Raw genomic sequence first — 57,075 nt, forward strand, 5'->3', positions numbered from 1 at the left:
TGCTCGGCGGCCAGCGCCTCCTCCACAGCGTGCAGGCTGCCACGCTGGGCCTTGCCACCGAGGATGCGCACCGGCAACAGCAGGTCCTGCAGTGGCGCGATCGCCCCCAGCAGGTCGTTGGCCACGATCCGCACATCGCGGCGGATGCGGCCGACCGCGTCCAGCAGGGCCAGCGCGTCCAGTGCGCCGGACGGGTGGTTGGCGACGATCAGCAAGCGACCGGTGGCCGGGATCTTCGCCAACGCGGCCGGATCCACCTGGTACTGGCCATCGATGAACTCCAGCCCGGCGGCGACGAAGCCGAATCCGCGCAATCCTGCACTGCGCTGCAGGAATGCTTCGATCTGGTCCAACCGCGACCAGCGCCCGACGCTGCGAAGCAATGGCCGCGCCAGTTGGCCACGACGGCCATGGAACCAATCGGGAAAGCGTTGCTGGAGACGCTGTTCAAGTTCCTGCATGGCGGATCCACTCATGCCCGGCGGCCGTATTGGCCGACAGCCTGCGCCCGGCAGGCGGCAGCCAGATGGCGGTTTCGGGGCAGAACGATGACGGTCGTCCCCGGCCGGAGGGGCCGCAACCGCCCCCCTCGCCACCCGGCCCGCCGTCACACTGGTGGAACACTGGGCCTCGAGGCCGGGGCCCAATCCCGTCAGGACGGCCCTTGCCGGGCCTACGCGGGCTTAACCACCGGCAACCGGTACAGGTTCACAATGCACAGGCGGCGCACCCCGTGTATCATGCGCGCCCATCTTTCCATCCGAATCAAGGGATATTACGCCTGATGTCCAGCTATCTCTTCACCTCCGAGTCGGTCTCCGAAGGCCATCCGGACAAGGTTGCCGACCAGATCTCCGATGCGGTGCTGGACGCGATCCTGACCCAGGACCAGCGCGCCCGCGTGGCCTGCGAGACCATGGTCAAGACCGGCGTTGCCATCGTGGCCGGTGAAATCACCACCAGCGCCTGGATCGACCTGGAAGCCCTGACCCGCAAGGTCATCACGGACATCGGCTATGACAGCTCCGACGTCGGCTTCGACGGCGCCACCTGCGGCGTGCTGAACCTGATCGGCAAGCAGTCGCCGCACATCGCCCAGGGCGTGGATCGCAAGAAGCCGGAAGAAATGGGCGCTGGCGACCAGGGCCTGATGTTCGGCTATGCCACCAACGAGACCGACAGCTACATGCCGGCCGCGATCCACCTGTCGCACCGCCTGGTCGAGCAGCAGGCCAAGATCCGCAAGAAGAAGAACTCGCCGCTGTCGTGGCTGCGTCCGGACGCCAAGAGCCAGGTCACCCTGCGCTATGAAAACGGCGTGGTCTCGGCCATCGACGCCGTGGTGCTGTCGACCCAGCATGCCCCGGGCATCAAGCAGAAGGACCTCATCGAGGCCGTCCGCGAAGAGATCATCAAGCCGGTGCTGCCGGCCAAGTGGCTGCACAAGGGCACCAAGTTCCACATCAACCCGACCGGCAAGTTCGAGATCGGCGGCCCGGTGGGCGACTGCGGCCTGACCGGCCGCAAGATCATCGTCGACACCTACGGCGGCTGGGCCCGTCACGGTGGTGGCGCCTTCTCCGGCAAGGATCCGTCCAAGGTCGATCGTTCGGCGGCCTACGCGGCCCGCTACGTCGCCAAGAACGTGGTTGCCGCCGGCCTGGCCGACCGTTGCGAAGTGCAGGTCTCCTACGCCATCGGCGTGGCTGAGCCGACCTCGATCTCGGTCACCACCTTCGGCACCGGCAAGATCAGCGACGACAAGATCGAGAAGCTGATCCGCAAGCACTTCGACCTGCGCCCGTACGGCATCATCAAGATGCTGGACCTGATCCACCCGATGTACCAGCAGACCGCGGCCTATGGCCACTTCGGCCGCAAGCCGAAGGAGTTCAGCTACCTCAACGGCGAAGGCGAGACCGTCAACGCCACGGCCTTCTCCTGGGAGAAGACCGACCGCGCCGCCGCCCTGCGCGCCGATGCGAAGCTGAAGTAAAGCCGGCGGGTAGAGCCGACCGGTAGAGCCGACTGTTAGTCGGCTGACCTTGAAGAAGGGCCGCGCAAGCGGCCCTTCTGCTTTCTGGTAGAGCCGGCCGCTGGCCGGCTTTTTCATGGCCTCCGGAAACAATCGCGCGGTTGCCGATACAATCCGCCGCATGTCGACCGAACTGAAAACCCACCAGCTGTCCATGACCGTGCTGATGTCGCCGGAAATGGCCAATTTCTCCGGCAAGGTCCACGGTGGTGCGATCCTGCGCCTGCTCGACCAGGTCGCCTACGCCTGCGCCAGCCGTTACGCCGGCAGCTACGTAGTCACCCTGTCGGTGGACCAGGTGATGTTCCGCCAGCCCATCGCGGTGGGCGAACTGGTCACCTTCCTGGCCTCGGTGAACTACACCGGCACCTCGTCGATGGAGATCGGCATCAAGGTGGTGGCCGAGGACATCCTCAAGCGCAGCGTGCGCCACGCCAACAGCTGCTTCTTCACGATGGTGGCGGTGGACGAGGAAGGCCGGCCGACGCCGGTGCCGCCCCTGCAGCCGGCCACATCCGACGAGAAGCGCCGCCAGGCCGCCGCACAGATCCGCCGCCAGCTGCGTCAGGAAATGGAACAGCGCCATCTGGAACTGCTGGCGTCGAACCCGCCGTCGCCGGAGGAATGAGGTAGTGCCGGCCGCTGGCCGGCAACCTCGTGCGTGCCGCCAAACATCATGAGGTTGCCGGCCAGCGGCCGGCACTACCGCTACACCTCACCCGGTGTTCTGCACGCCCTGCGAAACACCGTTCACGCACGCAACCAGCGCGCGCAGCAGGTCGTCGTCCTCGCGGCCGCTGGCCCGCCAGCGCTGCAGCAGATCCACCTGCAGCACGCTGATCGGATCGACGTAGGGATTTCGCAGGCGGATCGACAGCGCCAGCCGCGCGTCGTGGTCCAGCAGCGTCTGCTGGTCCATCAACGCCAGCAGCCAGTGCCGGGTCAGGTCCAGCTCGCGCTGCACCTGCGGGAAGAAGCGTTCGTGCAGTTCGCCCGACAGCTTCGAGAACTGCTCGGCGATGGTGATATCGCCCTTGGACAGCACCATCGCGATGTCGTCCAGGAAGGTGCGGAAGAACGGCCAGTCGCGCGCCATCTCGCGCAAGGTACCCTCGTGACCGGCATCCACCGCCGCCTGCAGGCCACTGCCCACGCCATACCAACCGGGAATGACGGCACGCGCCTGGCTCCAGGCGAACACCCAGGGAATCGCACGCAGGTTGCCCAGTGCTGCGTCCTGGCCGAGCCGGCGCGACGGACGCGAGCCCAGCGTCATCCGTTCGATCACATCGATCGGCGTGGCGGTGCGGAAGTAGTCCATGAAGCCGGCCTGGCCGACGAAGCCACGGTAGACCTCGCTGCTGGCAGCGGACACCACGTCCATCACCGGCCGCCAGTCGTCCTCGCGCGGCTCAGCCGCGCGCGGGCGCAGGCTGGCGCGCAGCACCGCGCCGGTGGCCTGTTCCAGCGAACGCAGCGCCAACGCACGAATGCCGTATTTGCGATGGATCACCTCGCCCTGCTCGGTCACCCGCAGGCGGCCGTCGATGCTGCCGCGCGGCGACGCGTCGACTGCGTGCGTGGTCTTGCCACCGCCACGGCTGATCGAGCCGCCGCGGCCATGGAAGAAGGTCAGCCGGATGCCCGCCTCGGCCGCCACCTCCAGCAGTTCCACCTGCGCGCGCTGCAGGCCCCAGCGCGAGGCGGCGATACCGCCGTCCTTGCTGCTGTCCGAATAACCCAGCATCACCATCTGCACGTCGCCGCGCGCACGCAGATGGGCGCGGTACACCGGGTCCGCCAGCAGGTCGCGCAGGGTGGCGGTACCGCGCTTGAGGTCGTCCACCGTTTCAAACAACGGCGCGATATCCAGCGGCACTGATCCGTTCTCTTCCACCAGCCCGCCACGGCGTGCCAGCGCCAGCACCGCCAGCACATCGCTGCGGTCGTGTGCCATCGAGATGATGTAGCTGCCCAGCGCATCACCGCCATGGCGTGCGCGTGCATCGGCCAGTGCCGCGAATACCGCATCCAGCCGCTGGTTGCCTTCGTCGTCACCGTTGGGCAATGCCGTTTCACCGCTGGCATGCGGGCCCAGCAGCCGCGCACGACCCAGTGCATCCAGCGCCTGCCAGGCCTCCTCGCCGCCCAGCACGGCGGCCAGCGCGCGCGCGTGCACGCTCGACTCCTGGCGCACGTCCAACCGCGCCAGATGGAAGCCGAAGGTCTTCACCCGCCACAGCAGGCGCTGCACGGCAAAGCCACCGGCATGCTCGCCGCGGTTCGCACGCAGGCTGTCGAGGATCAGCTGCAGATCCTCGATCAGCTCGTCCGGGCCAGCGTAGTTGCCTTCGCCATCATCCAGCGTGGCCTGAAGGCGCGCGCGCATGCGGTCGTTGAGCAGGCGGTACGGCATGTCGGCATGGCGCGGGCGCGACTGCACCTGCGGCAGCAGCTGCTGGTACTGCGCCACGCGCGCCTGCAGCGCATCGCTCACCCCTACCCGCTCGGTGGACTGGCTGAGCAGGCTGGCCAGCTGCAGTAGTTCCTTCTGGTAGCGCCCGAGCACCGCCTGCCGCTGCGCATCCAGCGTGTTGCGGATGGTGGTGGCATCCACGTTCGGGTTGCCGTCCATGTCGCCGCCCACCCACGTACCAAAGCGCAGCAGGCGCGGCAGCGGCAGTTCTTCGCCGTAGGTATCGCGCAGCGCCTGCTGCAGCGATTCGTACAGCACCGGGATCACCCGGTACAGCACCTCCCCCAGATAGAAGCCGACGTGCTCGCGCTCGTCATCGACGGTCGGCCGCACCGGTGAGGAATCGGTGGTCTGCCACGACGCGGTGAGCGCCATGCGGAAGCGCGCGGCATCGGCGGCGGCTTCACCCGGCGTGCGCTGGCCGTCGAGGTTGTCGACCAGACTGGCCACCATCAGCTGTTCCTTCTCCAGCAGCGCACGGCGCACCGCTTCGGTCGGATGCGCGGTGAACACCGGTTCGATGTCGATGCGCGGCAGCCACTGCGCCAGTTCGTCCAGGCCCACGCCCTGTGCCTTCAGGTGCTGCAGCGCATCCTGCAGGCCATCGGGCTGCGGCGCGGCGGTACCGGCGCGCTGGTAATCGCGGCGGCGGCGGATGCGATGCACGCGCTCGGCGATGTTGACCACCTGGAAGTAGGTGCTGAAGGCCCGCACCATGGTCTCGGCCTGCTGCGGCGTGCGCCCGGCCAGGCCATCGGCCAGCTCCGACAGCGGCGCCTGGTTTTCGCGACGGGCGATGGCGCGGGTACGCACGTCCTCGACGTCATCAAGAAACGCGGCCGACACCTGTTCGACCAGCAGGTCGCCGACCAGTGCGCCAAGCCGGCGCACATCATCGCGAAGCGGAAGATCGGGAGAAGCAAATTCGATGCTGCTGCGGTACTCGTTCATCGGCGACGCACAGGCCTCGGTCAACGGATCCAGGCCCCAAGCCTATCCCAGATCGGGCGTCGTGCTGCGATGCAAAAATGGTTTCATCTGGTAGTGCCGGCCGCTGGCCGGCAACCTCAGGTTGCATGGCTCCATGAGGTTGCCGGCCACCGCCCGGCACTACCGGGCCCGGTCAGCGCTTCTTCTTCGCCTTGCCCTGCTCGGCCGGGCCGATGGTCTGCTCCAGCCAGCGCTCGCTCTCGGCCAGCATGGTCATGATCGATTCGCGTGCGCGGTAGGCGTGCGATTCGTTCGGCAGCATCACCAGCCGCGCGGTGCCACCCAGGCCCTTCACCGCAGCAAACATGCGCTCGCTCTGGATCGGGAAGGTGCCGGAGTTGTTGTCGTCCACGCCGTGGATGAAGAGGATCGGGTCCTTGATCCTGTCGGCGTAGTTGAACGGCGCCATCTTCTGGTAGACGTCCTGCGCCTGCCAGTAGTTGCGCTCCTCGGCCTGGAAGCCGAACGGCGTGAGTGTGCGGTTGTAGGCGCCGCTGCGCGCGATACCCGCCTTGAACAGGCGCGTATGCGCCAGCAGGTTGGCGGTCATGAACGCACCGTAGGAATGGCCACCAATGGCGATGTGATCGCGATCGGTCACGCCACGGCGCACCACTTCATCCACGGCTGCCTGCGCGTTGGCCACCAGCTGTTCGATGTAGGTGTCGTTCGGCTCCTTGTCACCCTCGCCGATGATCGGCATCGACGGGCTGGCCAGCACCACGTAGCCCTTGGCCAGGAACGCCTGCGGGCCCCAGTAGCTGACCGCATTGAAGCGGTACGGCGAATCGGTCACCTGGCTGGCCGCGGCTGCGCTCTTGAACTCACCCGGATAGGCCCACATCAGCAGCGGGCGCGGGCCGTCGCGCTTCGGGTCGTAGCCCGGCGGCAGCAGCAGAGTCGCGGTCAGGTCGACGCCGTCCTTGCGCTTGTAGCGGATCTGCTCCTTCTGCACGCCCTTCAGCTGCGGCAACGGATGGGCGAAGTGGGTCAGCGCGCGCGGTGCGCTCCCAGCATCGGCCAGCGACTGCACGTAGAAGTTGGCCGGCTCGTCCGGGCTCTCGCGGCTCAGCAGCAGCGAGCTGCCCTGGTTGTCCAGCAATGCCACCGGCAGCGAATAGCTCGGCGCCTGCGAGTGGAACAGGCGGGTTGCCTTGCCCGTGGCGATGTCGAAGCGGTCCACGAACGGACGATCGCCTTCCGGCGATGCACCGGCACCGGCCAGATACAGGCTGCTGCCATCGGCGCTGGTCTGCAGCAGCGAGCGCCCGCGGTCGTCGCTGGACAACAGCGGCCGGCCCGGATCGGAATAGCGGTCCTGCCCGTCTCGATCCCAAAGCAGGCGCGGCTCGGCACCGGCGTTGTCCGGGGCGATCAACCAGGTCTTGGTCCTGCGGGTCTTCCACCACGATTCGGTCAGCAGGGCCAGGTCACCGCGGCCCCAGCTGATGCCGGCCAGGCGACTGCCAAGCTGGGCCAGGGTGACCGGCGGTTTGTCGAACGGCGCGGCCTGCATCAGCACCGCATCGCGTACCTTGGCGTCCCTGTTCGGGTCGCCGCCGTCCTGCGCTTCGGCCCAGACCAGCGTGGCGTCGGCATCACCGCGCCAGCGGATGTCGCGCACGCCGGTCACTTCGGCGTCGTTGCCGGTCGGCAGCCCTTCCACCAGCGGGCGCACGGCCACGGTGTGCACCAGCTTGCCGCTGGCACGGTCGATCACTTCAATGCGGCGCGGGAAGCTGTCCACCGGCACCACGTACGAATACGGGCGCTGCACCGGCTGGCGCAGCACGAAGCGGCCATCCGGCGACACCGAGAAGCCCATGAAGATGCCGGCCGCGCCGATCGCGCGGGTAGTGCCATCCAGGCTGACTTCCATCGGCTGGGTGGTCGCGTAGTAATCGAACTGGCGCGCATCAGCCTCGTTCTTAAGCAGGTCCTGGTAGGTACGGATCGACACCACGCCGCCGCCCTGGCTGGTCTGCTGCACGGCCGGGCCGGTCGGAATGCCGTCGGCGGCCGGGGCCGCACCGAGGTTGGCCGGGCGGGTGAACACCACCAGTCCGCGGCTGTCCGGCAGCCACTGGTAGCCGCTGCCGATCACCGTGTTCAGGCCGGCAACCAGGCGACGGGCGCTGCCGCCGGCCACGTCCACCAGCCACAGTTCATTGGCGCCACTGCCGGCGTCGACCTGGTTGAAGGCCAGCCACTTCTGGTCCGGCGACCACGTCACACTGGCGATCGACAGCTTGGCAGGCAGGCCGCTGATCTGCCGCTCCTTGCCGTCGGCCACGTTCATCAGCCACAGCTTCTCGCCGAAGCTGAAGCGGCTGTCGGAGAACGTGCGCGGGTTGATGCGCAGGCCGGCCAGCTTCAGTTCCGGCTGCGCCACCACCTGGATCGAAGGCAGCGACGGCATCTGCATCATCGCGGCCACGTCGCGGCGCGGCGACAGGTACAACGAGGGTGCACGCGGCGCGTCCACCACCGCCTGCAGCGCGGCCGACGGCAGTTCGTAGCCGTTGACGCCCTGGGCCTGTGCGGCCACCGGCTGCGGCGCTGCGGCCCAGGCCAGCGGGGCCACCGCCAGCAGTCCCATCGACAGGACCAGGCCGGTCCAGCGCCGAGTACGGCGCGCGTGCATGCTCATCGTTCCACCTGTGTGATGCGTGAAAACACCGACCTTAACAGGCCGTGCACGCGGCCCCATCTGCCGATGGTTGGGTCATCCGGATGTCACGTCGGGGCCGCGATATAATGGGGGTTCTCCCCTGCCGAGGGGCGCTGCGACCGGATCCCACGAGGCCCGGCCAGGCTCGGTAAGGTGGCTTTGTAACAACGGCGCCCGGCTAGATGCGAGCACCCGCTCGTCCACAACCGGAGCACACGAATGAACGCTGTTGCCAAGACCTTCTCCACCGAAGGTGACTACAAGATCCGCGATATCACGCTGGCCGACTGGGGCCGCAAGGAACTGGACATCGCCGAGCACGAAATGCCGGGCCTGATGTCGATCCGCCGCAAGTACCAGGCCGAGCTGCCGCTGAAGGGCGTGCGCGTGACCGGCTCGCTGCACATGACCATCCAGACCGCGGTGCTGATCGAGACCCTGAAGGACATCGGCGCCGACGTGCGCTGGGCCTCGTGCAACATCTTCTCGACCCAGGACCACGCCGCTGCCGCCATTGCGGCCACCGGCACCCCGGTGTTTGCCTGGAAGGGCGAGACCCTGGAAGAGTACTGGGACTGCACCCTGGACGCGCTGACCTTCACCCTGGCCGATGGCACCCTGACCGGCCCGGAGCTGGTGGTGGACGACGGCGGTGACGTGACCCTGCTGATTCACAAGGGCTACGAGCTGGAAAACGGCAGTGACTGGGTCAACACCGCCTCGTCCTCGCACGAAGAACAGGTCATCAAGAACCTGCTCAAGCGCGTCGCCAAGGAACGCCCGGGTTACTGGGGCCGCGTGGTCAAGGACTGGAAGGGCGTCTCCGAAGAGACCACCACCGGCGTGCACCGCCTGTACCAGCTGGCCCAGGCCGGCACCCTGCTGATCCCGGCGATCAACGTCAACGACTCGGTCACCAAGAGCAAGTTCGACAACCTGTACGGCTGCCGCGAGTCGCTGGCCGACGGCCTGAAGCGCGCGATGGACGTGATGCTGGCCGGCAAGGTGGCCGTGGTCTGCGGTTACGGCGACGTCGGCAAGGGCTGCGCGGCCTCGCTGCGTGCCTACGGCGCGCGCGTGATCGTCACCGAGATCGACCCGATCTGCGCCCTGCAGGCGGCGATGGAAGGCTATGAAGTCAACACCATCGAATCGACCCTGGGCCGTGCCGACCTGTACGTCACCACCACCGGTAACAAGGACATCATCCGCATCGAGCACCTGAGCGCGATGAAGGACCAGGCCATCGTCTGCAACATCGGCCACTTCGACAACGAGATCCAGGTCGATGCGCTGGTGTCGTTCGCCGGCATCAAGCACGTCAACATCAAGCCGCAGGTGGACAAGTACATCTTCCCGAACGGCAACGCGATCTTCCTGCTGGCCGAAGGCCGCCTGGTGAACCTGGGCTGCGCCACCGGCCACCCGAGCTTCGTGATGTCCAACAGCTTCGCCAACCAGACCCTGGCACAGATCGACCTGTGGGCGAACAAGGACAGCTACGAGAAGAAGGTCTACCTGCTGCCGAAGAAGCTTGACGAGGAAGTGGCGCGACTGCACCTGGAGAAGATCGGCGTGAAGCTGACCACCCTGAGCCAGGAACAGGCCGACTACATCGGCGTGCCGGTGGAAGGCCCGTTCAAGCCGGACCACTACCGCTACTGATGCCTGCGGGGTGCCGGCCAGCGGCCGGCACTGCCGGTGCATGCAACACCACGGAACGGGCGCCTTCGGGCGTCCGTTCTGCGTTTGCGTGTGGCCGTACACCCCGCATCCAGTCCCCACGGTAGATCCACGCCATGCGTGGATGCTCTCCGGCAGTAGGCTCGGTCAAGGCAACGCGCCCAGCGCGCGCTACCATGCCTACATGACCCCGGCCATCAACCTGCTCAAGCGCGAGAAGATCGCCCACACCGTGCGCAGCTACGTGCATGACGCCCACGCCGAATCGTATGGCGGCGAAGCTGTCGACAAGCTCGGCCTCGATCCGGCCCAGGTGTTCAAGACCCTGCTGGCCAGCACCGAGACACACGAACTGCTGGTGGCGATCGTGCCGGTGGCCGGCCAGCTGGACCTGAAGGCACTGGCCGAAGCCGCCGGCTGCAAGAAGTGCGAGATGGCTGCTGCTGACGCCGCGCAGCGCGCAACCGGTTACCTGGTGGGTGGCATCAGCCCGCTCGGGCAGAAGAAGCGCCTGCGCACCTTCCTGGACGCCAGTGCCGAAGCGCTGCCCGCGCTGCATGTCAGCGCCGGACGCCGTGGCCTGGAAGTGGAACTGGCACCCACCGATCTGCTGCGCCTCACCGCCGGCCACTACGCCGCCATCGGCAAGTCACGCTGATGCGCTGGCCGTGGTCTGCAGCGCCGATACCCCGGCTCGACGATGCACAGGCCGATGTGCTGCTGCAGGACCTGTTGTCGCGCGACGCAACGCGCATCACCGATGCCGCACGTACGGTCGCACGACTGTTCAGTGCCTCATCGTTGGACGCGTTGAGCGCACATGTGGATCTGATCGAACAACGCTGCCAAGGCATCGCGCTTGGCGGCATGCTGATCAGCAACCAGGCGTATCTGAAGGCCGCCCTGCGTCGGCTGCGTTACTGGCGTGCACGCGAGGGTTGCCTGTGCGCGCTCAACCCCGGCTACCCGTTCTTCGATCCCCGTCGCCTGATTGAACAAGGACAGATGCAGCTGCTCTCGGTGGAAGAGGCTGAGGGCTGCTGGGGCGACTGCCACACCGTTGCCTGCACGCAATGCGGCCAGCATTGGCAGGCCATCGACCGCGAGTACCATTACCCGTGGTGGGAATGGAAAGCTGCCTGAAGGCCAAGCGGCCACGCATGGCGTGGCTCTACTGCGGTCCGCACATTCACGCGATGCGTGGATGACAAATGTTGCTCACGGCCGCCAGTTCGCGTTGTTCTCCCAGAACTGGACGGAACGCCGGTAGGCTTCGCGGTCCAGCGGCACGCCGGATCCGCCCTCGTCCACGCCCAGCGCATTGCGCATCATCGTGATCGGCGCCATCGGTACCTCTTCCGGTTCGGCGGTGTAGATGCAGCCGACGATGCCCCAGTCGGCCTTGATCGGCGAGCCTTCCCTGGCCAGCTGCTCGGCGCTGTACAGGATCACCACCAGGTAGTTCGCACGCGGTGATTCCACGCCCTCGAACCAGCGCACCAGCACCGGCAGTTCCTCGCGGTTGCGCGCTTCGTAACCACTGCGCAGCAGGTGGCGGTTGGCCTCGGTGATCGGTACGGTCAGGCAGCGCGTGCTGGTCCAGTTCTCGTAGACGAACAGCTTGCAGAACGGCGCGTAGCCATCCAGCACCTTCAGCGGCGCATGCGCATTGAGGTGTGCCTCGAACTGCTCGGCAGTGCAGTCCTGGATGGTGTTGCCACGCGGCACGCGCGGGAACAGGCGGGGACGGGCGAAATCGGTGAGGACGATGGACATGGCGCGGGTGTGATCAGGAGTTCTGCTGCACAGGGTAACCGCCCCGGAGGCAGACAGGGCCGGATGCCGATGGTCACTGGCGCCAGCGTCCCGCTTGCAGCACCCTGCGGGCGACCCACTACAAGGATCGCCGGCTCATGGATGCAGCATGCGCATTGCCCCGTTCCGCCCACCGTCGGCAGTGGCCGATCGTACTGGTCATCCTCCTGCTGGCGCCGCCATTGCTGTTCGCCGCCGCTCTGCTCTGGCCGCTGTCGGCTCCGCCGTTGCCCGAGCCGGGCAACAGCCGCGTGATCGTCAATGCGCGGGTGGTGGACGTGGCGCGCGGCCAGGTCAGCGAACCCACCACCGTGACAGTGCGCCACGGCACCATCACTGCCATTGAGGAAGATCCGCAGGACGCGCGGCTTCCCGTGCTCGACGCCGGCGGCCGCTGGCTGCTGCCCGGTTTCTGGGACATGCACACCCATGCACTGCAATTGTCGCCGCAGCTGCAGTTCCCGCTGATGCTGGCCAACGGCATCACCGGCACCCGTGACATGATGGACTGCCCGCAGACCACCGATCCGCTGATCGCCTGCGTGGCCGACAAGCGCCGCTGGACCGCACAGGCCATTGCCGGGCAGCAGGTTGCACCGCGCTTCGTACAGATCGCCAGTTTCTACTTCGAAGATCCGTCACTCACGCCGGAGGCCGCCGCTGCGCGTGCACGGACGTACAGCGCGCGCGGGGTCGACGCGTTGAAGGTCTACAACCGGCTGCGTGCGGACACCTATCAGCGGCTGGCCACCGAGGCGCAGCAGCTGCGCCGTCCGTTGGTCGGCCACCTGCCCAAGGCGGTGCCTCTGGACGACGCGGTGCAGGCGGGCCAGCGCAGCTTCGAGCACGCCCATCTGTTCGTGCGCCACTGCTTCGACAACGCGGCGGCATGGCGCGGTGGCACGGTCGACGGCGAAGACCCGATCGTACTGGCCGAACGCATGGTTGCCAGCTATCAGCCCACGCTCTGCAACAAGGCGTTCGCTTTGATGCAGGCCAGCGGTGCCGCGTTCGTACCGACCCATGTCACCCGCGAAGAAGATGCACGCGCAAGCGACCCCGCCTTCGTCGACGATCCGAGCCTGGCCTATCTGGACCCGCTTTCACGCTGGGCGTGGCGTGATGACCTGCAGGCCACCGCAGCGCGCTATCCCGGCCGACGCGGCCAAGACGCACTGAAGACCTACTTCGAGCATGGCCTGGCTCTCACCGGTGCGGCCCATCGTGCCGGCGTCACCGTGCTGGTCGGCACCGATACCGGATTGGGCGGCTTCCGCTACCACGATGAACTGCAGTGGCTGCGACAGGCCGGCCTGAGCTAGGCCGACGTGCTGCGCGCAGCTACGCTGCAGGCCGCACGTCATCTGCAACGGCAGGCATCGCATGGAAGCGTCGAGGTCGGCAAAGCCGCAGACCTGGTGCTGCTTGATGGCAACCCGCTGCACGACATCGCCAATACCCGCCGCGTGCATGCCGTGCTGCTGGCCGGCCACCTCTATGACCGCCCGCGGCTGGATGCGCTACAGACTTATGCGCGCAGGCAGGCACGCTCGCCCGCAGTGATGGCACGCCTGCTGTGGGGATTCATCACCAGCCCGGTCAGTGCCGAGCTGTAGCGGCAGCTACAACGCCATCCGCTCGCGCAGTTCACGTGCCTGCCGCCGCGATACCTCCACCTCGCTGCCGTCGTCCAGCGCCAGATCGTAGCCATCTGCAATGCTGGGCGTCACGCCACGAATGCGGCGCAGGTTGACCAGCGTGTTGCGGTTGGCGCGGAAGAACAACTCCGGCGGCAGGCGTGCTTCCAGCGCGCTCAGGCTGCGGGTCAGCAGGGCGTTCTGGTCGCGGAACCATAGCCGTGTGTAGTTGCCATCCACCACCAGCCGACGGATCTCCGAGACCGCGACGAACCAGCAGCGTTCGCCCTCGCGCACGAACACCTGGTCCTGCGCGCCCAGCGTGCTGCGCGGCTCCGGCGTTTCGCCCGTCACCACCTCGCGCTGGCGCGCCCGCTGCAACGCTTCCAGCAAGCGCGGCGCCTCGACCGGCTTCACCAGATAGTCCAGCGCGTTGGCCTGGAAGGCGCGCACCGCGTAGGTGTCGTAGGCAGTAACGAAGACCACCGCCGGCACCGTCTCCAGCCCATCCAGCACATCGAAGCCGCTGCCGGAGGGCATCTGCACATCCAGCAGCACCAGGTCTGGCGCCAGTGTGGCGATCGCCTCGCGTGCAGCGGGCACATCGTCTGCTTCGCCCACGCACTGCACCCACGGCAGCGCCGACAACAGCGTGCGCAGCTCCTGCCGCGCCAGCCGTGCATCATCAACGATCAACACACGCAGCACGCCACTCATTGCGGAATCTCCAGCAGGGCCTGCATGCGGTCGCCGACCGGCTGCAGCATGAAACTCCCCTGCGTGCCGAGTTGCGCACGCAGGTAGGCAAGGCCGACTCCATGGCCATGGGCAGGCTCGTTGGCGCTGCCCAGCGGATTGTCGACCTGCAGACGCAGCACATCATTGTCCAGCGTGGCACGGATCTGCACCTCACCGCCGCCCGGGCGGCTGGCGATGCCATGCTTGATCGCGTTTTCCACCAGCAGCTGCAGCGCCATCGCCGGCAGTTGTGCCTGCAGGGCGTCGGCATCGATCTGCCGGTTCACCTGCAGACGCTGTTCGAAGTGGACTGCCTCGATGGCCAGGTAGTCGTCCACTACCACCAGTTCCTCGGCCAGGGTGACCTGCTCGCTGCGGCTGTGTGCCAGCGCCTGGCGCAGCGTGCGCGACAGGCGGGTGACCATGTCGCGCGCACGCTCAGGATCTTCCAGGATCAGCGCGCGCAGGTTGTTCAGCGCATTGAACATGAAATGCGGGTTGAGCCGTGCACGCAGTGCATCGCGCTCCAGCGCGCTGCGCTCGGCCTCGGCACGCAGGCGCGCCAGTTCCGCACTGCGTATCCGGCGCAGGCTGTGCAGGCCTGCCCAGAGCGCTGCCCACAGGGCCAGCATCACCGCAGTGGTGTACCAGTAGAGCAGCAGCGCCTTGGGGCTGAAGTCGGCCGTCTGCCGCCCCAGGCTCACCCAGTTCCAGGCCAGCGCCGAGTGCAGCGCGATGTTCACCAGCAGCTGCGCCACTGCCGCGCCCAATGCCACCGACAGCGCCAGCCGCAGCAACAGCCCGGCCGTGCCGCGCGCCCACCAGTCGGCACGCAGCGCCAGCGCGCGGATGGCACCGCTGCACCCGAACAGGGCCAACGCCAGACCCAGCGTGATCAACACGCCTGCGCTTCCGGCATCGCTGAAATAGGCTTGGCGCAGGCCGATTCCGGCAACGCCATAGAGCACCCACACCAGCGCATTGAGCAGCCAGAAGCGTACCGTCGAGGAGGAATCCGGCATGTCCATTCCGAGGCGTGTTGAAACTCAGTGGTGGTGGTCGAGGAAGGCCTGCACCTGACCGCGCAGCCAGCGCGGATCATCCCACATCAGGAAGTGGAAACCCTGCGCGCTCATCGCGATCTGCACGCCCTGCAGTTTCGCGTACTGCGCCTGGAACACCGCGCGCGTGCTGTCCTCGGTGCCGCCCATCGGCTGGTAGCCGGCCCAGCTGCCCAGCACCAGCGTCGGTGCGGTGATCGAGGCGATGTTGTCACGCAGGTCGGTGGTCATCACCGCATGCATGGCGTCAGCGGTGGTCTGGCGGTCGCTGGCTTCGCCCCAGCGCCCCAGCTCGGCCTGCCGCTGTGGATCGCGGGTCATGCCCGGCAGGCCGGCCTTCAGCTGCGCCTGCCACTGCGCGGCATCGGCGGCGAGCATGCCCTTGCGCAGCTGGTCGGCCATTGGCCGCACGCTGTCTGCGGTGGCGTTCGGGTCACGCGCGGCCGGCAGGAACGGCAATGCGTCGACCACCACCAGCGCACTGACTGCCTTCGGCTCGGCCTGCGCCATCTGCAGCCCCAGCAGGCCGCCAAGACTGTGGCCGATCACCACCACCGGGCCCAGCTGTTGGTCATGCAGGTAGGCCAGCAGCTGCCCGCGCATGGCCGGCAGGAATTCGGCCGGGCGCGGGTCGGCTGGCGCAGCGCCGGCAAAGCCCGGCAGCTGCACCAGATGGCACTGCACGTCCTTCAGCGCCAGGCAGGTCTCGCGCCAGACCTCGGCGCTGCTGTTCAGGCCGGGGATCATCAGCAGCGGACGGCCCTTGCCGACCACCTCGACCTGCACCTTGCCGGTGCCGGTGGCGGCCGCCGCATGCGCCGAGCCGGAACCGAGCACGGCCATCGCCATGCCGATCATCGCCAGCCGGGCCAGGGCCTTCATTGCGTACCAGAGTGCCAGGAAGATCTTCATCGTCTGCTCCTTCATTGGGTGGGTGGTGCCGGGATGGGAGCAGCGTGGGCCTGGCGGAGGCACCCCGGTTGCGATTTCGGAGCAGCGGCCGCACGGCGGGGCGAACGGTCGCGGGCCGGGGACGGCGGGCTCTCACGCAATTCTCATGCATCCATCTTGATGAAGAGATATACTGTTTCGCACCGACCGCCGCCATCCGCGCCATGACCGCCATCAGCTTCGAGTTCTATCCGCCCAAGACCGACGAACAGCGCAGCCAGCTGGACCGTGCTGCGGCCAAGCTGAAGGACTACGCCCCCGAATACGTGTCGTGTACCTTCGGCGCCGGTGGCTCGACCCTGAGCTACACCTCCGAGACCGTGCGCCACCTCAACCAGCACCATGGGTTCGATGCCGCGCCGCACCTGTCGTGCGTGGGCGGCACCCGCCAGGAGATCCGCGAACTGCTCAAGCTGTACCGCGCCATCGGCTGCCGTCGTCTGGTCGCGCTGCGCGGTGACCTTCCCTCGGGCATGGGCTTCCCCGGCGACATGCGCTACGCCGCCGAGCTGATCGACTTCATCCGCACCGAGCACGGCGATGCGTTCCACATCGAAGTGGGCGCGTATCCGGAAACGCATCCGCAGGCGACCGATGCGCTGGCTGACCTGAAGCACTTCAAGGCCAAGATCGATGCCGGTGCCGATGCGGCGATCACCCAGTACTTCTTCAACCCGGATGCCTACTTCCACTTCGTCGATGAAGTGCGCCGGCTCGGCGTGCAGGTGCCGATCACGCCCGGCATCATGCCGATCGCCAACTTCAGCCAGCTGCGCCGCTTCTCCGAGCAGTGTGGTGCGGAGATTCCGCGCTGGATCGGCCGCAAGATGCAGGCCTACGGCGATGACGCCGAGTCGGTACGTGCATTCGGCACGGAAGTGGTGGCCCGGCTGTGCCAGCGCCTGATCGAAGGCGGCGCGCCCGGCCTGCACTTCTACACCTTGAACCTGGCCAAGCCGACCACTTCAGTGCTGAAACTGCTGCACGGCTGAAAGCACGCCGGATCGGCGCTACCCTGCGAGGATGATCCGGCTTTCCTTCCTGCTGTTGCTGCTGCCGCTATGCGTGCTGTCGAGCGTCGCCCACGCACAGTCCACGCGCCTGAACCGCTGCACCGATGCGCAGGGCCAGAGCGTGTACACCGACCGGCCCTGCGACAGCGTGGGTGCACGGTCACGGCTGCCGCCGCCCTCCCCGACCGGCAATACCGCAGCGCGCGACACGCTGGGTGCACGCTGCCCGCGCCGGCTGAGCGAGCTCGTGGACGCATTGCGCAACGGCATCCTCAGCAACGACGTCAATCGGCTGTCCTCGCTGTACCTGTGGGGCTCGGTGTCCGACGCGGGCGCGCAGCGCATTCTCGGCCAACTGGAATCGTTGGCGCGGCGGCCATTGGTGGACGTGGTGCCGGTGTATCCCTCGCAGGCGCTGCCGCTATCGCAGGATGAAGGTCAGAGCCCTGCTGCGCAGGGGTCCGACCCTGAGCCGCCGGCCGTGCGCCATCCGGTCGGCCTGCGCCTGGAGCAGACGTTGCCGGGCAGCGTGGCGCGCGCCTCGACGGTGCTGGGATTGCGGCGGCAGTACGGGTGTTTCTGGATCACGTTGTGATCGGGCGGGGTCAGAGCCCTGCTGCGCAGGGATCTGACCCCGCATGCCGGCTCACTCCGGCCACAGCCCGCGAATGGCGGCGATGCCCTGCCCGCCATGGCGACGCGCTTCGGCGACGTGACCGCGGCCCATGCCGCCCAGCGCATAGATCGGCAGTGACACCTGCGCGCGCAGCTCGGCGAACGCGTCCCAGCCCAGCGGCACCGCGTCCGGATGGCTGGCCGTGGCCTGCACCGGGCCCAGCACGGCGAAGTCGCAGCCCAGCTGCTGTGCGGCCTGCAGCTGCTGCAGGTCGTGGCAGGATGCGGCCACCAGCTGGCCCTCGGGCAGCGGGCGCTGCGACAGCTGCAGCAGCTGTTCGCTGCCCAGATGCACACCCACGCCCAATGCGCGTGCCAGTTCGATATCGCGATTGAGCAGCCACTGCACCCCACTGCGACGATGCGCGCGCACGGCCTGTTCGACCATCGCCTGCCGCTGCGGATGCGCCGTCGGCAACCGCAGCTGGATGCGCTGCTGGCCCGCGGCCACCACGCGCTGCAGCTGTTCATGCCAATGCTGCAAGCCGCCCTCATCATCGGCCGGTGCCGGGGTGATCAGGTAGCTGTCGGGCTGGCGCAGGGCAGCCACCACCGGCAGGTCGGCCGGTGGCATTGAATAGCGGCCCAGCTTGTCCGGCGCCACCCAGGTGATTGCCTGGCCCTCCCGCCCGCGCGGCGTCCCCTTCCAGCTGCGTACATGGCGCACCTCCAGGGTCAGGTGCTTGTCCGGATAGCGCTGCGGCACATCCATCAGCCACTCGCCGACATCGGCCTCGATGCCCAGTTCCTCGCGCAGCTCGCGCACCAGCGCCTGTTCGGAGGTCTCGCCGGATTCGCGTTTGCCGCCGGGAAACTCCCACAGGCCGGCCATGTCGCGGTTCTCGGTACGGCGGTTGAGCAGCACGCGGCCACGGGCGTCGGTGATGACGGCGGCCACGACATGGATCGATCGGGTGGGGGAAGGCATGGGGGGAAGCATGCCCAGAACAGGGCGGCCGGCGCAATCACGGATGCGCTGCAACTCCCCTGCCACAAACGAAAAGCCCCGCTTTCGCGGGGCTCTTCGGCATCAGCTCAGCTGGCCGTGGCAATGCTTGTACTTCTTGCCACTGCCGCACGGGCACGGATCGTTGCGGCCGATCTTCGGCTCGTCGCGCTGCATCTGCGCCACGCCCTGCTGGGCAGCCTGCACCTGCGCGGCTTCCTCGTCGGCGCTGTAACCGCCCACGTCCTGGTGCTGGAACTGCGACTGGCTCAGGCGGGCTTCGGCCTGCTGGCGTTCGGCCGCTTCCAGCGCCTGCACTTCCTCGTCGCTGCGGATGCGCACGCGCGACAGCAGGGTCACCACTTCGCGCTTGACGTTTTCCAGCATGTCCGAGAACAGCTCGAAGGCTTCCTTCTTGTATTCCTGCTTGGGCTGCTTCTGCGCGTAACCACGCAGGTAGATGCCCTGGCGCAGGTAATCCATGCGCGCCAGGTGCTCCTTCCAGCTCTGGTCCAGCACGGTCAGCATCACGTGCTTCTCCAGCGCGCGCATGGTCTCTTCGCCCACGCTGGCTTCCTTCTCGGCGAAGTGCTGGTTGACGCGTTCCTGCACCTTGGCGGCAATCGCCTCGGCGTCCAGCTCCTCGTGTTCCTTGACCAGGTCGGTCAGCGACATCTGCAGGCCAAAGTCCGACTCCAGGGTCGCTTCCAGGCCACGCAGGTCCCACTGCTCGTCGATCGAGTTCGGCGGCACGAAGCGGGCCACCACGTCGAAGATCACGTCGTCGCGGATGCCGTCGACGTTGTCCTTCACCGACTCGGCGTCCAGCAGTTCGTCGCGCTGGGCGTAGATCACCTTGCGCTGGTCGTTGTTGACGTCGTCGAAGTCCAGCAGGTTCTTGCGGATGTCGAAATTGTGGGCCTCGACCTTGCGCTGCGATTTCTCGATCATTCGAGTGACCAATCGATCCTCAATGACGTCCTCTTCCTTCATGCCCATCATGCGCATCATCTTCTGGACACGCTCTCCCCCAAACACCCGGAGAAGATTGTCTTCCAATGCAAGGTAGAAGCGGGACGAACCCGGGTCACCCTGGCGGCCTGAACGGCCACGCAACTGGTTGTCGATACGGCGCGACTCATGGCGCTCGGTGCCGACGATGTGCAGGCCGCCCGCCGCCTTCACTGCCTCGTGGCGCTTCTGCCAGTCGGCCTTGACCGCGGCCTTCTGCTCGTCGGTCGCGTCCTCGCCCAGCGCGTGGAGCTCTGCTTCCAACGAACCGCCCAGCACGATGTCGGTACCACGGCCGGCCATGTTGGTGGCGATGGTCACCGCGCCCGGACGGCCGGCGTTGGCGACGATGGTCGCTTCGCGGTCGTGCTGCTTGGCATTGAGCACTTCATGCTTCACACCGGCCTTGCTCAGGTGCTCGGACAGCATTTCCGAAGTTTCAATCGAGGTGGTACCGACCAGCACCGGCTGGCCGCGCTTGGCGCACTCTTCGATGTCGGCCAGCACCGCATTGAACTTGCCCTTGCGGTTGAGGAACACCTGGTCCGGGCTGTCCTTGCGGATGGTCGGGCGGTTGGTCGGGATCACCACCACTTCCAGGCCGTAGATGCTCTGGAACTCGAAGGCTTCGGTATCGGCCGTGCCGGTCATGCCGGACAGCTTCTTGTACATGCGGAACAGGTTCTGGAAGGTGATGCTCGCCAGCGTCTGGTTCTCGCGCTGGACCGGCACGCCTTCCTTCGCTTCCACCGCCTGGTGCAGGCCATCGGACCAGCGGCGGCCGGCCAGGGTACGGCCGGTGAACTCGTCGACGATGACCACTTCGCCGTCGCGCACGATGTAGTCAACGTCGCGCTGGTAGATCGCGTGCGCGCGCAGGGCGGCGTTGAGATGGTGGACCACGGTCAGGTTCTGCGCCGCGTACAGGCCTTCGGTTTCGCCGTTGAGGATGCCGGCTTCCACCAGCAGCTGCTCGGCGTGCTCCATGCCCGCTTCGGACAGGTGCACCTGCTTGCCCTTCTCGTCGACCCAGAAGTCGCCTTCGCCGTCTTCCGCTTCCTGCTTGACCAGGTGCGGCACGACGCGGTTGACACGGATGTACAGCTCCGGGGAATCATCGGCCGGGCCGGAGATGATCAGCGGGGTACGCGCTTCGTCGATCAGGATGGAGTCGACTTCGTCGACGATGGCGTAGTGCAGGCCGCGCTGGTAGCGGTCGGCCTTGGACAGCGCCATGTTGTCGCGCAGGTAGTCGAAGCCGAATTCGTTGTTGGTGCCGTAGGTGATGTCCGCAGCATAGGCTTCGCGCTTGTCGCTGTGCGGCATGCCCGGGTAGACCACGCCCACGCTCAGGCCCAGCCAGTTGTACAGCTTGCCCATCTGCGCGGCGTCGCGGCGGGCCAGGTAGTCGTTCACGGTGACCACGTGCACGCCCTTGCCTTCCAGCGCGTTGAGGTACACCGGCAGGGTCGCCACCAGGGTCTTGCCTTCACCGGTGCGCATTTCTGCGATCTTGCCCAGGTGAAGCACCATGCCGCCGATCAGCTGCACGTCGTAGTGGCGCATGCCCAGCACGCGGCGGCCGGCTTCACGGCAGACCGCGAAGGCTTCCGGCAGCACCTTGTCCAGGGCTTCACCATCGGCGATGCGCTGCTTGAACTCCGGCGTCTTGGCCTGAAGCTGCTCGTCGGAAAGCTTCTCGATCTCCGGCTCCAGCGCATTGATCTTGGCGACGATGCGGTTGAGCTGGCGCAGCTGTCGTTCGTTACGACTGCCAAATACGCGGGTAAGCAGGCTGTTGATCATTGAAGGAACCGGGTTGGATGGACACGACGCCCGGCCTCCCCCTTGGGATCCGTCCGCCGCAAACGAAACAGGGCGCCTGGCGCCCTGTCGATGGCAACACCCATTGTAGCTTGGGACGGGCGGCTGAGGTTTCAACCCCGAGGGGTAGTGCCGGCCGCTGGCCGGTGATCCGCGATGCTGCCGAAGATCATGAGGTTGCCGGCCAGCGGCCGGCACTACCAGATCAACCGCATCGGGTCAGAGCCCTACCGCGGCGCGGAAGGGATCCGACCCGGGCATCAGCCGCGGCTGATGCGGCCGACCGGCGTGTTGCCGCCGTCGCCGAGGAACTTGCGCGGGTTGACCACGTTGCCGTTCTCCCACACCTCGAAGTGCACGTGGGCGCCGGTCGAACGGCCGGTGGAACCGGCCTTGGCCACTTCCTGCCCGGCACGGACCAGGTCACCGGCCTTCACCACCAGGCGCGAATTGTGCGCGTAGCGGGTGACGTAGCCATTACCGTGGTCGACATCGACCACGTTGCCGTAGCCGCCCTTCACGCCGGCGAAGCTGACCACGCCTTCGGCCACGGCCATCACCGGGTCGCCGACCTTGGCGTGGAAGTCCATGCCCTTGTGGGTGGCGGCACCGCGGCCGAACGGGTCGGCACGGGTGCCGAAGCCGGAGGTCACGTAGCTGTTGCGGATCGGCATGCGCGACGGCACGGCGTTCTGCTGCAGCTGGTGGTCGAACATCAGCGATTCCATCACCGACAACTGGCGGCCTGAAGCAGCGAAACGCTGCTCCAGCACCTGTAAGTCGGCGTTGACGTCCTTGACCGGGATGTCGCTGGTCGGGCCGCCGGCATCGCCGTCACCGAGGCCAGGCGTCTCGTTGAAGTCGAACTCGCCGTCTTCCAGCTTGCCCATCTGGGTCAGCCGTTCGCCAAGGGCGTTCAGGCGGGTAGCCTGCGCCTGCAGCTCGCCGAGGCGTGCCGCCAGCGCGTTGACCTGGGTCTGCGCATCGCGCTTGACCTTGGCCAGTTCCGCATCCTGACGCTCGACCTTGGCCTGCAGCCGGGAATCATTCAGCGCGCTGGCGCCAATGCCGCCAGCAAGGCCGATAATGCAGCCTACCCCGAGCACGCTGCCCAGCAGGGCGCGGGGGCGGTCCTCGAAATAGAACCGCAAACGCGCGATCGGCGACGACTTGGCCTGTCCTTCACGCGTTTTGATTACGATCTTTTTGAATGCCATCAGTGAGTTTTCATGTCTGAGCCGAAATCCAGCGTTCGCCCCGCGTCAGTGCCGAAGCCGGCGCTGGATGCGGTGATGGCGGACAAAAGCGGGAACCCGCTGCGGCGTGCCTTGTGGCTCGACGCGCTGGACCGTCAGTTGCGCCCCCAGTTGCCGCCACCTCTGCGCAGCCGTTGCCGGCTGGCCAATGTGGACGGGGAACACCTCGTTTTTCTCGTCGAGTCCCCGGTCTGGCATGCCAAGTTGCGGCTTGCCGAAGCCCAGTTGCTCGACGCGGCCCGTTCCATCGGGCTGAAGGCCACCAGGGTGACCATCAAGACTGCGTCTCCCACTCCCACGCGCTCCCCAGCGCTCGACAACCGGAATGGACCCCACGCAGTTTCAGCCGCCACGCACAAAGGGCTACGCGACGCCTTGGCTTGCCTGCAGGACGTTCCTTCGAAGCCGAAGAAGCGGTCCTGACGACAACGGAGCATCCGGCTCCGCTCCCCGTCGCACATGTCACCACGGCGTGAAACATTTCGGGGGCCGGGTCGCATCCTAGCTGCCATCCGGGGGCCTGTCGTTAGATTGTTGTTAAAACTGCGTTAAATTCAGGCTTCCGATCCAACAGGTTCACAAAACCGTGACCTCGAACCGGCCTTGACGCGTATCAAGCATGCTGAATGCGCCGAACACGCCTGAAACGACAACGCCGCCCTGGAAGGCGGCGTTTTTGTCTTTAAATTCAACAGCCTACAGAAATCAGGCGTAGGCCGGAGTGGCATATTCGACCGGATCCGGCGTCGCCGGCGAGTCGAAACTGACCCATTCCCAGGCAGTGGCGTCGGCCATCAGCGCCCGCACCAGCTTGTTGTTGAGGGCGTGACCGGACTTGAAGCCTTCGTAGGCACCCAGCACCTGGCCACCGGCCAGGTAGAGGTCGCCGATCGCATCGAGGATCTTGTGGCGCACGAATTCGTCGGCATAGCGCAGGCCGTCTTCGTTGAGCACGCGGAACTCGTCCAGCACGATGGCGTTGTCCATCGAACCGCCCAGGCCCAGGTTGCGCTCGCGCATGTATTCCAGGTCGCGCATGAAACCGAAGGTGCGCGCGCGGGAGATTTCCTTGGTGTAGGCCAGCGTCGAGAACTCGATTTCCTGGCGCGACTGCTTGGCCGGAATCATCGGGTGGTCGAACTGGATGGTGAAGCCCAGCTTGTAGCCCTCGTACGGGCTGAAGCGGGCCACCTTGTCGCCTTCGGTCACTTCCACGGTCTTCAGCACGCGGATGAAGCGCTTGGGCGCATCCTGTTCCACGATGCCCGCCGACTGCAGCAGGAACACGAACGGGCCGGCCGAACCGTCCATGATCGGCAGCTCGGCCGAGGACAGTTCGACAATGATGTTGTCCACGCCCAGGCCGGCCAGCGCCGACATCAGGTGTTCGACGGTCTGGATCTTGGCGTCGTTGCAGGTCAGGCCGGTGCACAACGTCACTTCGGTGACCAGCTCGGCCTTGGCCGGCACTTCCACCACCGGGTCCAGGTCCACGCGGCGGAACACGATGCCATGGTTGACCGGTGCCGGGCGCAGGGTCATGTAGACCTTGTCGCCGCTGTGCAGGCCAACGCCGGTGGCGCGGATCGTGTTCTTGAGGGTGCGTTGCTGGATCATGGGGGATGGACCGGAAGTGACACATTAGATTAACACGCACGGTCCCCTACCCCGGCTGAAAGGCAGGCAGGACACACCGGCGCGCCAATGGGACGCACATGACGCAGGGCGGCCGGGCCCATCCTGGCCCGGCGCCCGCGTTTTCAGGACATGGTGGCGCAACCCGGGGAGGACAACCCCGGGCCGGCCCGCTCAGTCCGCCTGGCGGCGCAGGAACGCCGGGATGTCCAGGTAATCGTTCGGCAGTTCTGCCGCGGCCGGGGCCGAAGAGGACGGCGCCGACGGGGCCGAAGCCGCCGCGGTATCGCTGCTGGCGCGACGCAGGCCCAGGCCCATGCCGCCGACGGCCTTGGACACGGCGTCGCCGCCGTTGTCGAAGTCGCCGAACTCCGGCTGGCCGGTGGTGGCGTTGCGGACCAGCTTGATCGGCGCGCGCTCGCCCGGACGCTGGGCCTTGCTGGCCGACACGCGGTTCAGGCCGGTGGCAACCACGGTCACGCGCACTTCGTCCTGCATGTCCGGGTCGAGCACGGTGCCAACCACCACGGTGGCGTCTTCCGAAGCGAAGCCGTCGATGGTGCGGCCGATCTCGTCGAACTCGGCCATGGTGAAGTCCGCACCGGCGGTGATGTTGACCAGGATGCCGTTGGCACCGGCCAGGTTCACGTCGTCCAGCAGCGGGTTCTGGATGGCCGATTCGGCAGCGGCCTGGGCGCGGTCATCGCCACGGGCGGTGCCGGTACCCATCATCGCCAGGCCCATTTCGGACATGACGGTGCGCACGTCGGCGAAGTCGACGTTGATCAGGCCCGGACGCACGATCAGGTCGGCGATGCCCTGCACGGCGCCCTGCAGCACGTCGTTGGCGGCGCGGAATGCCTGGATCATGGTCGCATTGCGGCCCAGCACGGTGATCAGCTTCTCGTTCGGGATGGTGATCAGCGAGTCGCAGTGCTGGCTCAGTTCCTCGATGCCCTTCAGCGCCACCTGCATGCGGCGACGGCCTTCGAACGGGAACGGCTTGGTGACCACGGCCACGGTCAGGATGCCCATCTCCTTGGCCAGCTGCGCCACCACCGGTGCAGCGCCGGTACCGGTGCCGCCGCCCATGCCGGCGGTGATGAACACCATGTCCGCGCCCTGCAGGGCGTCCATGATGCGCTCACGGTCTTCCAGCGCGGCCTGGCGGCCGACTTCCGGGTTCGCGCCTGCGCCCAGGCCCTTGGTCACGTTGGTACCCAGCTGCAGCTGCAGCTTGGCACCGCAATTCTTGATGGCCTGCGAGTCGGTGTTGGCGGTGATGAACTCCACGCCGTCCACCGCCGAGTTGACCATGTGCGCCACGGCATTGCCGCCGCCGCCGCCCACGCCAACCACCTTGATCACCGCATTGGGTGCCATCTTTTCGATCAGTTCAAAATGCGCCATGTCCGTGTCCTCGTTGTATCCGCTTGTCGGTGGCATGGACGGTCGGGCCTCCTGCCTTCGCGTGTCATGTTGCCGTTGCGGCTGTGTGGGTTGTGTATTGCGTTGCTGCGTTGTGATGCGGGTACTGCAGGTGCTGCGCCGGGGTGACCCCCGGTGTTACGGGTTCCGCGTCAGAACTCGCCGCGGAACCAGGTCTTGAGTTTCTTGAACATGCTTCCGGCGCGCCCGGTCGGCAGCGACGGCCGCCGCGGGTGCTCGATCTGGCTGCCCATCAGCAGCAGGCCCACGCCGGTGGCATGCACCGGGTTGCCCACCACTTCGCCCAGGCCGGTGACGTGCTGCGGGATGCCCACGCGCACCGGCATCTGCAGCATTTCCTCGGCCAGCTCGACCACGCCTTCCATCTTCGAGGCACCACCGGTCAGCACCATGCCGGCGCGCACCAGTTCCTCGAAGCCGGAGCGGCGCAGTTCGGCCTGCACCATCTCGAAGATTTCCTCGTAACGGCCCTGCACCGCCTGCGCCAGCGAATGGCGCGGCATGCGGCGCGGCGGACGGTCGCCCACCGACGGCACCTGGATGCTTTCCTCGGCGGTGGCCAGCTGGGCCAGGGCGCAGGCGTAGCGCACCTTGATCTGCTCGGCTTCCGGGGTGGGCGTGCGCAGCATGTGCGCGATGTCATTGGTGACGTGGTCGCCGGCGATCGGCAGCGAAGCCGTGTGGCAGATCGCGCCCTGCACGAACACCGCGATGTCGGTGGTGCCGGCGCCCATGTCGACCAGCACCACGCCCAGCTCGCGTTCGTCGGCGGTCAGCACCGCAACGCTGGAGGCCAGCGAGGACAGCACCAGGTCATCCACCTGCAGGCCGCAGCGCTGCACGCACTTGCTGATGTTGGCCGCGGCTGACTGCGCGCACACCACCAGGTGCGCATGCACCTCCAGGCGCACGCCGGTCATGCCGACCGGATTGCGGATGCCTTCCTGCGAATCGTCCAGCACGTACTCGCGCGGGATCGCGTGCAGGATCTTCTGGTCGGCCGGAATCGCCACCGCCTTGGCCGCATCGAGCACGCGATCCAGGTCGCCCCAGGTCACTTCCCCGTCGCGGATCGGCACGATGCCCGGCGAGTTCTTGCACTGCACGTGGTTGCCGGAGATCGAGGCGTACACCGAGCGGATCTCGCAGCCGGCCATCAGCTCGGCTTCTTCCACCGCGCGCTGGATCGACTGCACGGTCGATTCGATGTCCACCACCACGCCGCGCTTCAAACCGCGCGACTCGTGCGAGCCGATGCCGATCACTTCGATCGGGTTGCCCGGCGAGTACTCGCCCACCAGCGCCACCACCTTGGAGGTGCCGATGTCCAGGCCAACGATCAGCGATTTGTCACCCTTGCGATTCATGTCCTTTCCTGCGTGCTTCTGGCCGGGGTCGCCGGCGCTTTCGCCGGCGTGGCCGGGGTACCCCAGCTCAGCGTGAAACCATTGGTGTAACGGAGGTCGGCGCGCTCGATCGGCGCGTCCTGACGGTTGAGCTGCGGCAGTACCTTGACGAAGCGCTGCATGCGCGAGCGCGCGTCGTCGCGGCCGACCACCACTTCGGTGCCGTTGCTCAGCACCAGCGACCAGCTGCCGCGTGCATCCATCGTCACCCGGCGCACATCGACGCCGGCCGGTGCGAACAATGCACGCGAGTCGCTGTACAGCTTCATCACTTCTTCGGTCTGGCTGTCCGGGCCATCCAGTTCGGGCAGCGCAAGGTCGGCCAGCTTCTTCGGCGTGGGGAACAGCTTGCCCTGCTCGGAAACCAGGCGGTCGTTGCCCCAGCGCGCGAACGGCTTGTGCTCGACCAGGGTTACTTCCAGCACATCCGGCCACTGCTTGCGTACCCGTGCGCTTTCCACCCACGGCAACTTTTCCAGTGCGTCCTGGGCATCCTGCAGCTTGACCGCGAAGAACCCGGCGCGCGCATACGGCAGCAGCACCTGCTGCAGCTGTTCGGCTGGTACCCGCTTGAACTCGCCATGCACGCGCAGCTTCGCCAGCGGCCAGCGCTCGGCGCCGACCCAGCCATTGACCACGGCCACCACCGGCAGTGCAACCACCGACAGCGCCAACAGCCAGACGAAGATGCGCAGCACCGCGTTCATGCGTGCGAGGCCTCCAGGGTCTGTTCCAGCACGCGCCACACCAGCTCTTCGAAGCTGATGCCGGCCTGGCCTGCGGCCTTGGGCACCAGCGAATGGCTGGTCATGCCCGGCGCGGTATTCACTTCCAGCAGGAAGAAGCGGCCGCTGCTGCGGTCGCGCATCACGTCCACGCGGCCCCAACCACGGCAGCCAGCAGCGCGGAACGCGGCCAGCGCGATGCGGCGGATTTCCTCTTCGTCGCCACCGTCCAGGCCCGGGCACAGGTACTGGGTGTCCTCGGCGATGTACTTGGCGTTGTAGTCGTACCACTGGCCCTTGGGCACGATGCGGATCGACGGCAGCGCGACGTCGCCGAGAATGGCCACGGTCAGTTCGTCGCCGACCACCATCTGCTCCATCAGCAGCTGGCCGTCGTAGCGCGCAGCCAGGGCCACGGCCTCATCCAGGCCGGCGTCGTCGGTGACCCGGCTGATGCCCACGCTGGAGCCTTCGTTGGCCGGCTTCACCACCACCGGCAGGCCCAGCTCGGCCGCCAGTGCATGCACGTTCGATGCGTCGACCTTGCGGTATTGCGGGGTCGGCAGGCCCAGCGACAACCACACCTGCTTGGTACGGATCTTGTCCATGCTCAGCGCAGAGCCCAGCACGTCCGAGCCGGTGTACGGCACGCCGAAGGCGTCCATCAGGCCCTGCACGATGCCGTCCTCACCACCACCGTTGTGGCCGTGCAGGATGTTGAACACACGGTCGATGCCGCCGGCAGCCAGCGCCTTGGCCAGCGCCGGAATGCCGTCCACGGTGAACGCATCGACACCGCGCGACTGCAGTGCTTCCAGTACGTTGCGGCCGGAATCCAGCGACACCTCGCGTTCGCTGGAAGTGCCACCGAGCAGCACGGCGACGCGACCGAATACAGCCGGGTCGGTCACGCGCAGCGGCGGGAAGGTCAGCGCGCTCACGCCTCGCCCTCCCCCTTGAAGCCTTCCACCGCGATGTGGGTAGCCACGGCGCCGATGTCGCCCGCCCCCATCATCAGCAGCAGGTCACCGTCCTGCAGCACGTCCGGCAGCACGCTGGCCAGCTCGGCGGCCTTGCCAACCACCACCGGTTCGCTGCGGCCGCGCGCGCGGATGGCGCGGGCCAGCGCATGCGAGTCGGCACCGGCAATCGGTTCCTCGCCAGCCGGGTAGACCTCGCTCAGCACCAGCGCATCGACGCTGGACAGCACCGCGGCGAACTTGTCGAACTGGTCGCGGGTTCGGCTGTAGCGGTGCGGCTGGAAGGCCACCACCAGGCGCTTGTCGGCCCAGCCACCACGGGCGGCGGCGAACACGGCTTCCAGCTCGCTCGGGTGATGACCGTAGTCATCGATGATGCGCACCTTGGCGCCACTGGCGGTGGTCACTTCGCCCAGATCGTTGAAGCGACGGCCGACACCGGCGAAGCCTTCCAGCGCACGCGCGATGGCGTCCGGGGCCACGCCCAGCTGCCAGCCCACTGCGGCGGCGGCCAGTGCGTTGAGTACGTTGTGCCTGCCCGGCAGTGCCAGTACCACTTCCTGGCTGGTGCCCTGCGGCAGGCGCAGGGTGAAGCGCATGCGCGACCCTTCCTGCACCACGTTCTCGGCGCGCACGTCGGCCTGCGGGCTCATGCCGTAGCTCATCACGTGGCGCGGGGTCCTGGCGGCCAGCGCAGCCACTTCCGGGTCGTCGATGCACAGCACCGCCAGGCCATAGAACGGCAGGCGCTGCAGGAACTCGGCGAACGCCGCCTGCACGCGGGCAAAGTCGTTGCCGTAGTTCTCCAGATGATCGGCATCGATGTTGGTGATGATCGACATCAGCGGGTTCAGGCGCAGGAAGCTGCCATCGCTTTCGTCGGCCTCGGCCACCAGCCACTGGCCACCACCCAGCTTGGCGTTGGCGCCGGCGGCCAGCAGCTGGCCACCAATCACGAACGTCGGGTCCAGGCCGCCTTCGCTCAATACCGCAGCGGTGAGGCTGGTGGTGGTGGTCTTGCCATGCGTACCGGCCACGGCGATGCCGCGACGGAAGCGCATCAGCTCGGCCAGCATGGCCGCACGCGGCATGATCGGAATGCGCTGGCTGCGCGCTTCCATCAGTTCCGGGTTGTCTTCGCGGATGGCGCTGGAGACCACCACGCAGTCGGTGCCCAGCACGTTGGCCGCCGAGTGGCCGCGCATGATGCGCGCACCCAGGCTGGCCAGGCGGCGGGTCGCCACGTTGTCGGCGTTGTCCGAGCCGGACACTTCATAGCCCAGCGTCAGCATCACTTCGGCGATACCGCTCATGCCGGTGCCGCCGATGCCGACGAAATGCACGCGCGGGAACGCGCGCACCAGGTCGTTGGTGTCGTGCAGGCGGCGGATCATGCGCGGCCTCGCGCAGGGCAGGCGCGGTGGCATGCCTTCTTCATACAGCTTCCTCGAGAATGATATCGGCGATGCGCTCGGCGGCATCGACCTTGGCCAGGGCACGCGCGGCTTGCGCCATCTGCATGCGGCGGGCGGGATTTTCGGACAGATCGCGCAGCAGTGCGGCAATGCCGTCGGCCAGCGTTCCGTCCTGCTTCAGCAAAACCGCCGCGCCGCGCTCGACCAGGTACTCCGCATTGCGGGTCTGGTGATCGTCGACGGCAGCGGGGAATGGCACCAGCACACTGCCGACACCGACCGCGCACAGCTCGGCCAGCGTGGACGCGCCGGAGCGGCATACGACCAGATCGGCCCAGGCAAACGCCTCGGCCATGTCGGCGATGAACGGGGTGATCTCCGCCTGCACGCCGGCCTTGGCATAGGCCTCGACCGCTTCGGCATGCATCTTCTCGCCGCTCTGGTGGCGCACCTGCACCGGAACCCCGGCACCGAGCGCAGCGATCGCCTGCGGCACGCCGGTATTGAGCGCGCGTGCACCCTGGCTGCCGCCCACCACCAGCACGCGCAGCGGACCCTGGCGGTCGGCGAAGCGCTGTTCCGGCGGTGCGATAGCGGCGATCTCCGCACGCACCGGGTTGCCGACAAACTCCTCGCCCTGGGCGAAGGTGCCCGGGAAGCCGGTCAGCAGACGGCGTGCATAGCGCGACAGGATGCGATTGGTCAGGCCCGGTGCGCGGTTCTGCTCATGCACGATCAGCGGCAGGCCATGCAGGCGCGTGGCCATGCCGCCGGGACCGGAGGCGAATCCACCGAAGGCCACCACCGCACGCGGCTGGCGCTTGCGGATGATCATGCCGGCCGCGCGCAGCGCGCGCATCAGCCGCCACGGCGCGCCCAGCAGGGCCAGCTTGCCCTTGCCGCGCAGGCCGGTGATGGCCAGCGTGTCGATCGGAATGTCGTGCTGCGGCACCAGACGGGTTTCCATCGCACCGTCGGCGCCCATCCAGGTGACCGGCACGCCGCGCGCGCGCAGCACGCGGGCCACGGCCAGGCCGGGGAAGATGTGACCGCCGGTACCACCGGCCAGGATCATCACCGGGCGCACGTTGTCGGTGGCTGTGCTCATGACAGCCTCCCGAAGGTCGGTTCGATGCGCGACTGCAGGCGGCTGGTGCCACGCGCAGCGTTCGCTGCAGCGGCAGCCACCGGCTCGGCGCTCATCGGTACGCTGGCGGCCACCGGCGCGGCCGGCTCGTCGCTCGGCTCGGCAGCGGCGTCTTCGCTGCCGCCGATGCGCACGGCCTGGCGGCGCTCGGCGCGCTTGAGTTCATAGGACACGCGCAGCAGCAGGCCCATCGCCACGCAGGTCATCAGCACCGACGAGCCGCCGGAGGAGATCAGCGGCAGGGTCAGGCCCTTGGTCGGCAGGATGCCCAGGTTCACGCCGATCGAAACGAAGGTCTGCATGCTGATCCACAGGCCGATGCCGAAGGCGATGTAGCCGGAGAAGTGCCGCTTCATCTCCACGCAGCGCATGCCCAGCCAGAAGGTCCGGCCGACCAGCAGCGCGTACAGGGCCACGATCACGCAGGTGCCCAGGAAGCCGAATTCCTCGGCGGTGACCGAGAAGATGAAGTCGGTATGCGCTTCGGGCAGGTAGTACAGCTTCTGCACCGAGTTGCCCAGGCCGACGCCGGTCCACTCGCCACGGCCCACCGCCATCAGCGCGTTGGACAGCTGGTAGCCGTCGCCCTGCTGGTCGGCCCATGGGTCCAGGAAGGAGGTGATGCGGCGCATGCGGTACGGCTCGATGATCGCCAGTGCGCTCATGCCGACCAGGCCGATGATCACCGGCATCGACATGCGCGGCATGTTCACCCCGCCCAGCACCAGCATGCCGGCGGTGATCGCCAGCAGCAGGGTGGACGAGCCGAAGTCCGGCTGCAGCAGCAGCAGCACCACCAGCGCCCCGGCCACGCCCAGCGGCTTGAGCATCGCCGGCCAGGTCGCATTGACCTCGTCGCGGAAACGCACCAGGTAGCTGGACAGCCAGACGATGTAGAGCACTTTCACCGCTTCGACCGTCTGGAACTTGGAGATGCCCAGGTTGATCCAGCGGCGCGCACCGTTGACCGTGCTGCCCAGGCCCGGTGCGAACACCGCCAGCAGCAGCACGAAGCAGCCCAGCAGCAGCATCTGGTTGTACTGCTCGATGGACTTCAGTTCAGTGCGGGCGGCGATGACCGCCAGCACGATACCCACCGCCAGGAAGATCAGGTGGCGGTTGAGGTAGTAGAACGGACTGCTCATCAAGGCGATCGAGCTGGACGCCACCATCACCACGCCCACGCCGGTGAGCGCGATGATCGCGCCCAGCAGCCACTTGTCGTAGCTGCCTTCGATGGCTTCAAGGCGTGTTGCCTGGCGGGACAGGTCGTTCATCTCAGCGCACCTTCAACGTGGCCAGGCCGATCAGCACCAGCACGACAGAGATGATCCAGAAGCGCACGATCACGCGCGGCTCGGGCCAGCCCTTCAGTTCGAAGTGGTGGTGGATCGGCGCCATGCGGAACACGCGCTTGCCGGTCAGCTTGAACGAGGCGACCTGGATCATCACCGACAGCGTTTCGATGACGAACACGCCGCCCATGATCACCAGCACCAGTTCCTGGCGGGTGATCACCGCGATCGTGCCCAGCACCGCGCCCAGCGCCAGCGCACCGATGTCGCCCATGAACACCATGGCCGGATAGGTGTTGAACCACAGGAAGCCGAGGCCCGCGCCGGCAATGGCCGCACAGATGATGACCAGCTCGCCGGCGCCCGGAATCTGCGGGATCTGCAGGTAGTTGGCGAACACCACGTTGCCCGAGGCGTAAGCGAACACACCCAGCGCGCAGGCCACAAGCACGGTCGGCATGATCGCCAGGCCGTCCAGGCCGTCGGTCAGGTTCACCGCATTGGAGAAGCCGACGATCCAGAAGTAGGCGATGGCCACGAAACCGATGCCGGCCAGCGGCAGCGCGATCGACTTGAACATCGGAATGTAGAAGGTCAACGCGGCCGGCACGTCGGCCGTGTAGAACAGGAACAGGCCCGCGGCCAGGCCGAAGATCGACTGCAGCAGGTACTTCCAGCGCGACTTCAGGCCGTTCGGGTCGCGGCGGACGATCTTGATCCAGTCGTCATACCAGCCGATGGCGCCGAAGCACAGCATCACCGCCAGCACCAGCCACACGTAGCGGTTGCGCAGGTCGGCCCACATCAGCACCGACAGGGTGATGGTGAGCAGGATCAGCGAACCACCCATGGTCGGCGTACCGGCCTTGGAGAAATGGGTCTGCGGGCCGTCCTTGCGGATCGGCTGGCCGCCCTTGAACTGGGCAAGCTTGCGGATCATCGCCGGGCCGAGCCACAGCGACAGGAACAGGGCCGTCAGCGCGGCAAGGATGGCGCGGAACGTCTGGTAGTTGAACAGCCCGAACAGGCTCTCCAACTGCTGCAACCATCGAGCCAGTTCATACAACATGCGGGGATTCCTCTCCTTGCGCCAGCAGCGCTTTGACGATCAGGTCCATGGCACTGCCACGGGAACCCTTGACCAGGCAGCGCACACCAGCGTGCAACTCATCCTGCAGCGCCTGTGACAGCGCACCATGGGTAGCGAAATGGCGACCGCCTTCGCCGAAGGCGGCCGCAGCGGCGGCACTGAGCGGACCCAGCGCATACAGCCGCTTCAGGCCGGCAGCACGTGCGCGGATGCCGGCCTGCGCATGCAGCGCTTCGGCATCCGGACCCAGCTCGCGCATGTCGCCCAGCACCAGCCAGCCCTCTTCCGGCGCGGCGGCCAGGGCGTCGATCGCCGCCGCCAGCGAGCCGGGATTGGCGTTGTAGCTGTCATCCACCAGCACCGCGCCATTGCGCAGCTGATGGGCGATCTGGCGGCCCGGCACCGGCTGCGCTTCGGCCAGGCCGGCAGCGATCAGCGCCAGGTCGACGCCCGCGGCCAGCGCCAGGCTGGCTGCGGCCAGCGCATTGCTGACGTTGTGGCGACCCGGCAGGCCGAGCACCACGCGTGCTTCGCCGGCTGGCGAAACCAGAGTGAACTGGCTGCCCTGCGCGCCGGCGCGGATGTCGCGCGCGGTCACCTCGGCGGTATGTTCCAGGCCGTAGCGCAGCACGCGGCAACGCGGCGGGGTGCCGACGAAATGCTGTTCGAACCAGCGGCCGTAGGCATCGTCCACATTGATCACCGCCACGCCATCGGCCGGCAGCGCTGCATAGATCGCGCCCTTGGTCACCGCCACGCCGAGCAGGCTGCCCATGCGTTCCAGGTGCGCCGGGGCAATGTTGTTGACCAGCGCATAGCGCGGGCGGGCGATGTCGGTCAGGTAGGCGATATCGCCCGGCTTGCCGGCGCCCATCTCGTAGACGGCGTAGTCGGCATCTTCCGGCGCATCGATCACCGCCAGCGGCAGGCCGATCTCGTTGTTGCGGTTGCCCGGGTTGGCGTAGACCACCTTGTGGGCGTGCTGTGCCACCTGCTGCAGGATCGACAGCAGCAGGCTCTTCACGCTGGTCTTGCCGTTGCTGCCGGTGATCGCGAACACCTCGGTGCCGCGGTCGCGCTGCATGCCGGTGGCGATCTTCGCCAGTGCCAGTTCGCTGTCGGCCACCAGCACCTGTGGCAGTTCGATCGGCAGCAGGCGCTCGACCAGCAGCGCACTGGCACCGCGCGCCTGCGCGTCGGCGGCAAAGTCATGGCCGTCGAAACGCTCGCCGCGCAGCGCCACATACAGGCTGCCCGGGCCGAGGCTGCGGGTGTCATTGCTGACCGCATCGATGGCCACGTCGTCGCCGTGGATCTCACCGCCGGCCCAGTGTGCGATCAGCGAAAGCAGGGTGCGCTTCATGCGGTGCCCTCCCCGGCCTGCGCCTCTAGTACACCGGCCTTGGCCGCCAGTGCAGCGGCGGCCACTTCGGTGTCGTCGAAGTCATGGCGCACGCCATTCACTTCCTGGTACGGCTCGTGGCCCTTGCCAGCGATCAGGATGATGTCACCGGCACCGGCACGCTTCACCGCCAGGCCGATCGCACGCGCGCGGCTGCGCTGCACCGTCACGGCGGAGGCATCGGTGAAGCCGGCCAGGATGTCGGCCACGATCACGTCACCATCCTCGCCACGCGGGTTGTCGTCGGTGACGATGACCTGGTTGGCCAGACGCTCGGCAATGGCCGCCATCTGCGGGCGCTTGCCGGTATCACGCTCGCCGCCGCAGCCGAACACGCAGAACAGCGCGCCGTGCAGGTGGCCATGCAGGCTGTCCAGCGCCTGTTCCAGCGCGTCCGGGGTGTGTGCGTAATCGACCACCACGGTCGGCAGGCCGTCTTCGCCGCCCAGGCGGTTCATGCGGCCACGGATCGGCTGCAGTGCCGACAGCACCTCGGCGATGCGCGGCAGCGGCTGGCCCTGCGCATGCAGGGTACCGGCCACCGCCAGCAGGTTGTCCACGTTGAAGCGGCCCAGCAGCGGCGACTGCACCGCCGCGCGCTGGCCGTCGATGACCAGTTCGAAGGCAATGCCACGGCCATCCAGCTGCAGCGCCTCGGCGCGCACGCTGGCGTCGGTGGCACCGCGCGAGCTCAGGCCGATCGGCTGCACGCCCGCCGGCAGGCCGGCGAACAGCTGGCCGCCGAACGCGTCGTCCAGATTGATCACCGCGGCCTTCAGGCCCGGACGGTGGAACAGCCGCGCCTTGGCCGCGCCGTAGCTGGCCATGTCGCCGTGGTAGTCCAGATGGTCGCGGGTGAGGTTGGTGAACACCGCCACGTCGTAGTGCACGGCATCCACGCGACCCTGGTCCAGCGCATGCGAGCTGACTTCCATCGCCACCGCGCGCGCACCGGCGTCGCGCAGCTGCGCCAGCAGCGCATGCATCTGCAGCACCAGCGGCGTGGTGAAGCCGGTCGGCTCGACCGCACCATAAAGTCCGGCGCCCAGCGTGCCGATACTGCCACTGGGCGTACCGAGCAGGTGCCAGGCCTGGGCCAGCAGCTGCACGGTGGAGGTCTTGCCGTTGGTGCCGGTGACACCGACCATCGCCATCGCCCGCGACGGCGCGCCATGGAACTGGTCGGCCATCGCACCCATGCGTGCGCGCAGGCCCGGCACGGCGATCGCATCGGCCGGTGCCGGCAGTTCGGCAGGCGCCGGCGGTTCAAACAGGATGACGCTGGCACCGGCGGCGCGGGCCTGCTCGACAAAGCCCAGGCCATGCGCGCCGAAACCGGCGATGGCGACGAAGGCATTGCCGGGACGCACGGCGCGGCTGTCCAGCACCAGGCCGGTCAGAACGGGGTCGTGCCCTGCAAGGGCAACGTCCGGAAGCAACTGCGAAAGCAACATCGAAGGACTCATTGCGTGCCTCCCGTAGTGGGCGGCGTCTGGGCGTGCGCGCTCGGCAGCGCAGCATCGAATTCAGCGGCGGCATCCACCGGCAGCGCGGTCTCGGCCGGCGGCGCAGGCAGGATCGAGGCCGAGTGGCCGACCTTGCCGGACTGCTGTGCGGCCAGCCACGACTGCAGGTCGTCCAATGGCACGTCCATCAGGCGCAGGGTGCCTTCCATCACGTTGTGATAGACCGGCGCCGACACCAGGCCGCCGTAGAACTTGCCGGCCTGCGGATCGTTGATGACGATGACGGTGGCGAAGCGCGGGTTGGTGGCGGGCACCACGCCGGCGAACAGCGCGTTGTAATGACCCCGCTCGTAACCACCCGGACCGGCCTTGCGCGCGGTACCGGTCTTGCCGGCCACGCGGTAGCCCAGCACCGCCGCCTGCTTGGCGCCGCCCTGGGTGACCACGGTTTCCATCATCGCCACCACCTGCCTGGCGACGTTTTCGTCGATGATCTGCTGGCCTTCATTGCGCTGGCCCTTGACGAAGGTCGGCGCGATCAGACGACCGCCGTTGGCCAGTGCCGAATAGGCGGTAGCGATCTGCAGCGGCGTCACGTTCAGGCCGTAGCCGTAGGACATCGTGGTCTTGGTGGTACCCGACCAGCGCGCCGGGCGCAGCACCACGCCGCCGGATTCACCGGGGAAACCGCTGTGCGGTACCGAGCCATAACCAAAGCGGCGCACGCCGTCGTAGAACACCTGGTCCGGCATCTTCGCCGCGACCTTGGCCGCACCCACGTTCGAACTGCGGGTGATCACGCCGGTCACGTTCAGCACGCCGTTGTTGCGCGGCACGTCACGGATGGTGAAGCGACCCAGGGTCATGTAGCCCGGATTGGTGTCGATGATGGTGTCCTTGGTCACCGCACCGGCCTGCAGCGCGGTAGCGATGGTCAACGGCTTCATCGTCGAACCCGGCTCGACCAGGTCGGTCACCGCACGGTTGCGGCGCGCATCGGGCAGCGCGCCAGTCAGCGAATTCGGGTTGTAGGTCGGCAGGTTGACCATGGCCAGGATCTCGCCGGTGGTCACGTCCATGATCACCATCGAACCGCCCGCTGCCTTGTTGGCCACCAGCGCGTTGCGCAGTTCCTTGAACGCCAGGTACTGGATGCGGCGGTCGATGCTGAGGGTCAGGTCCTTGCCCGGCTCAGCGGCGCGCAGCAGATCGCTCTCGACGGTCTCGCCCTTGCGGTTGCGGATCACCCGCTTCGCACCGGCCTTGCCGCGCAGCCATTCGTCGAACGCCAGCTCCAGGCCTTCCTGGCCGCGGTCGTCGATGTTGGTGAAGCCCAGCACGTGCGCCATCGCTTCACCCTGCGGGTAGAAGCGGCGGAACTCGCGCTGCGCGGCCACGCCCGGAATCTTCAGCGCGACCACCTTCTCTGCCTCGTCCGGATTGATCCGGCGGCGCAGGTACATGAATTCCTTGTCCGACTTCTGCGACAGGCGGCTGCTCAGCTCATCCACCGACATGCCGACCGCCTGGGCCAGCTCCGGGATGCGCTCGGGCGAACGCAGCAGGTCCTGCGGATTGACCCAGATCGAGGCGACCGGCGTGGATACCGCCAGCGGCTCGCCGTTGCGGTCGGTGATCATGCCGCGCGAGGTCTTGATCGGCAGCTCGCGCAGGTAACGGGCCTCGCCCTGGCGCTGGTAGAAGTCGCTGTTGATGATCTGCACGTAGGCAGCACGACCGACCAGCGACACCGAGCACAGGCCGAGCGCGAGCGCGACCCAGCGCAGGCGCTGGCGCAGGTTGAAGGCATTGCGCGGGCGGTTGCGGCCGGCCTTGCTCATGGCCGCACCACCACGATGTCGGCGGCCTCGGGGAACTTCATGCCGAGCTTCTCGCGGGCGATGCGATCGACACGGTTGGCCTCGGCCAGGGTCGCCTGCTCCAGCTGCAGTCGGCCGAATTCCAGGTTGATGTCATCGCGCTTGCGCTCGGCGCGCGACAGTTCGATGAACGTCTGCCGATGACGGTGACGCACGAACACGACGCCGATCGCCGAGGCCACGGTGGACGCCAGCAGGATGATCAGCAGCAGCCGGCTCATGCGTCGGCCTCCCGCTTCTGCGCCACGCGCAGCACGGCGCTGCGCGCACGCGGGTTGGCGGCCAGTTCCTCGTCGGTAGCCTTGATGGCACCGCCGATCAGGTCCAGCGTCGGCACGAACGCCACCGCCTCAGGCAAGCGGCGGTTGGCCGGCGGCGCCTTGGCCAGGCGGTTCATGTACTGCTTGACGATGCGGTCTTCCAGCGAATGGAAGCTGATCACCGCCAGCCGGCCACCGGGCTTGAGCCGCTCCACCGCCGCATCGAGCCCGGCTTCCAGATCGGCCAGCTCGCGGTTGATGTGGATGCGGATGGCCTGGAAGCTGCGCGTGGCCGGGTGGATCTTGTCTTTCCCACGCGGCATCACCGAGGCGATCAGCTCGGCCAGTTCGGCGGTGCGGGAGAAGGGCTGCTTCTCGCGGCGGGCCACGATGGCACGGGCGATGCGGCGGCTCTGGCGTTCTTCGCCATAGGTCCACAGCACGTCGGCAATTTCGCGCTCTTCCACGCGGTTGATCCACTGCGCGGCGCTTTCACCGCTGTCCGGGTCCATGCGCATGTCCAGCGGGCCGTCCTTGCCGAAGCTGAAGCCACGTTCGGCCACGTCCAGCTGCGGCGACGACACGCCCAGGTCGAACAGCACGCCGTCCAGGCCTTCGGCCGTCGCATCCCACTGCAGCAGCTGGGCGAAGCTGCCACGGAAGATGGACACGCGCGGGTCCGGCGCGAAATCGCGCTCGGCAACGGCGATGGCTTCCGGATCCTTGTCCATGACCAGCAGGCGCCCCTCGGGACCGAGCTGGGTGAGCACGCCACGTGCATGACCGCCACGACCGAACGTGCCATCCAGATAACGTCCGTTTTCGATCACCCTCAGGCCTTCAAGGACCTGGGTGTACAGGACCGGCAGGTGCACCGCCGGCGACTGCGACACCGGAAGGTGACCGGTCTGCGCTTCTGGGCGCATCCGGGCACCCCGGCTCACAACTTCAGGTCGAGCAACCCATCACCCAGATCCTCGTCAGACAACGTCTGCTGGATCAGGGCCCGATGCGCCTGCTCGCTCCACAATTCGAACTTGTCGCCCATACCGAGCAATACCGCCTTCTTCTCAATGCCCACCGCACCGCGGTGGCTGGCGGGGATGCTGATGCGACCGTTGCCGTCCAGTTCCAGATGGGCGGCCGAGCCGACCAGCTTCTGCTGCAACAGGCGCACGACGCGCTGGGTGTTGGGCTTGGACATGACGTCGTCGCGGACCCGCTCCCATTCCGACTCTGCATACAGCCACAGGCAGCCGGCTTCGAACGGGTTGTAGGTCAGCACGAGACGGTTGTTGCTGGCGCGCGCGACGAGGTCGCGGTAAGCGGTGGGAACCGCCATGCGCCCTTTATCGTCAACTGTGATGGCCGTCTCGCCCTGGAACACGACGCGTGCACCTATCCTTCGCCCGGTGAAACATTGAACCACGAAAACCCACAAAACACCCGGATTTCCCTCTGATGCCCACCTTAGCAGCGGCCGAAGGGTTGTCAACAACTTTTCAGCGGGGAAATCGCCAGCCGCATCAATGGCTTGCAACAACCTTTAGAGAATTGTTCAAGGCTTATCCACAAGTTGCTGATCCGTCTCAATTTTTGAGATTGAACGGAAGTTCAGGGCTGTGGACAAGGCGTGAAACATTGCCCGCGCATTCATCCGGAACCGGCCGGAAACGCCGCCGGACTGCGCAAACGATGCACAATGAGGCCATGTGCCTGCTCGCTCTTGGCTGGATGCACCACCCGCGCTGGCGGCTGGTGATGACCGGCAACCGTGATGAGTTCCACGCCCGCCCGACCGCGGCGCTGGCCCCCTGGCAGGATGAGACCTCCGTCATCGGAGGGCGCGACCTGCGCTCCGGCGGTGGCTGGGCCGGCGTCGGCGCCGGCGGCCGCACGGCCGTGGTCACCAATGTCCGTGATCCGCTGGCCGCACAGACCGGCCCGTCCCGGGGTGCACTGGTGGCCGACTTCCTGCGCGGCCGCGACTCCGCCGCCGTGCATATCGACCGGCTGGCCACCGTGGCGGGCGCGTATGCACCCTTCAACCTGCTGCTGGCCGATGGCGACAGCCTGGAGTACCTCGGCAACCACCCCGCCGAGCGCCAGAGCCTGGGCCCGGGTGTGCATGGCATGTCCAACGGCGCGCTGGACGCGCCCTGGCCGAAGACCCGCAGGTTGATGGCTGCGCTGTCGGCGTGGCTGCAGGCCGGCGATGAGGACCTGGCCCCGCTCTGGAAGGCCCTGGCCGACGAACACCGCCCCGCCGACAGCGACCTGCCCGACACCGGCATCGGCCTGGAACGCGAGCGCTGGCTGAGCCCGGCCTTCATCCGCGGCGACGATTACGGCACCCGCGCCAGCACCGTGCTGCTGATCGACGCCGGTGGCCACGGCGAGATCCACGAGCGCCGCTTCGGCCCGCAGGGTGCAGCCAACGGACAGAGCCACGTCATTTTCTGACCCGGTAGTGCCGGCCGCCGGCCGGCATCTCTTTCCAGCAGGGTAGTGCCGGCCGCTGGCCGGCAACCTCCGGATTTTCGGGCAGGCCACGCAGCTGCCGGCCAGCGGCCGGCACTACCCGCTCCAGGACTGCCAACGGCGTCATTCAGCTTCCCGGCGCAGCGCCTTCTCGCCCGCGCCACAGGGCCTGCGCCGCTGCGGTCATCCCACTGTGCCCTTTTTGCGTCTCGCACTGTGTCTATAAATGCCGCCCGCAACCTCCCAAGGTGGTCATGCCCGGCGCCATGCCGCGCGATCCACATCCACATGGAGGCCCCATGCGCCGTACCCTCATCCTGCTCGCCACCCACCTGCTCACCCTCGGCCTGGGCTTCGGCCTGGGCATCTACCTGCTGCCGATCCTGATCGCTCCCGATGACCCGCCGGTCGCGAAGGTGCAGGCGGCAATGGGCGACGCCCGCTACCACACCACCTTCCGTCGCCACCTCAAGGGCAGCGACGCGGTGCACTGGGCCGAAGGCAAGGTCAGCGTCAGCGCCCGCCAGGTCGCGTTCGACGGCAAGATGGGCCCGGGGCCGGACTACAAGGTCTACCTGGTCCGCGACTTTGTCGACAACAAGGCCGATTTCCTGAAGATCAAGGCGCAGGCACAGCGCATCGGCGAGGTGAAGACCTTCAACCGCTTCCTGGTGGAGGTGCCTGCGAACGTGGACGTGGACGACTACACCACCGTGGTGGTGTGGTGTGAACGGTTCGAGCAGTTCATCTCCGCCGGGCAATACCGTACGCCGGGTTGAGGACCGCGCGACGTCGAGGTAGTGCCGGCCGCTGGCCGGTATTCTGTCCGCCGCTGCTGGCAGCGTGAATCTGCCGGCCAGCGGCCGGCACTACCGATGCGCGGTTCACGCATATGGAAGCACGCATGTAGAAGAAAGAGGCGGAGCCGGCCGATAAGCCGGGTTCTGTCGTGGACAGTCATTCCTCTAGGCGTTACGTCACCGCAACGCTCAAGCAACCTACCCGGATCCAACGCGGGCCGCGCCAAAGGATCCCTATTTGGTCTTGCTCCAGGTGGGGTTTGCCGTGCCGGTCTGTTGCCAGACTCGCGGTGCGCTCTTACCGCACCATTTCACCCTTACCGGCCTTCCGAAGAAGACGTAGGCGGTATCTTTCTGTTGCACTTTCCGTCGGCTTGCGCCGCCCAGGCGTTACCTGGCACCTTGCCCTATGGAGCCCGGACTTTCCTCGGCACCCCCGAAGGGATGACGCGACTGTCTGGCCGGCTCCGCCAGCGCATATTCTAGCGCACGCACGTCCTTCCTGCCGTGCCGATCGCGGCGTCCGGTTCATCCATCCACGCATGGCGTGGATCTACCGATGTCGCTGCCCTGGTGGGTGCAGATTCCGATCTGGTGGGTGCGGACCTTGGTCCGCACGATCCATCAACTCCCGTACAACGCCTTGCGCGGTGCACCGGTCAACTCGGCGGCGAGCTTGGCGGCGGTCGACGGCGGCAGGTGCTCGCTCAGCTTCGCGTAGACGCGGCGACCATGCGCCAGCTGCGCTTCCTCGTCGTCACCAGCACCCTGCACCATCACCACGAACTCGCCCTTGCGCTGGTTCTCGTCGGCTTCCACCTTGGCCAGCAGTCCCGCCAGATCACCATCGAGCACGGTCTCGAACAGCTTGGTCAGCTCGCGTGCCAGCACTGCCGGGCGCTCGCCGCCGAAGATCGCCGCCATGTCGGCCAGCGATTCGGCGATGCGGTGCGAGGATTCGTAGAACACCATCGTGCGCACTTCGCCGGCCAGCGCCTGCAGGCGGTCGCGACGGCCACTGGCCTTGGCCGGCAGGAAGCCCTCGAAACTGAAGCGGTCGCTGGGCAGGCCCGCCACGCTCAGCGCGGCAATGGCGGCGCAGGCACCGGGAATCGGGCTGACCTTGATGCCGGCCGCACGGGCAGCACGCACCAGGCGGAAGCCGGGGTCGCTGACCAGCGGGGTGCCCGCATCGCTGACCAGCGCCAGCGATTCGCCCGCCTGCAGGCGCGAGACCAGGCGTTGCGACAGGGCCTCTTCATTGTGTTCGTGCAGGGCCACCAGCGGCTGCTGGATGCCGAAATGGGACAGCAGCTGGCCGCTGCGGCGGGTGTCCTCGGCACAGATGGCCGCCACCGAGCGCAGCACCTCCTGCGCGCGCGGGCTCAGATCGGCCAGGTTGCCGATCGGGGTGGCGACGACGTACAGGGTTGGGACACTCATTTCAGCGGTACTCACGGGGCAAGGGTAGAATCGTAGCGTGTACCCGGCCAAGGCCGCTGCCCTCATCGCATGGACCCGATCATGAACAAGCCCGCCGCACGGATCTCCGCCCTGTCGTTGTCGCTGATGCTGCTGGCCGGCTGTGCCACCACCAGCCTGACCAGCGCGCCCGAATCGCCGGCCCAGAGCCAGGCGCTGGCGCTGATCGAACAGGGCAAACCGCGCGACGCCGCCCTGCAATTGGAAGCGCTGGCCGCAACCCTGAAAGGTGGCGCCCGCAGCAACGCCCTAGCCGATGCCGCCTGGGCCTGGCACCTGGCCGGCGACAGCGCTCGCGCGCGCAGCCTGCTGGGCCAGCTCACCGCCCGCCAGCTGACCGGCGCCAGCCTGCAGCGCTACCAGCTGACCGGCGCCGAGCTGGCACTGGCCGACAAGCAGCCGGCGCAGGCGCTGGCACTGCTGAAGGACAGCGGCGACAACGTACTGCCGGCCCTGCGCACGCGCTGGTACGTGGCACGCGCGAATGCCCTGCAAGGCACCGGCGACAGCTTCGGCGCCGCCGCCGAGCGCGCCCGCGCGCACGCCAGCCTGACCGGCAGCGCCCGCAGCGAAAACCAGGCCGCCATTGCCGGCCTGCTCGGCACGCTCGACGACGCTACCCTGCGCAGCCGTGCCGCCGCCCTGCCGGCCAACGACCCGCTGTACAACTTCGCTGGCCGTGCGCTGATCGCACGCGGCCTGCCGCTGCCGCGCCCGTTCGACCGCGACGGCGCCGCCCAGTTCGATACCAGCAAGCGCCCGCCGGCGATGAGCGACGGTTACCGCCCGCCGGCCAAGCTGGCCGTGCTGCTGCCGCTCAGCGGCCGCCTGGCCACCGCCGCGCAGCCGGTGCGCGATGGCCTGCTCGCCGCCTACTACGGCGAGACCCGCCGCCGCCCGGACATCAACTTCATCGACACCGCCGGTACCCCGGCCGGTGCGCTGGCCGCATATGACAAGGCCGTCGCCTCCGGTGCCGACTTCGTGGTCGGTCCGCTGGGCCGCGACGAAGTGGACGCGGTGTACGGCCGCCAGCAGCTGCAGGTGCCGGTGCTGGCACTGAACCGTGGCAAGGACGCGCCGCCGGCCGGCAGCGCCGGTTTCTCGCTGGCGCCGGAAGACGACGGCATCGTCGCCGCCGAATACCTGCGTGGCCGCGAGCGCGGCAAGGCGCTGGTGATCAACAGCGCCGACGATACCGGTCGCCGTGCCGCCGCCGCCTTCGCCCAGCGCTTCGCCCAGCGCGGCGGCCAGGTGGTGGCCACGGTCGGCGTCAGCGATGCGGTTGGCGATGTCGGTGCGCAGGTGCGCAATGCCGGCCAGGTCGATGCCGTGTTCCTCGCCGTGCGCGCCCCGCAGGCTCGCCTGCTGGCGCCGCAGCTGGCGCTGGCCGGTGCCGGTGGCGCCACCCGCGTCGGCACCTCGCAGCTGACCGTCGGCAGCGGCAAGATGGAAGAAGACGTGGCGCTGGACGGCATCGTCTACCCGAACGAAGCCTGGAACGTGCGCAGCGTGTCGGGCCTGCCGTCGGCCAGCCAGGTCGCCAGCACCCTGCCCAGCGCACGCGGTGCGGCCGGCCGCCTGTTCGCCTTCGGCGCCGATGCCTGGAAGATCACCGCCTACCTGGACAAGCTGTCCAACGAAGGTGGCCTGGACGGTGCCACCGGCACCCTGTTCCTGGACAGCAACGGCAACATCCTGCGCCAGCCGGCCTGGTCCACCTTCAATGGCGGCCGGCCGATGCCGATCGTCGGTGGTCGCTGAGCGCAGCCAACGGGGCTCGGCGGTGGAAGCCGCCGCCGAGCAGCATCTGCAACGGGCCGGACTGCAGCCGCGTGCGCGCAACGTGCGTTATCGTGGCGGTGAGCTGGACCTGGTGATGGACGACGCCGGCACCGTGGTGTTCGTGGAAGTGCGCTATCGCGCGCGATCGGATTTCGGTGGCGGCGCGGCCTCGGTGGATGTGCGCAAGTGTCGGCGCCTGGCACATGCCGCATTGTTGTACCTGCAGGACCATCCCGCGCTGGCCGATGCGCCGTGCCGCTTTGATGTGGTGGAAGCTACGGGCGAGCCGCCGCAGTTGCAGTGGCTGCGCGATGCGTTCCGGTTGGATGATTGCTGATGGCTACCGTTTGCTTTGGTAGAGGCCGACCTTGGTCGGCGCTTCTGTGCCAACCAAGGTTGGCAGCTACCAGAGCGCAGCCTGGCCGGCACGACCATGGTGCGTGACTGATGCCTTCGATCATCACCCATGCCGCTGTGCCTCTGGCGCTGTGGTGCGCCGCGGATCGTGGCCGCATTCCGGCATGGCTGCTGGCCGCCGGTGTGGTCGCCGCGATGCTGCCCGATGCCGATGTACTGGCCTTTGCCCTGCATATTCCCTATGCCGATGCGTTCGGCCATCGCGGTGCCAGCCATTCGTTGTTGTTTGCCGGGGTGTTGGCCGCATTGGCGGCGTTGTGGTCTGCATTGTGCCAACCCAGGTTGGCACCTACCAAGGCGCGGCCAACGGTGGCATCGACCATGCAAGCCACCGTGTTCGTCTTCATCTGCGCGGCCAGCCATCCCCTGCTCGACGCCATGACCTCCGGCGGCCTTGGCGTTGCCCTGGCCTGGCCGTGGAGCGAACAGCGCTTCTTCGCCCCGTGGCGGCCGATCCGCGTTTCACCGTTTGCCCCGCAGTTCTTCAGCGCGCGCGGCATCGCTACCCTGCTCTCTGAACTGCGCTGGGTCTGGCTGCCGCTGGCCGGCGCCGTTGTTGCCTGGAAACTGATCCAACCCGCTCCTGCTGCCCCACGAGATCTGTCATGAGTACTGCCCTGCCCGCCGCATTGATTGCCGAACTGTCTGCCCTGCTGGGCGCGGAGGGCTGGCGCATGGATGACAACGCGCTGGAGGCGAACGCGCAGGACAACTCGTGGCGCCACCAGCGCCCCGCTGCCGTCGCGCTGCCCGCCAGCGTCGAACAGGTGCAGGCACTGGTGCGTGCCTGTCGCGTGCATGGCGTAGCGCTGGTCGCGCGCGGCGCCGGCACCGGCACCACCGGTGCAGCCGTGCCGTTGCCGGGCAGCATCGTGTTGTCGTTCACCCGCATGGACCGCATCGTGGAGATCCGTGCCGGTGATCGCTGCGCCGTGGTGCAGCCCGGCGTGCTCAATGGAACGCTGCAGCAGGCGCTGGCGCCACATGGCCTGTTCTGGGCACCGGACCCATCCAGCGCGGAGATCTGCAGCGTGGGTGGCAACCTGGCCTGCAACGCCGGTGGCCCGCGCGCGGTGAAGTACGGCACCAGCCGCGACAACGTACTCGGTCTGGTCGCCGTCACCGGCACCGGCGAGGTGATCCGCTGCGGTGGTGCCTACACCAAGGATTCCACCGGCTACGACCTCACCCACCTGCTGGTGGGCAGCGAAGGCACGCTGGCGCTGATCGTGGAAGCCACCCTCAAGCTCACTCCGCTGCCGGTCAGCCAGGCCGGGCTGCGCGTGTTGTACCGCGATGCGGATGCCGCCGCAGCCGCCGTGTCGCGGTTGATGTCGCAGCCGGTGGTACCCACCCGCCTGGAATTCATGGACGCACGCAGCCTGGAGCTGCTGCGGCTCAATGGCGCCGATGTTCCGGAGGCCGGTGCGATGCTGCTGGTCGAGGCCGATGGTGACCACGACACCCTGCCCTATCTGTTGCAGGCATTGGCCAGCGCCGCCGAAGGCGACGGCATGATCGAGCTGGACGTGGCGATGGAAGGCCGCGCGCGCGACCAGCTGTGGGCGGCGCGCAAGGCGCTGTCGCCGGCACTGCGGACGGTCGCGCCCGGCAAGATCAATGAAGACGTGGTGGTGCCAGTGTCGCGCATTCCGGAACTGGTGGCCGGTGTACAGGCATTGGCGCGCGACTACACGCTGACCATCGTCACCTTCGGTCACGCTGGCAACGGCAACCTGCACGTCAACATTCTTTACCACCCGGACGACGCCGACGAGAACGCACGCGCGCATGCCGCACTGCCGAAGATCTTCGAACTGACGCTGTCACTGGGCGGCACGCTGTCCGGCGAGCATGGCATTGGTTTGGCCAAGCGCGATTTCATGGCCCAGGCGTTCAGCCCGGCCACGCTGGCGACGATGCGCGCGATCAAGGCCGCGCTGGACCCGGACGGCATCCTCAATCCAGGCAAGGTGCTGCCGCTGGCATAGGCCGCGTGCACTCCTTTAGGGCCGAGCCCATGCTCGGCTGCTCGTCGACCCGGTCCCGATCAAGCCCGCGCTGCGCGTGGCAAGCCGAGCGTGGGCTCGGCTCTACAAGGACTTGTCGCTTGCACTATCGATCAGCGTCTGCCGGAAGCTGGGCAGCAGCACGCGGTTGCCATGCCCACTCAGGTGATCATTGTCGAAGAACAGCGGTTCACCCTCTTCCACCGCCGAGCAGGTCTGCGGCCCGCACAGCAACGGTAGCGGGTCCCACACCGTGAGCCATGGATAGCGCGCCGCCAGCTCGGCCAGCAACGCCATCTGCGGCGCGCGCAGCCTTTCCAGATCGGCACGCGGCATGCTCAGGCCACCGGCACAGGCAGGATTGCGGCGGTTGAACCAATCCGAACAACGGTAGGCCCCGGCCTTGAACAACGGCAGCGGTGCATCCACAACCACGTGCACGGCCAGCTCCTGCAAACGCCCAAGAACACGATCAGCCTCGTCACGCGCGGCCTGTGCATGGGCCGGGGTGCGCTCGTCCAACAGCTGTTGATAGATCTGTTGTGCATCCTGGCGCTGCCAATCGAACCCACGCAGCTCCGGCATGCGCAATGCTGCCAGCAGCACGATGTCACCCGGACGCGCCTCACGCTCGATATTCGACAATGCGTTTTCAATGAAGTCCCGACAGTCGGCCGGGCTGGCCCGCAGTAGATTGACGAAGCTGCAACCACCGCGGTCATCCTGGCGCATCTCCATGCCGGTCTGGCGCGCGACCATGCTGGTCATGGTGCGGTAGGCCGCCGCATGCGAATCCCCCACCACGAACAGGCGCCGCCCTTCGAGCGCCGGCGCGCTCACCGGCTCCAGCGACCGCCATGCGGGATAGCGACGCGCCTGCCATGCGTAGCCATCGCGGGTAACGCTGAGCGAGATCTGCTCGTGGTATTCCACCGTAGCCCACGCGCCTGCGCCGCATAGCGCGACCACTGGCAGCCCCATCGCCAGCACCTTGGCCGGTGCCAGCCGCAGCAGCGGCGCCGCACTGCGCAGCGGGCGCTCGATGAAGTGGTAGGACGCGGCCGACACCGCCAGCAGCAGTACCGGATACAGCCACAGCGCAGCACCGTGCAGGCCGCAGGTCCAGCGCAGCAGCACCAGCAGCGGCCAATGCCACAGGTACAGCGAGTAGGACAACCGGCCCAAGTAGGCCAGCGGTGCGCAGCCCAGCGCACGCCCAATGCGCGATGTATCCGGTGCCGACACGCTCGCCAACAGCATCAACGTACCGGCCACGGTGGCCAGCACGCCCGGAACCGGCATCGCCAGCTGCGGTGCGATCACCACGCCTGCACCCAGCAGCACCAGACCGATCACTGCAACCGCATCACCGTTCCGGCCCAGCGTACGCGTGCGCATCCACTGGTACAGCAGCGCGCCCGCAGCCAGCTCCCAGAACCGCGCCGGCAGCAGGTAGAACGCTGCCGCCGGTGCCGTCTGCGCCTGCCAGCCTGCCCACGCCAGCGACAGCAGGGTGAGCACCGGCAACAGCCAACGCGACCACGGCCAGCGCTCACGCCCGCGCAGCCACACGAAGAACAGCAGCGGGAAGACCAGATAGAACTGCTCCTCCACGCCCAGCGTCCACGTGTGCAGGAACGGATTGAGTTCCGCACCGGGCGAGAAATAGTCGTCCTGCTGGCCGGCCAGCACGATGTTGCTGAGGCCGACCAGCGCGGCCCAGCCGGTCTGGTCGAACTGCTCATTGCGCCACGCGCGGGGAATGAACAGTGCCGACAGCACGAAGGTCGCCATCAGCATCACCAGCAACGCCGGCAACAGGCGCAGCACGCGACGCCGATAGAAGTCGAGCAGCACCGCGCCCAGCGACGCATGCGTACGGGAGGCCAGCGACTGGCTGATCACGAAACCGGACACCACGAAGAACAGGTCCACGCCGGTGAACCCCCCGGGCAGCCACGTGGCGTTGGTGTGGAAGACGACGACGGCCAGCACCGCCACTGCACGCAGGCCGTCGATGGCAGTGTTGTGCGAACGTTCGGAAGGGGACATGCGCGTGGTCAGTAGCGAGCGATCCGGCAGCATCGCCACCGGCTGCACAGTCACTCAATGGACAATCACGACAGATGGGGCCTTCGTTCAGATACAGTCAAGACTTCGATCCTGCCATCTGCTTCTCCGCGCGGTGTACCCCAGTCGACTGACGACCATTCCCCCCTCGCCGGCACATCGGCAAGGCGAGATAGGTCGTCATTGCCGTACGCGCACGTCATCCGGCATGGAGGTGAAGCATCCATTCGCAATGGCAAGCTCATTGGAACCTGAGTTCTTCCCCATGCAGCGACTGGATGAAGACTACTGGTAGGTTGCTGTGATGGTGATCTCGGTCTGCACCGAGCCCGCGTTGATACCACTGGTGGAGGGCAGGTAGTAGCCCGCACGCAGCGTGTAGCTGGCCGTCGCGCCAGTCACTATGACAGGAATGTCCTTGTCTCCCTTCTTCAGAGGTGTCGATCCGCTCGCGCCTGCCAGCAGCACAATGGAAAGGCCCTTGGCGGGCTCGCTCGTCGCCGTGTTTTTCCACCGCAGGGCATCGCCCTCCGCAGCGGTCCCGTCAAAGGAAAGCAGTGCCTTGGTGACGCCGATGCATCCGGTGAAATTCAGATTGCTGGTCTTGAGATTGTTGTTGCCCACATTGAGTGCATCGGCCTTGACGCTGTCGAGCGTGATGGCGGGGGTGGCCAGCGCACAGGTACCCGGCAACACTCGGCCACTGATGGAAAGTGTCTGGCTGCTGGCCGGCGATGCGGCCATCAGCAATGCAAGCATGGCCGGCAGATGACGGTACTGATCGATCATGGAGATTCTCCTGGAGCAAGCGAAGATTGAATGTCAGGACCTGGAATCGCGGTCTCTACCCGCAACCCGGCGTCGCCCATTGGCGTGCACAGCGCCTGGGTCCAGGACAGGCCATAGGCGTCAGGCTTGGCGGGCATGCGGTACAGCAGTCGACAGCGGCTGGGGCCATCGGCATCGACGATCAATGCTCCTTCATCCTGGGCACCGCGCAGATGAATCACGCCCCCCTGCCCAACGGCTCCGCGCGGCGTGCCGTTCTCCTCCTGCACGCGCGCGGCAAACGGCAACGGCTGCCCAAGCGCGTCCGTCGCATCGATGAACAAGGAGCGCTCGCGTCGCACTTCGAACGGAACACGTACGATGCTGCCCGCTGTCGGCGCGATGCGCCGGGAGGTCTGTAGGAGTTCCACTTCCAGCGGCAAACCGGACGGGTCAAGATCAATGCGGTTCCAGCGGTAAGGGCTGATGTGCGGCAGCAGCGCATAACCACGGCGATCAACACGGAGATCAGCACCGGCTCCGATGCGGGCGCCGTGCGCGCCGGGCGCCTGCACCAGCGCAAATCCCTCTCCCACTGGCTGCCCCAGGGTGATCCCACCACGGTGCAAGGCGATGCTGCCAGCGGCCCCCAGCGTGTGACTGCTGAAATGCCCGGCTCGGGTGAAGCCCGCGCTGAGATGTGCGTAGCGGCCTTGATAATCGGCGAATGCAGTGCTGCTGCGTACCCCGCCCGCCCGCTGCTCTCCAGACAGTGAATAGTTGAGCGCGCGACGCTCTCCCACCGCACCTGTCAGGCTCAGCTGGGCCTGGCCTCCACCGTCAGAGCGACCCACGCGGGTGCTGGTCCGCTGCGTGCTGCCGTGGGATCCCAAGGGCAGACTGACCGTGAGGTCGTAGCGGGTGTCCTGACGACCGTTTCCCTGCCGGAAACGCATGACGGATACGCCGTAGTTGACCTTCCCCGCAACGGTATTGAAGCTCAGCTGCAGATCATTCTGGCGCTGCGTGCTGTCCCAGTACGCGACGTGGCCGCCGTCGAGATGCAGGCTGCTGCGCTCCCCGATCCTCTGTGAGAAGTTCAGCTGGTAGCGCTGGCGCGCACGTCCCACTGGATGCCACTCGTCCGGGCGGGCCGTTGCCAGATCGTGCAGCGTGAGGAAGCCCCGGGTGCTGTAACGATACGCCGCAAGCCCGAAGTTGGTGCCACTTTCTGCCAGGTAGCGCTGATAGTTCACCCGGTAGCTGTTGCCGATCAGGGGCCGCCCGTCCGCCTGGCGGGCGCGCGAATGGGTGACGTCCATGCCCAGCGCGCCGACAGGAGTGTTGACCGCCACCCCCAGCAGGCCGGCACCGTATCCTTCAGCCAGCTGCAATCCCCCGAGAGCTGTCAGTCGATTGTTCAGTCCATGCGCATGGGTGGCCTCGGCGAAGCCCAGCCGCTGCAGGACGTGACGGCCTCTTAGTGCACCGGCGGTCACGCTTGAGCGGGACGTACCCGCGCGCAGCGCCTGTGGCACCGCCGAGAAGCTGACGGTGAACTGCTGCTGCCGGCCATCGGCTTCCACTACGATCACCTGCAGGTCACCACCAAAGTTGGTGGGATACAGATCGTCTATCGCGAACGGCCCTGGAGCGACGTTTACTTCATGGATGACAACACCGTCCTGCTCGATGCGCACCACTGCACTGCTGTCGGCAATGCCACGTACCACCGGTGCATATCCGCGCAGTGAATCAGGCAGCATCCGTTCATCACTGGCGATACGCACCCCCGTGAACGGCACACTGTCAAACAGCTGCCCACTGGTGTTGCCCTCACCCAGCAACAGCTGGCTGTTCCACCCGGGAATGTCACGCTGGGCGTAACTGTTGATGGTGGTACGGCGCACCTGCCCCCGCGCATGGTTGAAGGCGGTGCGATGGCGGAAGCGCCAGCTCCCGATGTTCGCACCCATGCGCAGGCCGAGGTGGCTGCGATCGACGCCTGCACTACGGCCATGGCTGGCGCTGTAGTCCACGAACAGGGCGTTGATGCCTGGATCACGTAGCTCAACCGGCACCAGGCCTCGTGCCGCCCTCGCCTGTGCAGCCTGCGGCACGGAGATCAGCAGCTGCAGCGTGCCGCTGTCGAATGTCACTGTTGCCCCCGCGATCACGGACGGCAGGTCGATACAACCCGTTGCCCGCTCCAGCGCCATTCGATAGGTGGCCTGCAGTTCCAGCTCCCGCAGCAGATCCGCAGACAGGCAGGCACCCGCCCGGTCAGGGTCGTCGCCCGCTACGAAGGTGATGTCGCGTGTCTGCAGGTACTGGCCGTTGACCAGCACATCAACGCGGTAGTCGCCTGCGGGCATGGGGTTGCCGCGCACATAGCGACGCATATCGATGGTTCGCCCACCCACGAGGAAGCCGTCACTGAATTCAAGGCCCGTTTCGGTCTCCGCGTGGGCAGGTAACGCCAGTCCCGACAGAGCGAATGCCATGGCCGATGCAAGCCGTGAAGCACACAGACCTGGACGCGGCGTAGTGGAAGGGATCATGCCCGCATTCCATTCATGCGCGACGCACCTCAGTAGTAATCTGCCAGCAACGTTGCTTCACCACGTATCGATCCGGTGCGCAGCGTCCCGGTCGTGCGCAGGTAGCGCGCACTGAATGGAACCGGCAGGGTACTGCCTGATGCGGCGCCATGGGTCCAGGGGGCTTTCATCCGCACAGGATTCCCTCCACTGAGGATCTGCACTGCCACACCATTGGCGGTACTGCCCGGCGCCGCCTTCAGCGTGTTTGACGTGCTGGCAGGATCGTGAACGTCCACCAGCTCCAGAACCAGTCGGCGCCCGGAGGCGGCACAGCTGACGCGCACATTGAACGACTTCTCGCCCGCGCTGCCGTTGCGCTGCAGGGTTACCGCGTCCACCGGATCCAGGTCGACGTTCTGCGGAGTGACCGCGCAGGTCTGGGCACGAAAGCGGAAGCCAAGGTTGAAACGATGGAACCCACCCGTGCCGCCAGACGTCGTGCGCAGGGAGCCCGCAGGCCGGCGGGCCACGTCGTGCATTGGTCCGCCCCGTGAGAACGCGATGACCTGCATGGTGACGTTCTTTCTTGCTCCATTCAGCGAGTACCGGCTCGGAACACCGTCGCGCAGCGGAACGCCACCTTCCTCGACCTCCTCGATCGGGCATTCGGGATCGGATATTTCGCAGCCACCATAGCTGTAGCTGAAGGCCAACAAGGGCGAGGTGGAATCCATTTCGTAGGCGGCAATGGCACGGCTCCCCCAGGGCACGTCGCGAACGTACTTCATTCCAGACAGCTGAAGCAGCTCCTCCATCTGCGTTTCGCCTGCATCGCAGACCAGCGTCAGCGATCCAGATCGGAATCCCAGAGTGACATCGGCGCGCTCGGTAAAGGCGACGTCGAAAACGTGATCCAGCTGTGCGTCGCCCCCCGGTGCGCGGCAGGTCGCGCTCGCACTGAAAGCAACCGTCGCTCCCAACAGGGCGAGCCAGCCAGCGTATGCAGGACAGAGCGACATCATTGGCATCTACTGGGGCAAAGGCGGGGACACGCACCGTACGCGCTTGCCGAGCCATCGCCCATGCAGAAAGTTGCAATTGCCGCAATGACGGGCTTTTGCAACATTCTTCATATCGTTGGGGACTACACCCGGACAGACTCCCGCCAACCCACGACATCGCTGTCGTGCAGGATTCCATTGCAGAGAGAACAGTCCATGCCCCTTCAAACGCAACTGCTGTGCGGGGCCTTCCTGGCCCTGACGATTCCCTCCCTGGCCCACGCCGAGCGCCTGGAAATCACCGGATCGCTGGAAACGTCCACCTGTACGGTCGGCACGACCGGTGGCGCGATCACCGTGCCGATGGGCAAGGTTGATCTTGTCTCGGTGAACGCGGCAACACGTGCAGGCCAGAAGAACTTCACCATCAACCTTGACTGCAGCGGCTCCGGTGCCGCGCAGAAGGTTGGCGTCCGCTTCGGTGGTACGCAGCATGACAGCACCGGCAATCTCGCACTGACAGCGGCCTCGACAGCACGCAACGTCGGGGTTGCGCTGTATGACGCGGACGACAATCACCAGCGCATCGGTGATGACCCGACGCGGTGGCTGACGATTGCCGCCGGTGGCAGTGGACAGCTGACGTATAGCGCCTGGTACGCATCGCCCTCACAGAATGCGCAGGCCGGGCAGGCCAACGCATCCGGTGACTTCGTTGTTCTCTACGACTGACTTCCGTGGCAGCCTGGCCGGATGCGCCAGGCTGTCGTCGTCCAGCGAGGCGCCGCATGAAATTCTCATTCCTTTCGGGGCTGTCCGCGTTGCTGGCTGCCCTATTCGCCCTTCCCGGCCAGGCCGCCGTGACACTGCAGGGAACCCGCATCGTGCACGATGCCGCCAAGGGCCGCGATGTCACAGTGAAAGCGAGCAACGTCGGCGAGCAGCCTGCCATGACCCAGGTCTGGATCGACGATGGCGACAGCCACGCACGACCGGAAGATGTACGCACGCCCTTCCGGCTGACGCCGGCCGAACCGCGCCTGCTGCTGTCACAGCATGCCCAGGCATTTCGCATCACCTATGCACCGCGCCCCTCGGATCCGCCGGTGCCCATGGATCGCGAGTCGGTGTTCTACTTCAATCTGTTGGACATACCGCCCAAGCCTTCCGGAACTGCAGACCGCAACCTGCTTCAGTTCGCAGTGCGCACGCGGGTGAAACTGTTCCATCGCCCGGCAGGGCTGCCGGGCAATGCGCGCGATGCGGCAGCTGCCCTGCTGTGGTCCGGCGATGGCGATGGCCTGCAGGTGCGTAACCCAAGCGCGTACCACGTGTCGCTGAGTTCGTTGACGCTTGCCGACGGCCGCAGCGTCGAGGTGGACATGATCGCGCCGGGAGCACAGGTACGCTATGCACTGCCGGATGGCGCAGTCATCCCAGCGTCAGTGTCATTCACATGGCTGGATGACTACGGCACACCTCGCGATGCGGAAGCCCGCGTTGAGCGGTAGACCCGTGTCGCTGATGCAGAGCCGAGCTTGCGCCCACCTTTCATGTATTGCGTAGAAGCAGCCGAGCATGACTCGGCTCTACAGGATACGAATCGTGTGCAGACCTTTGCCGGTCACGCGAAGTGCTGGTAGCCGCCGTCGGCGGCTTCGCCATCCACGTGCACGCCTTGCCCTTCGGCAATGCGGCCGATGCGGGTGAGCGGCAGATCCAGTGATTCGGCCAGGTAATGCAGCGCATCGCGCTGGTCGGCGGCGGCGGTGAAGCACAGCTCGTAATCGTCGCCGCCACGCAGTGCGCACTCACGCGCGGCTTCACGACCGAGCAGCTCACGCAGTGCATTCGAAATCGGCAACAGATCGGCATCAACGTGTGCAGCCACTGCGCTGCGCATGGCGATGTGGCCGAGGTCCGCCAGCAGGCCGTCGGACACGTCCACCGCCGCATGCGCGAACGCACGCAGGCGCAGGCCGAGGGTGACGCGCGGCGTCGGCCGCAGCAGGCGCAGACGCAGGCTCTCGTAGTCGGCCAGCAACGTGGCGGTGGCCAGGTTCAGCGCGCCCTGCTGCCACAGGCGCAGCGCACCGGCGGCATCGCCCAGCGTGCCACTGACCCAGATGTCGTCGCCCACCTGCGCGCGGTCGCGGCGCAATGCCTGGCCACGGCCGACCTGTCCCATCGCAGTAACCGACAGCGACAGCGGGCCACGCGTGGTATCGCCACCAATCAGTGCAATGTCATGCTGGTCGGCGAGGGCGAAGAAGCCATCGGCGAAGGCCTCGATCCAGTCTTCAGAGGCTTCCGGCAGGGACAGCGCCAGCGTGCACCACGCCGGGCGCGCGCCCATCGCGGCGAGGTCCGACAGGTTGACCGCCAAGGTCTTCCAGCCAATGTCGAAGGCCCGGGTTTCCACCGGGAAATGCACACCGCTGTTGAGCGTGTCGGCGGTGACCACCAGCTGTTCGTTGGCCCGCGGCTGCAGCAGCGCAGCGTCATCGCCGATGCCGAGCAGGATGTCGTCGCGCTCGAGGGTGCGGGCGCGGATACGGTCTATGAGGGCGAATTCGGCCAGGGACATGGGGCGTTCCGGCGGGTTGCATGGATGGGCGGCGGGCGCGGATGCCGACCAGGTGAACCGGCTGGGGGGGGGGTAGAGTCGACTGTCAGTCGACTGCTCTCCGGTCCGACACTACGACTGCTGATCGAAAGGCAGTCGACTGACAGTCGACTCTACCGAAGCAGATTCCCGCGCCGTTCAATGAACGATGCGGGACGCAG

The 57,075-nt window shown here is 67.0% G+C and carries 48 protein-coding genes, 1 other RNA gene, 1 pseudogene and 1 riboswitch (1 of these 51 running past the window's edge); of the genes and pseudogenes, 18 read left to right on the plus strand and 32 right to left on the minus strand.

Annotation, left to right across the window (positions count from 1 at the left end; all coding sequences use genetic code 11):
• Positions 1-461, minus strand: the 5' portion of a protein-coding gene (gene olsF / locus AC5P6S_RS13830) for a bifunctional ornithine lipid synthase OlsF (protein ID WP_012479171.1). The gene continues 1,255 nt to the left of window position 1, outside the view; 461 of the gene's 1,716 nt are visible here — the first part of the coding sequence; it begins with the start codon at positions 459-461; its stop codon lies beyond the left edge, outside the window.
• Positions 462-784: 323 nt separating this feature from the next.
• Here olsF and metK point away from each other — a divergent pair, with 323 nt between their 5' ends.
• Both metK and AC5P6S_RS13840 read left to right on the plus strand, forming a co-directional pair.
• Positions 785-1,996 (plus strand): methionine adenosyltransferase, encoded by a 1,212-nt coding sequence (metK, locus tag AC5P6S_RS13835; RefSeq protein WP_005408103.1) that lies wholly within the window; start codon positions 785-787, stop codon positions 1,994-1,996.
• A gap of 160 nt (positions 1,997-2,156) precedes the next feature.
• Complete coding sequence (locus tag AC5P6S_RS13840; protein ID WP_005415314.1) at positions 2,157-2,663, plus strand: acyl-CoA thioesterase; 507 nt, start codon at positions 2,157-2,159, stop codon at positions 2,661-2,663.
• Positions 2,664-2,750: 87 nt separating this feature from the next.
• Here AC5P6S_RS13840 and ppc read toward each other — a convergent pair whose 3' ends face one another.
• Complete coding sequence (gene ppc, locus AC5P6S_RS13845; protein ID WP_043035373.1) at positions 2,751-5,462, minus strand: phosphoenolpyruvate carboxylase; 2,712 nt, start codon at positions 5,460-5,462, stop codon at positions 2,751-2,753.
• Positions 5,463-5,634: 172 nt separating this feature from the next.
• Complete coding sequence (locus AC5P6S_RS13850) at positions 5,635-8,151, minus strand: S9 family peptidase (protein ID WP_043035372.1); 2,517 nt, start codon at positions 8,149-8,151, stop codon at positions 5,635-5,637.
• 120 nt (positions 8,152-8,271) lie between these two features.
• Positions 8,272-8,355: riboswitch (S-adenosyl-L-homocysteine riboswitch) on the plus strand.
• A gap of 36 nt (positions 8,356-8,391) precedes the next feature.
• On the opposite strand from AC5P6S_RS13850, the gene ahcY reads away from it, so the two are divergent.
• From ahcY to AC5P6S_RS13865, 3 genes are all read left to right on the plus strand, one after another.
• Positions 8,392-9,837, plus strand: a complete 1,446-nt coding sequence (gene ahcY / locus AC5P6S_RS13855) for an adenosylhomocysteinase (protein WP_004154241.1) — start codon at positions 8,392-8,394, stop codon at positions 9,835-9,837.
• 202 nt (positions 9,838-10,039) lie between these two features.
• Positions 10,040-10,513, plus strand: coding sequence for a Cys-tRNA(Pro) deacylase (gene ybaK, locus AC5P6S_RS13860; protein WP_099490444.1), 474 nt, complete (start codon positions 10,040-10,042; stop codon positions 10,511-10,513).
• Positions 10,513-10,998 (plus strand): hypothetical protein, encoded by a 486-nt coding sequence (locus AC5P6S_RS13865; protein ID WP_043035370.1) that lies wholly within the window; start codon positions 10,513-10,515, stop codon positions 10,996-10,998. Before ybaK ends, AC5P6S_RS13865 begins: the two co-directional genes overlap by 1 nt.
• 75 nt (positions 10,999-11,073) lie before the next feature.
• Here the strand turns inward: AC5P6S_RS13865 and AC5P6S_RS13870 are convergent, their stop codons facing one another.
• Positions 11,074-11,631 carry a DUF3228 family protein gene (locus AC5P6S_RS13870; protein WP_099526905.1) on the minus strand — a complete coding sequence of 186 codons (558 nt, stop codon included), beginning with the start codon at positions 11,629-11,631 and terminating at the stop codon, positions 11,074-11,076.
• A 155-nt stretch (positions 11,632-11,786) separates the two neighbouring features.
• Here AC5P6S_RS13870 and AC5P6S_RS13875 point away from each other — a divergent pair, with 155 nt between their 5' ends.
• Together AC5P6S_RS13875 and AC5P6S_RS13880 are read left to right on the plus strand one after the other, a co-directional pair.
• Positions 11,787-12,992 carry an amidohydrolase family protein gene (locus AC5P6S_RS13875; RefSeq protein WP_495201425.1) on the plus strand — a complete coding sequence of 402 codons (1,206 nt, stop codon included), beginning with the start codon at positions 11,787-11,789 and terminating at the stop codon, positions 12,990-12,992.
• A gap of 6 nt (positions 12,993-12,998) precedes the next feature.
• Entirely contained in the window at positions 12,999-13,286 is a 288-nt protein-coding gene (locus tag AC5P6S_RS13880; RefSeq protein WP_258286957.1) for an amidohydrolase family protein, read from the plus strand.
• A gap of 6 nt (positions 13,287-13,292) precedes the next feature.
• On the opposite strand, the gene AC5P6S_RS13885 is transcribed toward AC5P6S_RS13880, so the two are convergent.
• The 3 genes from AC5P6S_RS13885 to AC5P6S_RS13895 are packed head-to-tail and all read right to left on the minus strand — an operon-like array spanning position 13,293 to position 16,018.
• Positions 13,293-14,024, minus strand: coding sequence for a LytR/AlgR family response regulator transcription factor (locus AC5P6S_RS13885; protein ID WP_049397437.1), 732 nt, complete (start codon positions 14,022-14,024; stop codon positions 13,293-13,295).
• Complete coding sequence (locus AC5P6S_RS13890; protein WP_495204640.1) at positions 14,021-15,067, minus strand: sensor histidine kinase; 1,047 nt, start codon at positions 15,065-15,067, stop codon at positions 14,021-14,023. Before AC5P6S_RS13890 ends, AC5P6S_RS13885 begins: the two co-directional genes overlap by 4 nt.
• 24 nt (positions 15,068-15,091) lie before the next feature.
• A complete protein-coding gene (locus AC5P6S_RS13895; RefSeq protein WP_049418489.1) occupies positions 15,092-16,018 on the minus strand; it encodes an alpha/beta fold hydrolase in 927 nt (308 codons plus the stop codon).
• 203 nt (positions 16,019-16,221) lie between these two features.
• Between AC5P6S_RS13895 and metF the strand changes: the two genes are divergently transcribed.
• Positions 16,222-17,049, plus strand: a complete 828-nt coding sequence (gene metF / locus AC5P6S_RS13900; RefSeq protein WP_005412254.1) for a methylenetetrahydrofolate reductase [NAD(P)H] — start codon at positions 16,222-16,224, stop codon at positions 17,047-17,049.
• A gap of 31 nt (positions 17,050-17,080) precedes the next feature.
• The gene (locus AC5P6S_RS13905; protein WP_049397434.1) at positions 17,081-17,665 is read left to right on the plus strand and encodes a DUF4124 domain-containing protein; all 585 of its coding nucleotides are present in this window, start codon (positions 17,081-17,083) and stop codon (positions 17,663-17,665) included.
• 51 nt (positions 17,666-17,716) lie between these two features.
• Here the strand turns inward: AC5P6S_RS13905 and AC5P6S_RS13910 are convergent, their stop codons facing one another.
• The 3 genes from AC5P6S_RS13910 to AC5P6S_RS13920 form a co-directional block, all read right to left on the minus strand.
• Positions 17,717-18,673: a Nudix family hydrolase gene (locus AC5P6S_RS13910; protein WP_049397432.1), complete on the minus strand. Its 957-nt coding sequence runs from the start codon at positions 18,671-18,673 to the stop codon at positions 17,717-17,719.
• Positions 18,674-18,775: 102 nt separating this feature from the next.
• Positions 18,776-21,508: a preprotein translocase subunit SecA gene (gene secA / locus AC5P6S_RS13915; protein WP_012479159.1), complete on the minus strand. Its 2,733-nt coding sequence runs from the start codon at positions 21,506-21,508 to the stop codon at positions 18,776-18,778.
• Between the two features lie 278 nt (positions 21,509-21,786).
• The gene (locus tag AC5P6S_RS13920; protein ID WP_005408087.1) at positions 21,787-22,743 is read right to left on the minus strand and encodes a M23 family metallopeptidase; all 957 of its coding nucleotides are present in this window, start codon (positions 22,741-22,743) and stop codon (positions 21,787-21,789) included.
• 12 nt (positions 22,744-22,755) lie between these two features.
• Here AC5P6S_RS13920 and AC5P6S_RS13925 point away from each other — a divergent pair, with 12 nt between their 5' ends.
• Entirely contained in the window at positions 22,756-23,205 is a 450-nt protein-coding gene (locus tag AC5P6S_RS13925) for a DciA family protein (protein WP_005408086.1), read from the plus strand.
• A gap of 282 nt (positions 23,206-23,487) precedes the next feature.
• Here the strand turns inward: AC5P6S_RS13925 and lpxC are convergent, their stop codons facing one another.
• The 15 genes and pseudogenes from lpxC to mraZ form a co-directional block, all read right to left on the minus strand.
• The gene (gene lpxC / locus AC5P6S_RS13930) at positions 23,488-24,399 is read right to left on the minus strand and encodes a UDP-3-O-acyl-N-acetylglucosamine deacetylase (protein ID WP_005408085.1); all 912 of its coding nucleotides are present in this window, start codon (positions 24,397-24,399) and stop codon (positions 23,488-23,490) included.
• Positions 24,400-24,591: 192 nt separating this feature from the next.
• Positions 24,592-25,827, minus strand: a complete 1,236-nt coding sequence (ftsZ, locus tag AC5P6S_RS13935; protein ID WP_005408084.1) for a cell division protein FtsZ — start codon at positions 25,825-25,827, stop codon at positions 24,592-24,594.
• 170 nt (positions 25,828-25,997) lie between these two features.
• The gene (gene ftsA, locus AC5P6S_RS13940; RefSeq protein WP_005408083.1) at positions 25,998-27,233 is read right to left on the minus strand and encodes a cell division protein FtsA; all 1,236 of its coding nucleotides are present in this window, start codon (positions 27,231-27,233) and stop codon (positions 25,998-26,000) included.
• Between the two features lie 68 nt (positions 27,234-27,301).
• Positions 27,302-27,979, minus strand: a pseudogene (locus AC5P6S_RS13945) (cell division protein FtsQ/DivIB); the annotation flags it as partial.
• Positions 27,976-28,938 (minus strand): D-alanine--D-alanine ligase, encoded by a 963-nt coding sequence (locus AC5P6S_RS13950; protein ID WP_087802810.1) that lies wholly within the window; start codon positions 28,936-28,938, stop codon positions 27,976-27,978. The gene AC5P6S_RS13950 and the pseudogene AC5P6S_RS13945, both read right to left, overlap by 4 nt.
• Positions 28,935-30,371 (minus strand): UDP-N-acetylmuramate--L-alanine ligase, encoded by a 1,437-nt coding sequence (gene murC / locus AC5P6S_RS13955; protein ID WP_005408080.1) that lies wholly within the window; start codon positions 30,369-30,371, stop codon positions 28,935-28,937. The genes AC5P6S_RS13950 and murC overlap by 4 nt, the downstream gene beginning before the upstream one ends.
• A 40-nt stretch (positions 30,372-30,411) precedes the next feature.
• Positions 30,412-31,500, minus strand: a complete 1,089-nt coding sequence (murG, locus tag AC5P6S_RS13960; protein ID WP_005408079.1) for an undecaprenyldiphospho-muramoylpentapeptide beta-N-acetylglucosaminyltransferase — start codon at positions 31,498-31,500, stop codon at positions 30,412-30,414.
• Positions 31,497-32,816 (minus strand): putative lipid II flippase FtsW, encoded by a 1,320-nt coding sequence (gene ftsW, locus AC5P6S_RS13965; RefSeq protein ID WP_005412246.1) that lies wholly within the window; start codon positions 32,814-32,816, stop codon positions 31,497-31,499. Before ftsW ends, murG begins: the two co-directional genes overlap by 4 nt.
• Position 32,817: 1 nt before the next feature.
• Positions 32,818-33,903, minus strand: a complete 1,086-nt coding sequence (gene mraY, locus AC5P6S_RS13970; RefSeq protein ID WP_010481929.1) for a phospho-N-acetylmuramoyl-pentapeptide-transferase — start codon at positions 33,901-33,903, stop codon at positions 32,818-32,820.
• Positions 33,893-35,287: a UDP-N-acetylmuramoyl-tripeptide--D-alanyl-D-alanine ligase gene (locus AC5P6S_RS13975; RefSeq protein WP_495204641.1), complete on the minus strand. Its 1,395-nt coding sequence runs from the start codon at positions 35,285-35,287 to the stop codon at positions 33,893-33,895. Before AC5P6S_RS13975 ends, mraY begins: the two co-directional genes overlap by 11 nt.
• Positions 35,284-36,792, minus strand: coding sequence for a UDP-N-acetylmuramoyl-L-alanyl-D-glutamate--2,6-diaminopimelate ligase (locus tag AC5P6S_RS13980; protein WP_049418480.1), 1,509 nt, complete (start codon positions 36,790-36,792; stop codon positions 35,284-35,286). Before AC5P6S_RS13980 ends, AC5P6S_RS13975 begins: the two co-directional genes overlap by 4 nt.
• The gene (locus AC5P6S_RS13985; protein WP_005412243.1) at positions 36,789-38,633 is read right to left on the minus strand and encodes a peptidoglycan D,D-transpeptidase FtsI family protein; all 1,845 of its coding nucleotides are present in this window, start codon (positions 38,631-38,633) and stop codon (positions 36,789-36,791) included. The genes AC5P6S_RS13980 and AC5P6S_RS13985 overlap by 4 nt, the downstream gene beginning before the upstream one ends.
• On the minus strand, positions 38,630-38,893 hold the full coding sequence (gene ftsL / locus AC5P6S_RS13990; RefSeq protein ID WP_005412242.1) for a cell division protein FtsL: 264 nt from the start codon (positions 38,891-38,893) through the stop codon (positions 38,630-38,632). Before ftsL ends, AC5P6S_RS13985 begins: the two co-directional genes overlap by 4 nt.
• A complete protein-coding gene (rsmH, locus tag AC5P6S_RS13995; protein WP_012479154.1) occupies positions 38,890-39,858 on the minus strand; it encodes a 16S rRNA (cytosine(1402)-N(4))-methyltransferase RsmH in 969 nt (322 codons plus the stop codon). Before rsmH ends, ftsL begins: the two co-directional genes overlap by 4 nt.
• Before the next feature lie 14 nt (positions 39,859-39,872).
• Positions 39,873-40,319 (minus strand): division/cell wall cluster transcriptional repressor MraZ, encoded by a 447-nt coding sequence (gene mraZ / locus AC5P6S_RS14000; protein WP_004143635.1) that lies wholly within the window; start codon positions 40,317-40,319, stop codon positions 39,873-39,875.
• A gap of 323 nt (positions 40,320-40,642) precedes the next feature.
• Between mraZ and AC5P6S_RS14005 the strand changes: the two genes are divergently transcribed.
• Together AC5P6S_RS14005 and AC5P6S_RS14010 are read left to right on the plus strand one after the other, a co-directional pair.
• Positions 40,643-41,395, plus strand: coding sequence for an NRDE family protein (locus AC5P6S_RS14005; protein ID WP_495204642.1), 753 nt, complete (start codon positions 40,643-40,645; stop codon positions 41,393-41,395).
• A gap of 317 nt (positions 41,396-41,712) precedes the next feature.
• Positions 41,713-42,192, plus strand: coding sequence for a DM13 domain-containing protein (locus tag AC5P6S_RS14010; protein WP_495204643.1), 480 nt, complete (start codon positions 41,713-41,715; stop codon positions 42,190-42,192).
• Between the two features lie 138 nt (positions 42,193-42,330).
• Here the strand turns inward: AC5P6S_RS14010 and rnpB are convergent.
• Positions 42,331-42,682, minus strand: an RNA gene (rnpB, locus tag AC5P6S_RS14015) — RNase P RNA component class A.
• Positions 42,683-42,837: 155 nt separating this feature from the next.
• Complete coding sequence (gene rsmI, locus AC5P6S_RS14020) at positions 42,838-43,656, minus strand: 16S rRNA (cytidine(1402)-2'-O)-methyltransferase (protein ID WP_005408070.1); 819 nt, start codon at positions 43,654-43,656, stop codon at positions 42,838-42,840.
• An 81-nt stretch (positions 43,657-43,737) separates the two neighbouring features.
• On the opposite strand from rsmI, the gene AC5P6S_RS14025 reads away from it, so the two are divergent.
• The 4 genes from AC5P6S_RS14025 (at position 43,738) to AC5P6S_RS14040 (ending at position 47,888) form a co-directional block, all read left to right on the plus strand.
• Positions 43,738-45,459 (plus strand): penicillin-binding protein activator, encoded by a 1,722-nt coding sequence (locus AC5P6S_RS14025; RefSeq protein WP_049459446.1) that lies wholly within the window; start codon positions 43,738-43,740, stop codon positions 45,457-45,459.
• Complete coding sequence (locus tag AC5P6S_RS14030) at positions 45,449-45,817, plus strand: YraN family protein (RefSeq protein ID WP_012479149.1); 369 nt, start codon at positions 45,449-45,451, stop codon at positions 45,815-45,817. Before AC5P6S_RS14025 ends, AC5P6S_RS14030 begins: the two co-directional genes overlap by 11 nt.
• A 110-nt stretch (positions 45,818-45,927) precedes the next feature.
• A complete protein-coding gene (locus AC5P6S_RS14035; protein ID WP_012479148.1) occupies positions 45,928-46,506 on the plus strand; it encodes a metal-dependent hydrolase in 579 nt (192 codons plus the stop codon).
• Positions 46,503-47,888 carry an FAD-binding oxidoreductase gene (locus AC5P6S_RS14040; protein WP_012479147.1) on the plus strand — a complete coding sequence of 462 codons (1,386 nt, stop codon included), beginning with the start codon at positions 46,503-46,505 and terminating at the stop codon, positions 47,886-47,888. Before AC5P6S_RS14035 ends, AC5P6S_RS14040 begins: the two co-directional genes overlap by 4 nt.
• A gap of 102 nt (positions 47,889-47,990) precedes the next feature.
• Here AC5P6S_RS14040 and AC5P6S_RS14045 read toward each other — a convergent pair whose 3' ends face one another.
• From AC5P6S_RS14045 to AC5P6S_RS14060, 4 genes are all read right to left on the minus strand, one after another.
• Positions 47,991-49,991, minus strand: coding sequence for an acyltransferase family protein (locus tag AC5P6S_RS14045; protein WP_495204646.1), 2,001 nt, complete (start codon positions 49,989-49,991; stop codon positions 47,991-47,993).
• A 270-nt stretch (positions 49,992-50,261) separates the two neighbouring features.
• On the minus strand, positions 50,262-50,765 hold the full coding sequence (locus AC5P6S_RS14050; protein WP_012479145.1) for a fimbrial protein: 504 nt from the start codon (positions 50,763-50,765) through the stop codon (positions 50,262-50,264).
• A complete protein-coding gene (locus AC5P6S_RS14055) occupies positions 50,762-53,248 on the minus strand; it encodes a fimbria/pilus outer membrane usher protein (protein WP_099470549.1) in 2,487 nt (828 codons plus the stop codon). The genes AC5P6S_RS14050 and AC5P6S_RS14055 overlap by 4 nt, the downstream gene beginning before the upstream one ends.
• 86 nt (positions 53,249-53,334) lie before the next feature.
• A complete protein-coding gene (locus AC5P6S_RS14060; RefSeq protein WP_012479143.1) occupies positions 53,335-54,306 on the minus strand; it encodes a fimbrial protein in 972 nt (323 codons plus the stop codon).
• Positions 54,307-54,504: 198 nt separating this feature from the next.
• On the opposite strand from AC5P6S_RS14060, the gene AC5P6S_RS14065 reads away from it, so the two are divergent.
• Both AC5P6S_RS14065 and AC5P6S_RS14070 read left to right on the plus strand, forming a co-directional pair.
• Positions 54,505-55,020 (plus strand): fimbrial protein, encoded by a 516-nt coding sequence (locus tag AC5P6S_RS14065; protein WP_043033817.1) that lies wholly within the window; start codon positions 54,505-54,507, stop codon positions 55,018-55,020.
• 56 nt (positions 55,021-55,076) lie between these two features.
• Positions 55,077-55,799: a fimbrial biogenesis chaperone gene (locus tag AC5P6S_RS14070; RefSeq protein WP_065183599.1), complete on the plus strand. Its 723-nt coding sequence runs from the start codon at positions 55,077-55,079 to the stop codon at positions 55,797-55,799.
• Positions 55,800-55,912: 113 nt separating this feature from the next.
• Here the strand turns inward: AC5P6S_RS14070 and thiL are convergent, their stop codons facing one another.
• Positions 55,913-56,875 carry a thiamine-phosphate kinase gene (gene thiL, locus AC5P6S_RS14075; RefSeq protein WP_495204644.1) on the minus strand — a complete coding sequence of 321 codons (963 nt, stop codon included), beginning with the start codon at positions 56,873-56,875 and terminating at the stop codon, positions 55,913-55,915.
• Between the last annotated feature and the right edge of the window lie 200 nt (positions 56,876-57,075).

The organism is Stenotrophomonas sp. YJH_SMC_119 (assembly GCF_059368315.1).

Coding starts and splice junctions, on each gene's coding strand:
- AC5P6S_RS13905 (WP_049397434.1), top strand. CDS start 17,081: ATGATCCGGCTTTCCTTCCTGCTGTTGCTGCTGCCGCTATGCGTGCTG.
- AC5P6S_RS14050 (WP_012479145.1), bottom strand. CDS start 50,765: ATGATCGATCAGTACCGTCATCTGCCGGCCATGCTTGCATTGCTGATG.
- ppc (WP_043035373.1), bottom strand. CDS start 5,462: ATGAACGAGTACCGCAGCAGCATCGAATTTGCTTCTCCCGATCTTCCG.
- AC5P6S_RS14045 (WP_495204646.1), bottom strand. CDS start 49,991: ATGCTGCCGGATCGCTCGCTACTGACCACGCGCATGTCCCCTTCCGAA.
- lpxC (WP_005408085.1), bottom strand. CDS start 24,399: ATGATCCAGCAACGCACCCTCAAGAACACGATCCGCGCCACCGGCGTT.
- AC5P6S_RS13910 (WP_049397432.1), bottom strand. CDS start 18,673: ATGCCTTCCCCCACCCGATCGATCCATGTCGTGGCCGCCGTCATCACC.
- AC5P6S_RS14035 (WP_012479148.1), top strand. CDS start 45,928: ATGCCTTCGATCATCACCCATGCCGCTGTGCCTCTGGCGCTGTGGTGC.
- ftsA (WP_005408083.1), bottom strand. CDS start 27,233: ATGAATCGCAAGGGTGACAAATCGCTGATCGTTGGCCTGGACATCGGC.
- AC5P6S_RS13975 (WP_495204641.1), bottom strand. CDS start 35,287: ATGAAGCGCACCCTGCTTTCGCTGATCGCACACTGGGCCGGCGGTGAG.
- secA (WP_012479159.1), bottom strand. CDS start 21,508: ATGATCAACAGCCTGCTTACCCGCGTATTTGGCAGTCGTAACGAACGA.
- AC5P6S_RS14025 (WP_049459446.1), top strand. CDS start 43,738: ATGAACAAGCCCGCCGCACGGATCTCCGCCCTGTCGTTGTCGCTGATG.
- AC5P6S_RS13980 (WP_049418480.1), bottom strand. CDS start 36,792: ATGAGTCCTTCGATGTTGCTTTCGCAGTTGCTTCCGGACGTTGCCCTT.
- AC5P6S_RS14040 (WP_012479147.1), top strand. CDS start 46,503: ATGAGTACTGCCCTGCCCGCCGCATTGATTGCCGAACTGTCTGCCCTG.
- AC5P6S_RS14010 (WP_495204643.1), top strand. CDS start 41,713: ATGCGCCGTACCCTCATCCTGCTCGCCACCCACCTGCTCACCCTCGGC.
- AC5P6S_RS13925 (WP_005408086.1), top strand. CDS start 22,756: ATGTCTGAGCCGAAATCCAGCGTTCGCCCCGCGTCAGTGCCGAAGCCG.
- rsmI (WP_005408070.1), bottom strand. CDS start 43,656: ATGAGTGTCCCAACCCTGTACGTCGTCGCCACCCCGATCGGCAACCTG.
- AC5P6S_RS13870 (WP_099526905.1), bottom strand. CDS start 11,631: ATGTCCATCGTCCTCACCGATTTCGCCCGTCCCCGCCTGTTCCCGCGC.
- ftsZ (WP_005408084.1), bottom strand. CDS start 25,827: ATGGCGCATTTTGAACTGATCGAAAAGATGGCACCCAATGCGGTGATC.
- ahcY (WP_004154241.1), top strand. CDS start 8,392: ATGAACGCTGTTGCCAAGACCTTCTCCACCGAAGGTGACTACAAGATC.
- ftsW (WP_005412246.1), bottom strand. CDS start 32,816: ATGAACGACCTGTCCCGCCAGGCAACACGCCTTGAAGCCATCGAAGGC.
- ftsL (WP_005412242.1), bottom strand. CDS start 38,893: ATGAGCCGGCTGCTGCTGATCATCCTGCTGGCGTCCACCGTGGCCTCG.
- AC5P6S_RS14060 (WP_012479143.1), bottom strand. CDS start 54,306: ATGTCGCTCTGTCCTGCATACGCTGGCTGGCTCGCCCTGTTGGGAGCG.
- AC5P6S_RS13920 (WP_005408087.1), bottom strand. CDS start 22,743: ATGGCATTCAAAAAGATCGTAATCAAAACGCGTGAAGGACAGGCCAAG.
- ybaK (WP_099490444.1), top strand. CDS start 10,040: ATGACCCCGGCCATCAACCTGCTCAAGCGCGAGAAGATCGCCCACACC.
- mraY (WP_010481929.1), bottom strand. CDS start 33,903: ATGTTGTATGAACTGGCTCGATGGTTGCAGCAGTTGGAGAGCCTGTTC.
- AC5P6S_RS14055 (WP_099470549.1), bottom strand. CDS start 53,248: ATGGCATTCGCTCTGTCGGGACTGGCGTTACCTGCCCACGCGGAGACC.
- AC5P6S_RS13865 (WP_043035370.1), top strand. CDS start 10,513: ATGCGCTGGCCGTGGTCTGCAGCGCCGATACCCCGGCTCGACGATGCA.
- AC5P6S_RS14065 (WP_043033817.1), top strand. CDS start 54,505: ATGCCCCTTCAAACGCAACTGCTGTGCGGGGCCTTCCTGGCCCTGACG.
- AC5P6S_RS14070 (WP_065183599.1), top strand. CDS start 55,077: ATGAAATTCTCATTCCTTTCGGGGCTGTCCGCGTTGCTGGCTGCCCTA.
- thiL (WP_495204644.1), bottom strand. CDS start 56,875: ATGTCCCTGGCCGAATTCGCCCTCATAGACCGTATCCGCGCCCGCACC.
- murG (WP_005408079.1), bottom strand. CDS start 31,500: ATGAGCACAGCCACCGACAACGTGCGCCCGGTGATGATCCTGGCCGGT.
- AC5P6S_RS13840 (WP_005415314.1), top strand. CDS start 2,157: ATGTCGACCGAACTGAAAACCCACCAGCTGTCCATGACCGTGCTGATG.
- AC5P6S_RS13885 (WP_049397437.1), bottom strand. CDS start 14,024: ATGAGTGGCGTGCTGCGTGTGTTGATCGTTGATGATGCACGGCTGGCG.
- AC5P6S_RS13890 (WP_495204640.1), bottom strand. CDS start 15,067: ATGCCGGATTCCTCCTCGACGGTACGCTTCTGGCTGCTCAATGCGCTG.
- AC5P6S_RS14005 (WP_495204642.1), top strand. CDS start 40,643: ATGTGCCTGCTCGCTCTTGGCTGGATGCACCACCCGCGCTGGCGGCTG.
- AC5P6S_RS13895 (WP_049418489.1), bottom strand. CDS start 16,018: ATGAAGATCTTCCTGGCACTCTGGTACGCAATGAAGGCCCTGGCCCGG.
- AC5P6S_RS13850 (WP_043035372.1), bottom strand. CDS start 8,151: ATGAGCATGCACGCGCGCCGTACTCGGCGCTGGACCGGCCTGGTCCTG.
- metF (WP_005412254.1), top strand. CDS start 16,222: ATGACCGCCATCAGCTTCGAGTTCTATCCGCCCAAGACCGACGAACAG.
- murC (WP_005408080.1), bottom strand. CDS start 30,371: ATGATCCGCCGCCTGCACGACACCAACGACCTGGTGCGCGCGTTCCCG.
- metK (WP_005408103.1), top strand. CDS start 785: ATGTCCAGCTATCTCTTCACCTCCGAGTCGGTCTCCGAAGGCCATCCG.
- rsmH (WP_012479154.1), bottom strand. CDS start 39,858: ATGCGCCCAGAAGCGCAGACCGGTCACCTTCCGGTGTCGCAGTCGCCG.
- AC5P6S_RS13985 (WP_005412243.1), bottom strand. CDS start 38,633: ATGAGCAAGGCCGGCCGCAACCGCCCGCGCAATGCCTTCAACCTGCGC.